The organism is Arthrobacter sp. FX8 (genome assembly GCF_026723805.1).
In the GTDB taxonomy this organism is placed as follows: domain Bacteria; phylum Actinomycetota; class Actinomycetes; order Actinomycetales; family Micrococcaceae; genus Arthrobacter.
This window is the reverse complement of record NZ_CP113505.1, coordinates 1,378,125-1,435,548: the sequence shown is the minus strand read 5'-3', so window position 1 is coordinate 1,435,548 and position 57,424 is coordinate 1,378,125. Positions and strand designations below refer to the sequence as shown.

At 67.1% G+C, this 57,424-nt stretch carries 47 protein-coding genes and 4 pseudogenes (2 of these 51 only partly in view); 18 read left to right on the top strand and 33 right to left on the bottom strand.

What is annotated here, in order from left to right; genetic code table 11:
- From uvrA to OUO20_RS06440, 5 genes and pseudogenes are all read right to left on the bottom strand, one after another.
- Window positions 1–1,827 carry the 5' portion of an excinuclease ABC subunit UvrA gene (gene uvrA / locus OUO20_RS06460; protein ID WP_018771986.1) on the bottom strand. Its footprint begins 1,098 nt before the window's first position, so 1,827 of the gene's 2,925 nt are visible here — the first part of the coding sequence; the start codon lies at window positions 1,825–1,827; its stop codon lies off the left edge, out of view.
- Between the two features lie 47 nt (window positions 1,828–1,874).
- Window positions 1,875–2,255, bottom strand: coding sequence for a GntR family transcriptional regulator (locus OUO20_RS06455; protein WP_018771987.1), 381 nt, complete (start codon window positions 2,253–2,255; stop codon window positions 1,875–1,877).
- Window positions 2,252–4,063 carry an ABC transporter ATP-binding protein gene (locus OUO20_RS06450; protein ID WP_056390226.1) on the bottom strand — a complete coding sequence of 604 codons (1,812 nt, stop codon included), beginning with the start codon at window positions 4,061–4,063 and terminating at the stop codon, window positions 2,252–2,254. The genes OUO20_RS06455 and OUO20_RS06450 overlap by 4 nt, the downstream gene beginning before the upstream one ends.
- Window positions 4,060–5,879 (bottom strand): annotated as a pseudogene (locus tag OUO20_RS06445) (ABC transporter ATP-binding protein). The gene OUO20_RS06450 and the pseudogene OUO20_RS06445 overlap by 4 nt, the downstream one beginning before the upstream one ends.
- Before the next feature lie 140 nt (window positions 5,880–6,019).
- Window positions 6,020–6,799: a trans-aconitate 2-methyltransferase gene (locus tag OUO20_RS06440; RefSeq protein ID WP_134165367.1), complete on the bottom strand. Its 780-nt coding sequence runs from the start codon at window positions 6,797–6,799 to the stop codon at window positions 6,020–6,022.
- A gap of 97 nt (window positions 6,800–6,896) precedes the next feature.
- Here OUO20_RS06440 and OUO20_RS06435 point away from each other — a divergent pair.
- The 3 genes and pseudogenes from OUO20_RS06435 (at window position 6,897) to OUO20_RS06425 (ending at window position 11,365) form a co-directional block, all read left to right on the top strand.
- A pseudogene (locus OUO20_RS06435) lies at window positions 6,897–9,439 on the top strand (DEAD/DEAH box helicase).
- A gap of 50 nt (window positions 9,440–9,489) precedes the next feature.
- Complete coding sequence (locus OUO20_RS06430) at window positions 9,490–10,005, top strand: GNAT family N-acetyltransferase (RefSeq protein WP_018771992.1); 516 nt, start codon at window positions 9,490–9,492, stop codon at window positions 10,003–10,005.
- Window positions 10,006–10,069: 64 nt separating this feature from the next.
- Complete coding sequence (locus OUO20_RS06425; RefSeq protein WP_268003398.1) at window positions 10,070–11,365, top strand: alpha/beta fold hydrolase; 1,296 nt, start codon at window positions 10,070–10,072, stop codon at window positions 11,363–11,365.
- On the opposite strand, the gene OUO20_RS06420 is transcribed toward OUO20_RS06425, so the two are convergent.
- Together OUO20_RS06420 and OUO20_RS06415 are read right to left on the bottom strand one after the other, a co-directional pair.
- On the bottom strand, window positions 11,351–12,757 hold the full coding sequence (locus tag OUO20_RS06420; protein ID WP_268003112.1) for an MFS transporter: 1,407 nt from the start codon (window positions 12,755–12,757) through the stop codon (window positions 11,351–11,353). The genes OUO20_RS06425 and OUO20_RS06420 overlap by 15 nt on opposite strands.
- Window positions 12,758–12,882: 125 nt before the next feature.
- The gene (locus OUO20_RS06415; RefSeq protein WP_018771995.1) at window positions 12,883–13,911 is read right to left on the bottom strand and encodes a TerC family protein; all 1,029 of its coding nucleotides are present in this window, start codon (window positions 13,909–13,911) and stop codon (window positions 12,883–12,885) included.
- A 329-nt stretch (window positions 13,912–14,240) separates the two neighbouring features.
- Here OUO20_RS06415 and OUO20_RS06410 point away from each other — a divergent pair, with 329 nt between their 5' ends.
- Window positions 14,241–15,572 (top strand): ABC transporter substrate-binding protein, encoded by a 1,332-nt coding sequence (locus tag OUO20_RS06410; RefSeq protein ID WP_268003111.1) that lies wholly within the window; start codon window positions 14,241–14,243, stop codon window positions 15,570–15,572.
- Window positions 15,573–15,668: 96 nt separating this feature from the next.
- Here the strand turns inward: OUO20_RS06410 and uvrB are convergent, their stop codons facing one another.
- Window positions 15,669–17,768 carry an excinuclease ABC subunit UvrB gene (gene uvrB / locus OUO20_RS06405; RefSeq protein ID WP_018771997.1) on the bottom strand — a complete coding sequence of 700 codons (2,100 nt, stop codon included), beginning with the start codon at window positions 17,766–17,768 and terminating at the stop codon, window positions 15,669–15,671.
- Between the two features lie 80 nt (window positions 17,769–17,848).
- Window positions 17,849–19,062 (bottom strand): annotated as a pseudogene (gene coaE / locus OUO20_RS06400) (dephospho-CoA kinase).
- Window positions 19,063–19,150: 88 nt separating this feature from the next.
- On the opposite strand from coaE, the gene OUO20_RS06395 reads away from it, so the two are divergent.
- Together OUO20_RS06395 and OUO20_RS06390 are read left to right on the top strand one after the other, a co-directional pair.
- Window positions 19,151–19,840, top strand: coding sequence for an IMPACT family protein (locus OUO20_RS06395; RefSeq protein ID WP_134165373.1), 690 nt, complete (start codon window positions 19,151–19,153; stop codon window positions 19,838–19,840).
- The gene (locus tag OUO20_RS06390; RefSeq protein ID WP_134165374.1) at window positions 19,824–20,324 is read left to right on the top strand and encodes a GNAT family N-acetyltransferase; all 501 of its coding nucleotides are present in this window, start codon (window positions 19,824–19,826) and stop codon (window positions 20,322–20,324) included. Before OUO20_RS06395 ends, OUO20_RS06390 begins: the two co-directional genes overlap by 17 nt.
- Before the next feature lie 124 nt (window positions 20,325–20,448).
- On the opposite strand, the gene rpsA is transcribed toward OUO20_RS06390, so the two are convergent.
- The 3 genes and pseudogenes from rpsA to polA form a co-directional block, all read right to left on the bottom strand.
- Entirely contained in the window at window positions 20,449–21,924 is a 1,476-nt protein-coding gene (gene rpsA / locus OUO20_RS06385) for a 30S ribosomal protein S1 (protein ID WP_018770974.1), read from the bottom strand.
- Between the two features lie 277 nt (window positions 21,925–22,201).
- On the bottom strand, window positions 22,202–23,500 hold the full coding sequence (locus tag OUO20_RS06380; RefSeq protein ID WP_208324280.1) for a GNAT family N-acetyltransferase: 1,299 nt from the start codon (window positions 23,498–23,500) through the stop codon (window positions 22,202–22,204).
- Window positions 23,501–23,550: 50 nt separating this feature from the next.
- A pseudogene (polA, locus tag OUO20_RS06375) lies at window positions 23,551–26,192 on the bottom strand (DNA polymerase I).
- 217 nt (window positions 26,193–26,409) lie between these two features.
- On the opposite strand from polA, the gene OUO20_RS06370 reads away from it, so the two are divergent.
- Complete coding sequence (locus OUO20_RS06370) at window positions 26,410–26,874, top strand: hotdog fold thioesterase (protein WP_026266023.1); 465 nt, start codon at window positions 26,410–26,412, stop codon at window positions 26,872–26,874.
- A gap of 10 nt (window positions 26,875–26,884) precedes the next feature.
- Here OUO20_RS06370 and OUO20_RS06365 read toward each other — a convergent pair whose 3' ends face one another.
- The 6 genes from OUO20_RS06365 to OUO20_RS06340 all read right to left on the bottom strand — a co-directional run bounded on the left by OUO20_RS06365 (window position 26,885) and on the right by OUO20_RS06340 (window position 30,913).
- Window positions 26,885–27,445, bottom strand: a complete 561-nt coding sequence (locus OUO20_RS06365; RefSeq protein WP_268003110.1) for a dihydrofolate reductase family protein — start codon at window positions 27,443–27,445, stop codon at window positions 26,885–26,887.
- An 89-nt stretch (window positions 27,446–27,534) separates the two neighbouring features.
- A complete protein-coding gene (locus OUO20_RS06360; RefSeq protein ID WP_018770979.1) occupies window positions 27,535–27,756 on the bottom strand; it encodes a hypothetical protein in 222 nt (73 codons plus the stop codon).
- Entirely contained in the window at window positions 27,753–29,000 is a 1,248-nt protein-coding gene (locus tag OUO20_RS06355) for an inorganic phosphate transporter (RefSeq protein ID WP_018770980.1), read from the bottom strand. Before OUO20_RS06355 ends, OUO20_RS06360 begins: the two co-directional genes overlap by 4 nt.
- A 153-nt stretch (window positions 29,001–29,153) precedes the next feature.
- Window positions 29,154–29,660: an HAD domain-containing protein gene (locus OUO20_RS06350; protein ID WP_056390203.1), complete on the bottom strand. Its 507-nt coding sequence runs from the start codon at window positions 29,658–29,660 to the stop codon at window positions 29,154–29,156.
- A gap of 18 nt (window positions 29,661–29,678) precedes the next feature.
- On the bottom strand, window positions 29,679–30,383 hold the full coding sequence (locus OUO20_RS06345; RefSeq protein ID WP_268003109.1) for a hypothetical protein: 705 nt from the start codon (window positions 30,381–30,383) through the stop codon (window positions 29,679–29,681).
- Window positions 30,384–30,481: 98 nt separating this feature from the next.
- A complete protein-coding gene (locus OUO20_RS06340; RefSeq protein ID WP_268003108.1) occupies window positions 30,482–30,913 on the bottom strand; it encodes a VOC family protein in 432 nt (143 codons plus the stop codon).
- 212 nt (window positions 30,914–31,125) lie between these two features.
- Between OUO20_RS06340 and OUO20_RS06335 the strand changes: the two genes are divergently transcribed.
- Window positions 31,126–31,746: an L-threonylcarbamoyladenylate synthase gene (locus OUO20_RS06335; protein ID WP_134165378.1), complete on the top strand. Its 621-nt coding sequence runs from the start codon at window positions 31,126–31,128 to the stop codon at window positions 31,744–31,746.
- 123 nt (window positions 31,747–31,869) lie between these two features.
- Here OUO20_RS06335 and ligD read toward each other — a convergent pair whose 3' ends face one another.
- Window positions 31,870–32,907, bottom strand: a complete 1,038-nt coding sequence (gene ligD, locus OUO20_RS06330) for a non-homologous end-joining DNA ligase (protein ID WP_134165379.1) — start codon at window positions 32,905–32,907, stop codon at window positions 31,870–31,872.
- Between the two features lie 67 nt (window positions 32,908–32,974).
- Between ligD and OUO20_RS06325 the strand changes: the two genes are divergently transcribed.
- Complete coding sequence (locus tag OUO20_RS06325) at window positions 32,975–33,652, top strand: alpha/beta hydrolase family protein (protein WP_056390198.1); 678 nt, start codon at window positions 32,975–32,977, stop codon at window positions 33,650–33,652.
- Between the two features lie 5 nt (window positions 33,653–33,657).
- Here OUO20_RS06325 and OUO20_RS06320 read toward each other — a convergent pair whose 3' ends face one another.
- The 9 genes from OUO20_RS06320 to OUO20_RS06280 all read right to left on the bottom strand — a co-directional run bounded on the left by OUO20_RS06320 (window position 33,658) and on the right by OUO20_RS06280 (window position 43,478).
- Complete coding sequence (locus OUO20_RS06320; protein WP_186447710.1) at window positions 33,658–33,804, bottom strand: hypothetical protein; 147 nt, start codon at window positions 33,802–33,804, stop codon at window positions 33,658–33,660.
- Between the two features lie 150 nt (window positions 33,805–33,954).
- On the bottom strand, window positions 33,955–36,576 hold the full coding sequence (hrpB, locus tag OUO20_RS06315; protein WP_268003107.1) for an ATP-dependent helicase HrpB: 2,622 nt from the start codon (window positions 36,574–36,576) through the stop codon (window positions 33,955–33,957).
- Window positions 36,573–37,226, bottom strand: coding sequence for a hypothetical protein (locus OUO20_RS06310; protein WP_268003106.1), 654 nt, complete (start codon window positions 37,224–37,226; stop codon window positions 36,573–36,575). The genes hrpB and OUO20_RS06310 overlap by 4 nt, the downstream gene beginning before the upstream one ends.
- Window positions 37,216–37,518, bottom strand: a complete 303-nt coding sequence (locus OUO20_RS06305; protein ID WP_134165383.1) for a hypothetical protein — start codon at window positions 37,516–37,518, stop codon at window positions 37,216–37,218. Before OUO20_RS06305 ends, OUO20_RS06310 begins: the two co-directional genes overlap by 11 nt.
- A 138-nt stretch (window positions 37,519–37,656) precedes the next feature.
- Window positions 37,657–38,172: a flavin reductase family protein gene (locus tag OUO20_RS06300; RefSeq protein ID WP_134165384.1), complete on the bottom strand. Its 516-nt coding sequence runs from the start codon at window positions 38,170–38,172 to the stop codon at window positions 37,657–37,659.
- A gap of 210 nt (window positions 38,173–38,382) precedes the next feature.
- A complete protein-coding gene (locus tag OUO20_RS06295; RefSeq protein ID WP_134165385.1) occupies window positions 38,383–39,321 on the bottom strand; it encodes a 5'-3' exonuclease in 939 nt (312 codons plus the stop codon).
- A 61-nt stretch (window positions 39,322–39,382) separates the two neighbouring features.
- Window positions 39,383–40,000, bottom strand: coding sequence for a dihydrofolate reductase family protein (locus tag OUO20_RS06290; RefSeq protein ID WP_377204693.1), 618 nt, complete (start codon window positions 39,998–40,000; stop codon window positions 39,383–39,385).
- Window positions 40,001–40,074: 74 nt separating this feature from the next.
- Complete coding sequence (locus OUO20_RS06285) at window positions 40,075–42,075, bottom strand: vWA domain-containing protein (RefSeq protein WP_134165386.1); 2,001 nt, start codon at window positions 42,073–42,075, stop codon at window positions 40,075–40,077.
- 14 nt (window positions 42,076–42,089) lie between these two features.
- Entirely contained in the window at window positions 42,090–43,478 is a 1,389-nt protein-coding gene (locus tag OUO20_RS06280) for a sigma 54-interacting transcriptional regulator (protein WP_018770995.1), read from the bottom strand.
- 159 nt (window positions 43,479–43,637) lie between these two features.
- On the opposite strand from OUO20_RS06280, the gene OUO20_RS06275 reads away from it, so the two are divergent.
- On the top strand, window positions 43,638–44,270 hold the full coding sequence (locus tag OUO20_RS06275) for an MSMEG_4193 family putative phosphomutase (RefSeq protein ID WP_142073092.1): 633 nt from the start codon (window positions 43,638–43,640) through the stop codon (window positions 44,268–44,270).
- A gap of 25 nt (window positions 44,271–44,295) precedes the next feature.
- Entirely contained in the window at window positions 44,296–45,030 is a 735-nt protein-coding gene (locus tag OUO20_RS06270) for an SCO1664 family protein (protein ID WP_268003105.1), read from the top strand.
- Window positions 45,031–45,066: 36 nt separating this feature from the next.
- Here OUO20_RS06270 and OUO20_RS06265 read toward each other — a convergent pair whose 3' ends face one another.
- A complete protein-coding gene (locus tag OUO20_RS06265) occupies window positions 45,067–45,807 on the bottom strand; it encodes an SGNH/GDSL hydrolase family protein (RefSeq protein WP_018770998.1) in 741 nt (246 codons plus the stop codon).
- Window positions 45,808–46,033: 226 nt separating this feature from the next.
- Here OUO20_RS06265 and OUO20_RS06260 point away from each other — a divergent pair, with 226 nt between their 5' ends.
- A complete protein-coding gene (locus tag OUO20_RS06260; RefSeq protein ID WP_268003104.1) occupies window positions 46,034–46,834 on the top strand; it encodes an MBL fold metallo-hydrolase in 801 nt (266 codons plus the stop codon).
- Between the two features lie 47 nt (window positions 46,835–46,881).
- Here OUO20_RS06260 and OUO20_RS06255 read toward each other — a convergent pair whose 3' ends face one another.
- On the bottom strand, window positions 46,882–47,706 hold the full coding sequence (locus OUO20_RS06255) for a DUF1206 domain-containing protein (protein ID WP_018771000.1): 825 nt from the start codon (window positions 47,704–47,706) through the stop codon (window positions 46,882–46,884).
- A 157-nt stretch (window positions 47,707–47,863) separates the two neighbouring features.
- Between OUO20_RS06255 and OUO20_RS21655 the strand changes: the two genes are divergently transcribed.
- The 6 genes from OUO20_RS21655 (at window position 47,864) to OUO20_RS06230 (ending at window position 53,739) form a co-directional block, all read left to right on the top strand.
- Window positions 47,864–48,421, top strand: a complete 558-nt coding sequence (locus OUO20_RS21655; protein ID WP_442781117.1) for a hypothetical protein — start codon at window positions 47,864–47,866, stop codon at window positions 48,419–48,421.
- A complete protein-coding gene (locus tag OUO20_RS06250; RefSeq protein WP_442781132.1) occupies window positions 48,396–50,489 on the top strand; it encodes an ABC transporter in 2,094 nt (697 codons plus the stop codon). The genes OUO20_RS21655 and OUO20_RS06250 overlap by 26 nt, the downstream gene beginning before the upstream one ends.
- 27 nt (window positions 50,490–50,516) lie before the next feature.
- Complete coding sequence (locus OUO20_RS06245) at window positions 50,517–51,362, top strand: SDR family oxidoreductase (protein ID WP_268003103.1); 846 nt, start codon at window positions 50,517–50,519, stop codon at window positions 51,360–51,362.
- Window positions 51,363–51,488: 126 nt separating this feature from the next.
- Window positions 51,489–51,788, top strand: a complete 300-nt coding sequence (locus OUO20_RS06240) for a hypothetical protein (RefSeq protein WP_043425306.1) — start codon at window positions 51,489–51,491, stop codon at window positions 51,786–51,788.
- A 266-nt stretch (window positions 51,789–52,054) separates the two neighbouring features.
- Window positions 52,055–53,488 carry a flotillin family protein gene (locus tag OUO20_RS06235; protein WP_268003102.1) on the top strand — a complete coding sequence of 478 codons (1,434 nt, stop codon included), beginning with the start codon at window positions 52,055–52,057 and terminating at the stop codon, window positions 53,486–53,488.
- Window positions 53,489–53,496: 8 nt separating this feature from the next.
- Window positions 53,497–53,739, top strand: a complete 243-nt coding sequence (locus OUO20_RS06230; RefSeq protein WP_056390165.1) for a hypothetical protein — start codon at window positions 53,497–53,499, stop codon at window positions 53,737–53,739.
- Between the two features lie 32 nt (window positions 53,740–53,771).
- Here the strand turns inward: OUO20_RS06230 and OUO20_RS06225 are convergent, their stop codons facing one another.
- The 3 genes from OUO20_RS06225 to OUO20_RS06215 form a co-directional block, all read right to left on the bottom strand.
- Entirely contained in the window at window positions 53,772–54,803 is a 1,032-nt protein-coding gene (locus OUO20_RS06225; protein WP_268003101.1) for an aldo/keto reductase, read from the bottom strand.
- 15 nt (window positions 54,804–54,818) lie between these two features.
- Window positions 54,819–55,712, bottom strand: a complete 894-nt coding sequence (locus OUO20_RS06220) for an SMP-30/gluconolactonase/LRE family protein (RefSeq protein WP_268003100.1) — start codon at window positions 55,710–55,712, stop codon at window positions 54,819–54,821.
- Between the two features lie 98 nt (window positions 55,713–55,810).
- A protein-coding gene (locus OUO20_RS06215; protein ID WP_268003099.1) for a bifunctional polysaccharide deacetylase/glycosyltransferase family 2 protein crosses the window boundary here: on the bottom strand, window positions 55,811–57,424 show its 3' portion. The gene runs 522 nt beyond the window's last position; the window shows 1,614 of its 2,136 coding nt (coding positions 523–2,136); its start codon lies off the right edge, out of view — the gene reads right to left on this strand; its stop codon occupies window positions 55,811–55,813.

The window sequence follows — 57,424 nt, the reverse complement described above, 5'->3', positions numbered from 1 at the left end:
CCCCGAGTGGACCACCTGGCCGCCATGCTCGCCCGCGCCGGGTCCGATGTCCACGATCCAGTCGGCCACGTGGATGGTGTCCTCGTCGTGCTCCACGACGATCAGGGTGTTTCCCATGTCGCGGAGCCGGGTGAGGGTTTCGATGAGCCTGCGGTTGTCCCGCTGGTGCAGCCCAATGGAGGGTTCATCCAGGACGTAGAGGACGCCCACCAGGCCGGAGCCGATCTGGGTGGCGAGCCGGATGCGCTGCGCTTCGCCGCCGGACAGGGTGGCCGAGGGGCGCTCCAGGTTGAGGTATTCCAGCCCCACGTCCAGCAGGAAGGTCAGGCGGGCCTGGATCTCCTTGAGGACCTGGTGGGCGATCTGCGCCTCGCGCCCGGTCAGCACCAGGTTGTTGAGGAAATCCGCGCAGTCCCGCATGGGCAGGGCGGCAACCTCGGCGATGGACTTGCCGTTGATCAGCACCGACAGGGATGCCGGGTTGAGCCGCGCGCCGTTACAGGCGGGGCAGGGAACCTGCCGCATGTACTCCTCGTAGCGGTCGCGGGCCCAGTCGGAATCGGTCTCGCCGTGCTTGCGGTGGACGTACTGGATGGCGCCTTCAAACCCGGTGCTGTACTTGCGTTCGCGGCCAAAGCGGTTGCGGTACTGCACCACCACCTTGTGGTCCTTGCCGTGCAGGATGGTCTGGCGCACGTCCTTGCCCAGCTTCTCCCACGGCGTGGTCATGGAGAAGCCAACCTCCTTGGCCAGGCCCTCGAGGAGCCGGTTCCAGTACTCCGTGGTGGCAGTACCCAGTGACCAGGGCGCGATGGCTCCCTCCGACAGGGAGAGTTCCGGGTTGGGAACAATGAGTTCCTCGTCAACCTCGAGGCGCGTGCCGATGCCGCTGCAGGCGGCGCAGGCGCCGAAGGGGTTGTTGAACGAGAAGGAGCGCGGCTCGATTTCGTCGATGGCCAGGGGGTGCTCGTTGGGGCAGGCGAGGTTCTCGGAGAACGCCCGGATCCTTTCGGGGGCGTCCGCGTCCACGTCGACGAACTCCGCCAGGACCCGGCCCTCGGCCAGTCCCAGCGCGGTCTCGATGGAGTCGGTGAGCCGCTGGCTGATGCCTTCCTTGACCACCAGGCGGTCAACCACCACTTCGATGGTGTGCTTGAACTGCTTGCCCAGCTTGGGCGGATCGTTGAGCTGGACGAGGTTGCCGTCCACCCGCGCCCGGGAGTAGCCCTTTGCGGTGAGTTCCTTGAAGAGGTCCACGAACTCGCCCTTGCGGCCACGCACCACCGGCGCCAGGACCTGGAAGCGGGTTCCCTCGTCGAGTTCGAGGAGCTGGTCCACAATCTGCTGCGGCGTCTGCTTTGACACGGGTTCACCACAGACGGGGCAGTGCGGCCTGCCGACGCGCGCCCACAGCAGGCGCATGTAGTCGTAGATCTCGGTGATGGTTCCTACAGTGGACCGCGGGTTCTTGCTGGTGGATTTCTGGTCGATGGAGACAGCCGGGGAGAGCCCTTCGATGAAATCGACGTCGGGCTTGTCCACCTGGCCCAGGAACTGGCGTGCGTAGGCGGACAGCGATTCGACGTAGCGGCGCTGGCCTTCGGCAAAGATTGTGTCGAACGCCAGCGAGGACTTGCCGGATCCGGAGAGGCCGGTGAAGACGATCATGGCGTCGCGCGGCAGGTCGAGGTCCACGTTGCGCAGGTTGTGCTCCCGCGCGCCCTTCACCACAAGGCGGGAGAGGTCCGGGCGCTGCGGGGCGGCGGCGGCAGGGACCGCGAAGGACGTGGAGGGGGCAGGGGTTTCTTCAGCTACGGCTTTAGGCACCCCATTATGCTAATCGAAAACTTTTTCGAACACTCGCGGTTCCGCCGTCAGGGAACATCGTAGGCGGCCGCCAGGATTTTCACGGCCTCGGCAAAGCTGGCCCCTTGGGATTTGGCGACGGCGGCGTATGCGGCGGCTGCGGCGGACAGGCCGCCCAGGCGCTCGTCACGCGCGGCAACCACCGTACCGTTCCGGCCACGGGTGGTGACGATCCCGGCGGCCTCCAGTTCCTTGTACGCCCGGGCCACGGTGTGCGGGGCGACGTCGAGCTTCTCCGCCAGGGCCCGCACGGCAGGCAGCCTGGTGCCCGGCGCCAACGCGCCGCTGTCCGCCAGATGGATGACCTGAAGCCGGAGTTGCTCGAACAGCGCCACGCTGCTGGCCGGGTTGGGGCGCCAGGATCCCGGGAAGTCGCCTGCGGCGCTCACAGGCCGCCCTCCAGGATGCCCGCACGGCCGTCGCGTTCGGCGAACTGTGCGTTGTACAGCCGGGCGTAGTAGCTGTTGGCGGCAAGGAGGCTGTCATGCGTGCCCTGCTCGACGATCCGTCCATGGTCCATGACGAGAATTAGATCAGCGTTCCGGATGGTGGACAAACGGTGGGCAATCACGAAACTGGTCCGCCCCTGGCGCAGCCGCTGCATCGCCTGGCGGATGAGCACCTCCGTCCTGGAATCGACCGAACTTGTGGCCTCATCCAGGACCAGCACACTGCGCCCGGCGAGCTGCGCCCTGGCGATGGTGATGAGCTGCCGCTGCCCCTGGCTAAGCTGCTCGCCGCCGTTCTCCAGGACTGTGTCGTAGCCGCGCGGCAGGGACCTGATGAAACGGTCCGCGTGCGTTGCCTCCGCGGCGGCAACTATGGCCGCATCCGCAGCGCCTGGCAGCCCGTAGGCGATGTTTTCCCGGATGGTCCCGGCAAAAAGCCAGGAATCCTGGAGCACCACGCCGAACCTGCCCCGCAGCTGGTCGCGGGGAATTTCCGCGATGTCCCTTCCGCCCATGGTGATCCTGCCGGACGAAGGTTCCAGGAACCGCATCAGCAGGTTCACCACGGTGCTCTTGCCCGCGCCCGTGTGCCCCACGATGGCCACCGCCTGGCCCGGTTCCACCGTGAAGGTGAGGTTGCTGACCGCCGGAACGGAACCGGGATAGCTGAAGGTGACGTCATGGAAGACGATGCGGCCGGCGGCGGGAGCGCCGGCCGCTGCGCCGGCCGGTTCCTGGAGGTCTTCCCCGGCATCGAGGAGCACGAAAACCCTTGCCGCCGAGGCTGCGCAGGACTGAATAACGTTGAGCAGGCCGCCGATTTGCCCCACCGGCTGGGTGAACAGCCGGCTGAATTGGATGAAGGCCTGGACGCCGCCGATGGTCATGGCGCCTGCGATGACCTGCAGCGCACCCACCACTGCGACAGCAATGTAATTGAGGTTGGACATCAGCACCATCAGCGGCTGGACCACACCGGCTGAGTACTGGGCTTTGGCTGCCGCCCGGGCCAGGCGGCCGTTGCTGCGGCTGAAGACCTCCGTGGCCTGCGCCTGCCGGCCAAAGGCCTTGATGACTTCATGCCCGCTAATGAATTCCTCCACGTGCGCGTTGAGTTCGCCGGTCTCCTTCCATTGCCTGGCGAAATGCTCCTGGGACCGCCGGGCCACCAGGACGGTGATCCAGGTGGAAACGGGGACGCTGGCAATGGCAATGGCCGCGAGCAGCGGCGAGATCCACAGCATCATGGCCAGCGACCCGCACAGCATCAGGACGGACACGATGAGCTGGGTCAGAACCTGGTTCAGGGCCTGGGCAATGTTGTCGATGTCGTTGGTGGCCCGGCTCAGGACATCCCCGCGGGAGCGTTCCCGGAAATACGTGGAGGGGAGCCGGTGCAGCTTGTCCTCAAGCGCTGCTCGCAGGCCATACATAAGTCCCTGCACCGCACGTGCCGTCAGAGCGCCCTGGATCCAGTTGAAGAGGGAAGCGAAAACATACATCAAGGCCACGGCTGCCAGCAGGACTCCGAGGCGCTGGTCCAGGCTTCCCTGGAAGATGCCCTGCACCACCATGTCCGTGGCGTCGCCCAGATACTTGGGGGCGGCAACGTTGACCCCTGCGAAGGCGCACGTTGCCGCCACGGCCCCCAGCATCTGCAGCCGGAACGGGCGCAGCAGGCCAAGGAGCCTGCGGGCGGTCGGCCAGAACCTGTGCGCCGATTCCGCGGATTCCTCCACCGCCGTCACAGTGTGCCGTCCAGCGCGAGCTGGGAGTCTGCGATTTCCCGGTAGGTGGCGGACGTTTCCAGCAGCTCCCTGTGCGTTCCCTGCGCAACCAGCCGGCCGTCGTCGAGCACCAGGATGAGATCCGCGTCTTCGACCGCGGAAATGCGCTCGGCCACGATGATGACCGTTGCGGCGGCGAGCGCCTGGTCAAGTGCGCGCCGCAGCCTGGTGTCGGTGTCATAGTCCAGCGCGGAGAAGCTGTCGTCAAAGAGGTAGAGGGGCGCTTTGCGCAGGAGGGCCCTGGCGATGCAGAGCCTTTGCCGCTGGCCGCCCGACAGGCTGGCGCCGCCCTGGCCGACGGGGGTGGCAAGTCCAAGCGGGAGGTCGCGCATGAAACGCATGGTCTGGGCAGCCTCCAGGACAGCCCACAGTTCCTGGTCCGTGGCGTCGGGGTCCGCCATCCGCAGGTTGTCTGCGATGGTTCCCGTAAAAGGTGGGAGTGCTGGGGCACGATAGCCATGGCAGCGCGGAGTTGGTCCAGGGGCAGGTGGCGGATGTCGTGGCCTGCAAGGGTGATGCGGCCGTGGGTGGGGTCCAGGAAACGCGGGATCAGGTTCAGCAGCGTGGTCTTGCCGCTTCCGGTGGAGCCCACGATTGCTGTGGTGGTACCGGGAGCTGCCGTGAAACTGATGTCCGCGAGCACGGGCGCTTCTGCTCCCGGATAAGAGAAGGCAACATCGTGGAACGCCAGCGTTGCCTGCCGCCCCGGCAGCACGGCGCCGGGCGGCGGAGGCGCGGCTGCCTTGTCACTGGCTGCCTTGTCGCTGGCTGCCCTGTCGTTGGCCGCTCGGTCACTGGCCGCAGTGTGATTGCCCGGATCGCCGACGGACGGCTCGGTGTCAAGGACCGCCTGGATGCGTTCCGCGCAGACTGCCGCCCGCGGCGCCGTCATGAGCACGTACATGGACATCATGATCGCCAGCAGTATCTGCATGATGTAGGCGATGAACGCCGTGAGCGCCCCAAGGTTCATCTGGCCTGCCTGGATCCGGTGCCCGCCGAACCACACCACCGCAACCGAGCTGGTATTGACCACCAGCATGATGGTGGGCAGCATCCCCGCCACCAGGAGCGCGGACTGCAGGTTGTTGGCGGTGAGGCCGGCGTTGGTTTCCGCAAACCGCCGGACCTCATGGCCCTGGCGGACAAAGGCGCGGATGACATCCACCCCGATGATCTGCTCGCGAAGAATCCCGCCGGACCGGTCCAGCAGGTCCTGGCCCTCACGGTAGAGCGGAATCAGCCGCCTGACAATCAGGTACATGATCAGCAGGAGCAGGGGCACGATGACGATCACCACCAGGGACAGCGCAACATCCTGCTGCACGGCCAGGACGATGCCGCCTACGCCCATGGCGGGCCCGGCAAAGAGCATGGTGAAGACAAGCACCGCGAAGGCCTGGATCTGCTGGACATCGTTGGTGGCGCGGATGGTCAGGCTCTGTGTTCCGAACAGGGCCACGTCCTGGGAGGACAGGGACTGGATCCGGGTGAAAACCTCGGCCCGCAGGCGGTGCCCGATCCTCATGGCCACCACCGCCCCAAGGTAGCCGGCAGCAATGGCGGACGCTGCCTGCACCACGGCAATGACGGCCATGAGCACGCCAAGGCGCGAGACCACCCCCGGCTCCCCTGCGACAATCCCGTCATCGATAATGGCGGCGTTCACGGTGGGCAGCAGCAGGTTTGCCGCCGCCTGGATCAGCTGAAGGAAAACGATCGCCCATACATACGCGTATTGACCGGCAAGCTGCCGCTTCACGAGTCCGACCAGCAAAATACCCCCTGTAAATGCATGGGCCGAAGAGGGGGCCAGCGGCTTGACCCCTAAACCACAGTCGTCATTGTAAGCCAGATCACTTTTCACTGCTGTCACAGCCTGTGACGGGCGTGGAAAACCCGTGGGCCGGGTACCGGTTAGCCGGCTTTGCGGCCCACTGCGAAGATGCGGCGGAAAGGCAAAACGGTGCCGTGGACCCCGCGGGGGTAGGCGTCCCGCAAAGAGGCCGCGTACTCGGTCTCGAAACTCCTGGCGTCCTCCTCGCCCAGGGCGGCCATCACAGGCCGCAGTGCCGTGCCCCGGACCCATTCCAGCACGGGGTCCGGCCCCGGCAGGACCTGCAGGTAGGTGGTTTCCCACGCATCCGCCGCGCAGCCGGCGTCGAGCAGGATCCGCAGGTATTCCTCCGGCTCCCCCACGGCCTCCCCGCCCCGCAGCACACCGTCCAGCTTTGCAGCCCAGCGGTCCGACCCCGCGATGTCCCGCATCAGGGAGTGCGAGGGGGCGTTGAAATTTCCGGGTACCTGCAGGGCGAACCAGGCCCCCGGCCGGAGCACTTCCAGCCACTTGCGCATCATGTCCTGGTGGCCCGGAACCCACTGCAGGGCGGCGTTGCTGACCACAACGTCCGTCTCCGGACTGGGCATCCAGCCCTCGATGCCGGCCTGCTCAAAGCGAAGGGAGGGCTTCTCCTCCGCCAGTGCCGACGCCTTTGCCAGCATGTCCGCGGAGGAATCCAGGCCCAGGACCCGGGCGCCCGGCCAGCGGTCAGCCAGGGTTGCCGTCAGGTTCCCTGGCCCGCAGCCCAGGTCGACCACGCGCTTGGGCCGGTCGGCATGGATCCGGGCCGTGAGATCGAAGAACGGCCGGTTCCGGTAGTCGCCGAACTGGACATACTTGGCGGGGTCCCACTTCATGAATCTCTCCAGCTTCTGACGCGCACACGGGCAAGGCGTAGCCTAACCCGCCAGGGACTCCGGATCCGGCCGCAACGTGGCACTAAGGTTGAAGTCAATGAAACTCGTTGACCAGCTGATCGATCTGCCCGCCCCCGCCCCATCCGCCGCCGTCGACCCCGACGCCCTTTACACCCGGTTCGTGGAGTGGACGGAAAGCCGGGGCCTGTCGCTGTACCCGGCACAGGACGAGGCCATCATGGAGCTGGCAACCGGGGCGAACGTCATCCTGGCCACGCCCACCGGGTCAGGGAAGTCCCTGGTGGCCATTGCGGCGCACTTCCAGGCCATGGCCCAGGGCCGCCGAAGCTATTACACGGCACCGATCAAAGCCCTGGTGTCCGAGAAATTCTTCGCGCTCTGCGACATCTTCGGAGCAGAGAACGTGGGCATGATCACCGGCGACTCCGGGGTGAACCAGGATGCTCCCATCATCTGCTGCACCGCCGAGATCCTGGCCAACATCGCGCTCCGGGAAGGCGGCGCAGCCGAACTCGGTGCGGTGATCATGGACGAGTTCCACTTCTACTCCGACCCGCAGCGCGGCTGGGCCTGGCAGGTCCCCCTCATGGAGCTTCCGCAGGCCCAGTTCCTGCTGATGTCCGCCACCCTGGGCGATGTCACCCGGTTCGAGGAGGGGCTCACGGCGCTGACCGGACGTGCGACCACCACCGTCAGTTCCGCCGAACGGCCCATTCCGCTGCACTACTACTACCACCAGACACCCGTCCACGAGACGCTGGAGGAGTTGTTGTCCACCCGGCAGGTGCCCGTCTATGTGGTGCACTTCAGCCAGCTCGAAGCGATCGACCGTGCCCAGAACCTGATGAGCATCAACGTGTGCACCCGGGAGGAAAAGGACAAAATCGCGGAGCTGATCGCCAACTTCCGGTTTGCCGCGGGCTTTGGGAAGACGCTGAACCGCCTGGTCCGCCATGGGATCGGTGTGCACCACGCCGGGATGCTGCCCAAGTACCGGCGGCTGGTGGAGCAGCTGGCGCAGGCGGGGCTGCTGAAGGTCATTTGCGGCACGGACACCCTGGGCGTGGGCATCAACGTCCCCATCCGGACGGTGCTGCTCACGGCTTTGAGCAAGTACGACGGCGTCCGCACCCGGCTGCTCAACCCGCGTGAGTTCCACCAGATTGCGGGCAGGGCAGGCCGTGCGGGCTACGACACCGCCGGGACAGTGGTGGTGCAGGCACCCGAGCACGTGACTGAGAACGTCAAGGCGATGGCCAAGGCCACCGCCAAGTTCGGCGATGACCAGAAGAAGCTGCGCCAGGTGGTGAAGAAAAAGCCGCCCGAGGGTTTCGTCTCCTGGGGTGAGCCCACGTTCAAGCGGTTGGTGGAATCGGTACCGGACCCGCTGACGTCCAGCTTCACGGTAACGCACGCCATGTTGATGAACCTGATGGAGCGGCCCGGCGACCCGTTCGCGGCGGCCCGGCGGCTGCTCACCGAAAACCACGAGCCGCGCGCTTCCCAGCTGCGGCTGATGAAGAAGGCCCTGGGCATTTACCGGGAACTGCTGGCCGCCGAAGTGATCGAACGCATCCCGCCGGAGGAGCAAGGCCCCGATGGCCGTTCCGTCCGGCTGACCGTCCATCTGCAGCCGAACTTCGCGCTGAACCAGCCGCTCTCCCCTTTGCGCTTGCCGCACTGGAGCTCCTTGACCCGGAGTCGCCGTCGTACGCCCTGGACGTGGTGTCCGTGATCGAGGCGACCCTGGAGAAACCGCGGCAGATACTGTCGGCGCAGCAGAAGAAGGCGCGCGGCGAAGCGGTGGCCGCCATGAAGGCTGAGGGCATCGACTACGACCAGCGGATGGCCATGCTGGACGAGGTCACCTACCCCCAACCGCTCGCGGAGATCCTGGGCGAGGCGTTCGAGGTCTACCGGAAGGCCGCGCCGTGGGTGGGCGACTTTGAGCTTGCACCCAAGTCGGTAGTGCGCGACATGTACCAGCGGGCGATGAACTTTGGCGAATTCGTCCAGTTCTACGGCCTGGCCCGGTCCGAAGGAATCGTGCTGCGGTACCTTGCCGATGCCTTCAAGGCGTTGCGCCAGACTGTTCCGCAGGACATGCTTCGCGAGGACCTGGAAGACCTGATCGCCTGGCTGGGTGAGCTGGTGCGGCAGGTGGACTCCAGCCTCCTGGACGAATGGGAGGAGCTGGCCTCCGGGGCGGCGCCGACGCCGCATGACGCGCCGCCTCCCCCGCCGCCGTCGCTCACCTCCAACATCCGCGCCTTCCGGGTGATGGTGCGCAACGAGATGTTCCGGCGGGTGGAACTGTTCGCTGACGAGGACGCCACGGCGTTGGGCGAGCTCGACGGCGGTTCCGGGTGGGGTGCCGAACGCTGGGAAGACGCGCTGGACGACTACTTCGACGAACACGATGACATCGGGACCGGGCCCGACGCCCGCGGTCCGGGCCTGCTCATGATCACCGAGGAACCCGGAACGTGGAAGGTGCGCCAGATCTTCGATGACCCGGCGGGCAACCACGACTGGGGGATCTCCGCCGAGGTGGATCTTGCGGGCTCGGATGCCACCGGGACAGCGGTGGTCAAGGTGACGGAGGTTAACCGGCTCTGACACCGACCTGGCCGGGGCAGCCGTCCCGGCGCCGGCGGTAAGCTCGGAGAATGAGTGCAATCCGCCCCGCAACCCGCCACGACGTGCCCGCCATCCTCCGAATGATCCATGAACTGGCCCATTACGAGAAGGAACCCGACGCCGTCCGGAACACGCCCGAGCGCCTGGAACAGGTGCTCTTCGGCGACAACCCCCGCGTATTCGCGGCCATGGCCGAAAACGCGGCGGGCGAGGTGCAGGGCTTCGCGCTGTGGTTCCTGAACTACTCCACCTGGGAGGGCGTTCACGGGATCTACCTGGAGGACCTTTACGTCAGCCCGGAAGCCCGGGGCGAAGGCCACGGCAAGGCGCTGCTGCAGCACCTTGCGGCGATCGCGGTCGAGAATGGCTACGCACGGGTGGAATGGAGCGTGTTGGACTGGAACGAGCCCTCCATCAACTTTTACCGCCGCCTGGGTGCGCGCCCCATGGACGGCTGGTCCACCTTCAGGCTGACCGGCGAATCACTGGACCGGTTCGGCCGGGCCACGTCCCGCGACTCCCTTCCCGCTTCTGCCCGTGGCTGACGCGCGCCGGGTCCAGGCGACCGCCGTCGGGCATGACATCAGGGCCCGGCATGAATTCCGTGGCATGCGCACGGTGGAGCACTACTTCACAGTCCCGCTGGACCATTTTGCTTCGGAGGACCATGCCCTGGCCGGCGGCCAGCCTCGCGGCGAAACCATCACGGTTTTCGCCCGGGAGTACGTGTCTGCCGCGCACAGCGAAGAAGCCGCCGCGCGGCTGCCCTGGCTCCTCTTCCTGCAGGGCGGCCCGGGCGGCCGCGGCAACAGGTGGGGTTCCCTGGGTGGCTGGAGCAAAGCCGCGGCGCAGGACTTCCGCATCCTGATGCTTGACCAGCGCGGCACGGGCCTCTCCTCGCCCATTGACCGGAACACCCTGCCCGGCCGCGGAAGCGCGGCGGAGCAGGCGGCCTACCTGGAGCACTTCAGGGCGGACTCGATCGTGGCGGACGCGGAGTTGATCCGCCACGCCCTGGAATCACCGCCCTGGACGATTTACGGCCAGAGCTACGGGGGCTTCTGCGCGCTTACCTACCTGTCCTTCGCACCTGCGGGCCTGCGCGAGGTGCTGGTAACCGGCGGCCTTGCCCCGCTCACCGGTTCCGCGGACGACGTGTACCGGGCCACGTACCAGCGGGTTGCGGCCCGCAATGACGAGTACTTCCGCTGGTATCCCGAGGACAGGAACGTTGTGAAGCGGATTGCCCGCCACCTGCGCTCCACGCCGGAGTTCCTGCCCGACGGCGGCCCCCTCACCGTGGAGCGGTTCCAGATGGCGGGGGCGTTCCTGGGCGGCAACACGCGCGTGGACAGCCTCCACTACCTGCTCGAGGACGCCTTTGTGGACACGGCGGCCGGACCGCGCCTGTCCGACGCGTTCCTGGAGCAGCTCCAAGGCGTCATCTCCCGCCGGTCCAACCCGCTGTACGCGCTGATGCACGAATCCATCTATGGCCAGGGCCAGGCCACCGATTGGTCAGCGTGGCGGATGCTCGGCGAAAACCCCTGGTTCCGGCCGGATGCCGACCCGCTGCTGCTCACCGGGGAGATGGTGTATCCGTGGTACTTCGAGCAGGACCCTGCCCTCCGGCCACTGCGGGAAGTGGCGGAACTGCTGGCCGGCAAACAGGACTGGAAGCCGCTGTACGACGCGCGGGTACTGGCCCGCAATACTGTTCCCGTGGCTGCGGCAGTCTACTCGGACGACATCTACGTGGACCGGGAGCTTTCGCTGCGGACCGCCGCTGCGGTGCGCGGGCTGCAGGTCTGGGAGACGGCGGACTTCCATCACGACGGAATCGCCGACGACGGTGAGCGGATTTTTGCCCGCTTGCTGGGCATGGTGCGGTCAGGCGGCCGCTGACCGGCGGTGTGACAGGCGCGTGGCCACCGCTGCGGCCAGGACGGCCGCCCCGATGGTCCCGCCCAGAAGGTTCAGGCCCAGGTAGCCGGCAACACCCAGGACAAGTCCCGACACCGCGCCGCCCAGAGCCCCCGCGGCCCCCATCAGCATGTCGGAGACACCCTGGACCGCCACCCGGGCTTCCTGCCCCACGCTTTCCGCCAGGAGCGTGGAGCCGGAAATCGTGGCCGCAGACCAGCCCATGCCCAGCAGGACCAGCCCGGTGGCCACCGCGGCGGTTGAGGACTGGCCGAACCCGGCAACGGCCACCGCCGCGATCAGCAGCATGAAGCCGATCATGATGGTCTCCATCCTGCCCGCCCTGTCGGTCAGCCAGCCCATGACCGGGGAGAGCGCAAACATCCCGGCGATGTGAAGTGAGATGGTGAAGCCTATGATGACCAGCACGTCCCCCTCGGCAACGTGCCCGGCGTGCGGACCGGGTCCCTCCACGAGGTGCTGGAGGTGCAGCGGCGTCATCGACATCACGCCGACCATCACCGCGTGGGCTGCCACGACGCCCGTCACCGCCAGCAGTGCTGTCCGCGATCCACGGATGGCACGAAGCCCCCGGCTGAGCGAACCCGGGGAGGCAGCTGCGGCGGCCGCGGAGACAGTGGGTGGGGCGTCCATGGGAGGGGCTTGCGAGGGGGCGGCGGCAGCGACCCCGGTTCGCGCTGCCGCTGACGGCGGAACGGCTCCACCAGGGCCGGCGGCCGCACGTTGGCGTGCCAGCAGCAAGGGGTCGGGGCGAAGGCCTGCGAACAGGATTACAGTGGCAATGAGGAGCCCGGCCCCGGAAATCACAAAAGGACCAGCAACCGGAGGCAGGCCCAATGCTGCCCCCACGGCTGTGCCCGGCTGGATCAGGTTGGGTCCGGCAACGGCGCCGACAGTCACGGCCCAGACCACGGTGGACAGCGCACGCCCGCGGTGTTCGGCAGGAGCGAGATCGACGGCGGCAAACCTTGCCTGCAGGCTCGCGGCCGTGCCCACCCCTATGCCTGCCGATCCAAGCAGCAGCAGGACGAAGAGTCCGGAGACAACGGCCAGCACCATCAGCACGGCGCCTGCCAAAGCGGCCGAGAGACCGGCCACCTGCCCGGCCCGGCGTCCGCGCCGTTCCGCCAGCGATGCCAGCGGCAGTGCCGCGGCCGCGGCCCCGAGGGTCATCACCGTGGCAACGGCACCCGCCCAGGCGCTGGAACCGGAGAGTTCCACGGCCAGGATTGAGCCTATGGAGACGGTTGATCCCGTCCCAAGTCCACTGAATACCTGGGCCACGCTCAAGAGCACAACAGTGCGCCGCTGCACGTGGCGCACGTCCTGCTCCATCACAAGTGTGCGGGCCATGTTCAGAGCATAGTCCCGGCGCGGCGCACGCCACAGGGGTTTTTGCACGCTGCCTCAGGAAGGGAATGCCGGATCCCGGCCGCGCGTGCGGCCGGGATCCGGCGGATTGGAGCGGGCGGGGGCGCCTAGTCGACGTCGCTGTGGCTCCTGCGGACGTCTTCCTCAAGCCGGGGATCCATCTTGGCAGCCTGCGCCTTGGAGCTGACCAGGCTGGCGACCACGGCGATGATGATGGTGCCCACAATGACGGCAAGGGAGACGAACGTGGGAATCTCCGGCGCCCATTCGATGTGGTGTCCACCGTTGATGAACGGCAGCTCGTTCACGTGCATGGCGTGCAGGACCAGCTTGACGCCGATGAACGCGAGGATGAAGGACAGTGCGTGCTTCAGGTAGATGAGCCGGTTCATCAGGCCACCGAGCAGGAAGTACAGCTGCCGCAGTCCCATGAGGGCGAAAAGGTTGGCCGTGAAGACAATGAAAGGGCTCTGGGTCAGGCCGAAGATGGCGGGAATGGAGTCAACCGCGAACAGCAGGTCCGTGAGGCCGATGGTGATGAAGACGATCACCATGGGGGTGAACACCTTCTTGCCGTTCACCGTGGTCCGCAGCTTGCCGCCGTCGAACTTCTCGGACATGGGGATGACCTTGCGGATCCTGGCAATCAGCGGGTTTTCCCGGTCTTCTTCCTCTTCGCCCTCGTCCTGGGCCTGCTTCCAGGCCGTCCACAGCAGGAATGCGCCGAAGATGTAGAACACCCAGCTGAACTGTTCGATGACGATGGCGCCGAGCATGATGAAGATGCCTCGCAGGACCAGCGCGATGATGATGCCCACCATCAGCACTTCCTGCTGGTACTTCCGGGGCACGGAGAACCTGGCCATGATGATGATGAACACGAACAGGTTGTCGATGCTGAGGCTGTATTCGGTGACCCAGCCGGCCACGAACTGGCTGCCGAACTCGGCACCCGTGAAAGCGAACATGGCACCGGCAAAGGCCAGGGCGAGGCTGACATAGAAGGCTACCCACAGACCGGCTTCCTTCATGGACGGCTCGTGCGGCCGCCGGACCACCAGGAGGAGATCGATCAGGAGAATCAGGCCGAGGACGACAAATGAGCCGACCTCGAACCAAACAGGCAAATCAAGCACAGGGAAGCCTTTCGCAGGGTACACAAAAATGGTGTAAGTCTCTCCGGCCTGCCTGTGCACTTGGTGCTGATGCGGCGGCCCGCTACGCCCGGCAGGGCAACTGTGCCCTGCGTGTTGACGATCGTAGCGCTTGGGATACTCCCCTACGTGCCATTAACTGTACCCCAGGGGGCTGACCGGCGCGCCCCGGGACGCGGGCGCACGTCGCTGGATAACGTTTTCCCCCAAACCGTTGACGGCCGCCGGCACGCTTGCAATAATCACGTTCAGGCGAGAAAGCGGTTTCTCGCTTCGACCCGGCGTCCCGGCGTCATTCCCAGAAATCAAGGTTGGTCAATGAAGACTCCTCATCGCACTGGCGTGGTGGCCAAGGCCCTTGCCACCGCCGCTGCGCTGGCCATGCTGGCCAGCGGCTGCTCGTCCTCCCCTCTTCATCGTCGGGCGACGGCGGAAACGTCACCATCCGCTTCACCTGGTGGGGCAACGACCTGCGGAACAAGCAGACGCAGCAGGTGATCGATGCATTCCAGGCTTCGCATCCCAACATCACCGTCAAGGCTGAGCCCGGGGTGTGGAGCAGTTACTGGGACAAGCTGGCCACCACCACGGCCGCCAACGATTCACCGGACGTGATCCAGATGGACCAGGCATACATCGCCGAGTACGGCGGCCGGGGCGCGCTGCTGGACCTGTCCAAGCAGGGCAACGTCGACACGTCCAAGATTGACCAGGACGCCCTGAAGTCCGGCCAGGTGAGCGGCAAGCAGTACGGCCTGAGCACCGGGCAGAACGCCAAGGCCGTGATGATCAACACCAAGATGTTCCAGGACTACGGGGTTCCCATCCCGGATGACAAAACCTGGACCTGGGACGACTACGCCCGGACCGCCGCCCAGATCGCGGCGGCTGCGGGCAAGGCCGGCCAGACCAACTACGGCAGCTCCTACTCCCTGACCGACTCCGACCTGAACACCTGGGCCATGCAGCACGGCGAGTCGCTGTACTCGGCGGATGGCGGCCTCGGCTTTGACGAGGGCACGGCAGCGTCCTTCTTCCAGAACGTGTTGAACCTGCGTAACAAGGGCGCCGCCCCACCGGCCAACATTGCCACCGAGGACATCAGCGCCCCCGTGGAACAAACCCTGTTCGCCACCGGCAAGACGGCCATGTCGTGGTGGTGGACCAACCAGGTGAATGCGCTCCAGTCCGCACTGAAGACCGAGGTGAAGATCCTGCGGGCACCCAGCTCCACCGGCAGCGCCAAGGACAACGGCATGTCCTACAAGCCGTCCATGTTCTGGTCAGTTTCCTCGCGCAGCAAGCACCCCAAGGAAGCCGCAGAAGTGGTCAACTACATGCTCAACAACCTGGATGCGGCCAAGACCATCCTGACTGAACGCGGCTTCCCCACCAACTCCGAGGTCCAGACGGCGATCGACCCGCTGCTGACCCCTGCGGACAAGGCCGCTGCCGCGTTCCTGAAGGACATCAAGCCGGACCTGAAGAGCGGTCCGCCGGTACCTCCCACCGGTTCCTCCGGCGTGCAGGCGCTTATCCAGCGGTACAGCACTGATGTCCTGTTCGACCGGAAATCTCCTTCAGATGCAGCGAAGGGCCTGATGCAGGAAGCAAAGGGAATGATCGACTCCGCCAGGAAGTAAGGCAACAGCACCACAGCAGAGAAAGCGCGACGGCGGGCACCCGGGGTGGGTGCCCGCCGTTTCCGGTCATGGCTGCGGCTGCCTGGAAAGCAGCGCCTAGGCGTGGCCGGCCGCCTGCATCTGCCGCAGCTCCTTCTTCAGGTCGCTGACTTCGTCGCGGATGCGGGCCGCCACCTCGAACTGCAGTTCAGCCGCAGCGCCGTGCATCTGTTCCGTCAGCTGCTCGATCAGGCCCACCAGGTCCTCGGCCGGTGCAGCGGCCAGCCCGTCCGCACGCACCTGCGCTGCGCCCTTGGCGCCCGACTTGCTGCGCTTGGCACCCTTGGCCAGCCGGTTGTTGTTCAACAGTTCCTGGGTGTCGGCGTCCTCGCGGGCCAGCTGGTCCGTGATGTCCGCGATCTTCTTGCGCAGCGGTTGCGGGTCAACGCCGTGTTCCTTGTTGTAGGCCACCTGGATGGCGCGCCGCCGGTTGGTTTCGTCGATGGCGTTGGCCATGGAGTCAGTGATCCGGTCCGCGTACATGTGCACCTGGCCCGACACGTTGCGGGCGGCACGGCCTATGGTCTGGATGAGCGACGTTGAGGAGCGCAGGAAGCCTTCCTTGTCTGCGTCCAGGATACTTACCAGGGAGACCTCCGGCAGGTCCAGTCCTTCACGGAGCAGGTTAATGCCCACCAGGACGTCGAAGCTGCCGAGGCGCAGCTCCCGCAGGAGTTCAACGCGCCGCAGCGTGTCAACGTCGGAGTGGAGGTACTCCACCCTGATGCCGTGCCCCAGGAGGTAGTCCGTCAGGTCTTCGGCCATGCGCTTGGTAAGCGTAGTGACCAGGACCCGCTCATCCTTCTCCACCCGGGTGCGGATCTCGCCCAGCAGGTCATCGATCTGGCCCTTGGTTGGTTTGACGATCACTTCGGGGTCGATCAGCCCGGTGGGGCGGATGATCTGCTGGACGAAGCCGTCGGCCTTGCCAAGTTCGTACTTGCCGGGGGTGGCGGAAAGGTAGACGGTCTGGCCGATCCGTTCCAGGAACTCATCCCACTTGAGGGGCCGGTTGTCCATGGCGGAGGGCAGCCGGAAGCCGTGGTCCACCAGGGTCCGCTTCCGGGACATGTCGCCTTCGTACATGGCACCGATCTGCGGGATGGTCACGTGGGATTCATCCACCACCAGCAGGAAGTCGTCCGGGAAGTAGTCCAGCAGGCAGTGCGGCGCAGATCCGCCGGGGCGGCCGTCGATGTGCCGCGAGTAGTTCTCGATGCCGTTGCAGAAGCCCATCTGCTGCATCATTTCGAGGTCGTAGGTGGTCCGCATGCGGAGGCGCTGTGCCTCCACCAGCTTGTTCTGGCCCTCCAGGACCGCCAGCCGCTCCGCGAGCTCGGCCTCGATGGTCTTGATGGCGCGGCTCATCCGCTCCGGCCCGGCCACGTAGTGCGACGCGGGGAAGACGTACATCTCCGTCTCCTCCCGGATGACATCGCCCGTCACCGGATGGAGGGTGTAGATGTTTTCCACTTCATCCCCGAAGAACTCGATCCGCAGCGCCAGTTCCTCGTACATGGGGATGATCTCGACCGTGTCGCCCCGTACCCGGAACGTGCCGCGGTGGAAGTCCATGTCGTTCCGGGCATACTGCATGGACACGAACTTGCGCAGCAGGGCATCCCGGTTCATCTCCTGGCCCCTGCGCAGCGTGACCATCCCTGCGATGTATTCCTCCGGCGTTCCCAGGCCGTAGATGCAGGACACGGTGGCCACCACGATGACGTCACGGCGGGTCAGGAGGGCATTGGTGGCGGAGTGGCGCAGCCGTTCGACTTCCTCATTGATGGAGGAGTCCTTTTCGATGAACGTGTCCGTCTGCGGGACGTAGGCTTCGGGCTGGTAGTAGTCGTAATAGGAAACGAAGTATTCCACCGCGTTATTGGGCAGGAGTTCGCGGAACTCGTTGGCCAGCTGGGCGGCGAGGGTCTTGTTCTGCACCATTACCAGGGTGGGGCGCTGCACCTGTTCGATGAGCCAGGCAGTGGTGGCGCTCTTACCGGTACCCGTGGCACCGAGCAGCACCACGTCCTTCTCGCCGTTGTTGATCCGCTCCGTCAGCTCCGCGATGGCCGCCGGCTGGTCGCCCGCGGGCTTGAATTCGCTGATGACCTCAAAGGGCGCTACAACACGGTTGATCTCCTGCGCAAGGCTCATGGATCTAATCTACAACCGGGCACCGACACTGGGCGGTCCCGTCCGTTACAGGCGAACAGCCGCCCGTCCAAGGACCTGCCTCAGGACGCGTACGACGGCGGCACCCACCCTGTTGCCTCGGCCCAGGCGGACATGCGCGGCCAGGCAACGTCGGTGAACCAGGGCTCCTTGGCGTCCGCGTAGGCCCTGGTGGTGGCGGAGTCCGCGAAGCGTCCTGCCAGGTCCGCCTTGTGCGCTTCGTAAAGCCGGACCGCGGAGGGGTCAGTCCGCAGCCAGTCGCGGAACATCAGCGCGTAACGCCACCCGGCCGAGCCGGCGGCCCGGACATGGACGTTCACGGCCCGGCACGGGTCCGCATTGGCGTGGAACCGCTTCTGCCATCCGGCATGATCAGGGGCGTTGGGCTTCGGGGTGTCCGATTCGGCTCCCCGTACTGCCGGGAAGCCGGCAGCCGCCAGGAGCGGTGCGATCCTGTCCGCGGTTTCCAGGTCGGGCACCGCCACTTGCAGGTCGATGACGTCCTTGGCGGCCAGGCCGTGAATGGAGGTGGAGCCGATGTGGTCCACGGCCAGGATGAGGCCGGGCGCAGCCGCTTCCAGCCGGGCCGCGATCCGGGCCGCCTGCCGTGCCCATTCCTTCCGGTGCGGCTCCAGCACCGGTCCCCCTTCCGCGGTGCTCGGGTCCCGGCCGCCAGGTTGCGCGCAAACGGCACCAGCCGCCCGTCCCAGAGCCTGTCTACCTGCTCAAGCAGGTGCTGGATGGTGCCGGAGTTGTCCAGGACGACGTCGGCAACGGCCAGCCGTGCCTCCCGGGTGGCCTGGGCGGCCATCCGCGCACGCGCCGCTTCGGCGGTCATGCCGCGCTGCTCCTGCATGCGTTGCATCCGCACCTCGTCCGGGGCGTCCACCACCAGCACCAGGTGGAAGGCGGCCCCCTGCCCCGTCTCCACCAGAAGGGGGATGTCCTGGACCACAATGGCGTCTTCCGGCGCCGCTGCCGTGATGGCGGCGGCGCGGGCGCGTACCAGGGGGTGGACGATGGCGTTCAGCGCAGCCAGGCGCTCCTGGTTGCCGAACACCGCCCCGCCGAGCCGTGCGCGGTCCAGCCGCCCGGCGCCGTCGAGCATGTCCGCGCCGAACTCCCCCACAATCCGCTCGAGGCCCTCGGTGCCGGGCTCAACCACCTCCCGTGCCAGCGCATCTGCGTCCACCAGCACGGCGCCACGTTCCTTCAGCCGCGCGGCCACCACCGATTTCCCTGAAGCGATCCCGCCCGTCAGCCCGATTTTCAGCACCCCGCCAGCCTACTAGTCCCCGGCCGCAGGTCCGCCGCCTGGAAGCAGGGAGGTGAGGCCGCCGGCGGGTGGGCCTAGACTGGGGCGGATGCAAGAGCAAGACAGCCGGTCAGGCACCTACACCACGCTGGCGGCCGGCCGGGACTTCCGGCACGAACTCGAGATCAAGCGCTCCCGGTTCATCACGGTCCTGCGGAGGGCCGGCACGGAGGCTGCGGCCCGTGACCTGGTGGCGGACCTCCGCCGGGAATTCCACGACGCGCGCCACCATTGCTCGGCGTTTGTCCTTGGGCCGGACCGCACCATCCAGCGCTCCAGCGACGACGGCGAACCTGCCGGGACTGCAGGCATCCCCATGCTCGAAGCCCTGCTGAAGAGGGAGACCGCACCCGGGGTGACCGACCTCAGTGACACCAGTGCCGTCGTCGTGCGTTATTTCGGCGGCGTCCTGCTCGGCGCCGGTGGGCTGGTCCGGGCCTACTCCGAGTCGGTTTCGGCAGCCCTGGACCTGGCGCCCCTGGTCCGCCGCAGCAGGCTGCGGATCTGTTCCACGGCGGTACCGCACGCCGCCGCAGGGCGGCTGGAGAACGACCTGCGTGCCACCGGCGCCGTCATGGCGGAGACCAGCTACCAGGACCGGCACACGGTGCTGCGGATTGCCGTGCCGGACCACGCAGCCGCCATAGCTGCCGCAACTGACCGCGTCCTGCAGCTGACGGCAGGGTCTGCCACGCTCACGCCCGGTGGAACGGAATGGGTGGATGAGGCCATCACCTGAAGTGACCCTGGTGGACGTCGATGAAGCCGTAGCGGACCAGCTGCTCCAGCTGGCCAAGCGCGACGCCTCCCCGGATGAAGTGGCTCCCCCACTGGGCGGCCCCGGCTGGAACCTGGAGCGCACCGCCTGGTTCTACAGCTACCATCACGCTGCGGCCGCCGGGTTGGGAGGCCCCGCAGCGGAAAAGTCCTGGGCCGTCTTCAGCGGCAGCCGGATTGCCGGCTCCGTGCGCCTCAAACGGAACGCTGGTGCCGACGTGCCTTCCGCGGAAACCGGGATCTGGCTTGGCCGGAGCTTCCGTTCGCGCGGGATCGGCACCGCCGCCCTGGACCTGGTCCTGGCGGAGGCCCGCCGGGCCGGCCTGAGGCGCGTCACCGCGCGTACCCTGGCTGGGAACCACCGCGCCCAGCGGCTGCTCGCGGCAGCCGGGGCGGCACTGACCTCTGACGGCGAAGGGACGGTCCTCGCCGTCGTCGACCTGTAGGCCCGGCTGACCGCAACGCCCCATGCGTTGTCTGGCAGCTGCCAGCCAGCTGTCGCGTTAAAGCACAACGGCCCCCGCTTTCGCGGGGGCCCTTGCGTCAGCCCGGAATCCGGGCCGGCGGCAATTAGTTGCCGGTCAGCTTCTCGCGCAGGGCAGCAAGTGCCTCGTCCGAAGCCAGGGTGCCGGCACCGGTGTCGGTGGCAGCAGGCTCGGAGGAGTAGCTGGTGGCGCCGGAATCGCCGTCACCGGACGTTGCGGCAGCAGCGTCGTCAGCAGCGTGCTGGGCAACCTGCTTCTTGTGGGCTTCCCAACGGGCCTGGGCGTCAGCGTACTGCTGCTCCCAAGCGGCGCGCTGGGTCTCGTAGCCTTCGAGCCATTCGTTGGACTCGGGGTCGAAGCCCTCGGGGTACTTGTAGTTGCCCTCTTCGTCGTACTCTGCGGCCATGCCGTACAGAGCCGGATCGAATTCGGTGCTGTCGGCGTCGACGCCCTCGTTGGCCTGCTTGAGGGACAGCGAGATGCGGCGGCGTTCCAGGTCGATGTCGATGACCTTGACGAACAGTTCGTCGCCAACGGAGACAACCTGCTCGGCCAGCTCCACGTGGCGCACGGCCAGCTCGGAGATGTGGACCAGGCCTTCGATGCCGTCTTCGACGCGGACGAACGCACCGAACGGAACCAGCTTGGTGACCTTACCCGGGACAACCTGGCCCAGGGCGTGGGTGCGGGCGAAGGTCTGCCACGGGTCTTCCTGCGTAGCCTTGAGCGACAGGGAGACGCGCTCGCGGTCCAGGTCGACCTCGAGGACCTCGACGGTGACTTCCTGGCCAACCTCGACAACCTCGGACGGGTGGTCGATGTGCTTCCAGGACAGCTCGGAAACGTGGACCAGGCCGTCTACGCCGCCCAGGTCCACGAAGGCACCGAAGTTGACGATGGAGGAAACAACGCCGGGACGGACCTGGCCCTTTTCCAGCTTGTTGAGGAAGGTGGAGCGGACCTCGGACTGGGTCTGCTCCAGCCATGCACGGCGGGACAGGACCACGTTGTTGCGGTTCTTGTCCAGCTCGATGATCTTGGCTTCGATCTGCTGGCCGATGTACGGAGCCAGGTCGCGCACGCGGCGCATCTCGACGAGGGATGCGGGCAGGAAGCCGCGCAGGCCGATGTCGAGGATAAGACCACCCTTGACAACCTCGATGACGGTACCGGTGACGACACCGTCTTCTTCCTTGACCTTCTCGATGTCGCCCCAGGCACGCTCGTACTGAGCGCGCTTCTTGGAGAGGATCAGGCGGCCTTCTTTGTCTTCCTTGGTGAGCACCAGGGCTTCGACCTGATCGCCAACGGAGACGACGTCTCCGGGGTCAACGTCGTGCTTGATGGAAAGCTCGCGGGAGGGGATGACACCTTCGGTCTTGTAACCGATGTCGAGCAGAACTTCGTCGCGGTCGACCTTGACGACGGTACCTTCGACGAGGTCTCCGTCGTTGAAGTACTTGATGGTCGCGTCGACTGCTGCGAGGAAGTCCTCAGCGGTACCGATGTCGTTAATGGCGACTACGGGGGTACCGGGCTTCTCGGTGGAGGTGATGGTCATGTAGTAGGGGCTCCGTTGTGGATAGTTAGTCGGTCAGGCAAACCGGCGCGCCCGCGTTATGGAACGCAGGCGCGATTCGCGGTGAATCCGACGGATCCTCCGGGTCATCCTGATTTTGTGGATTGCTTTCAATGCGCCCCGCGAGGGGACGCAAGTGCGTGCACGTGGTACACGCCCGTTTATTCTAGTCGCTGCCCGCAATTCGGGTCAAAGCGGGCAGGCGCAGTACGCCGGTGGCGCGTTCACCCAGGACCGGACCCCATGCAGTCAACCGACCTCAGAAGTGGGTGAGGCAGTGCGTCGCCCGTTCGACGGCGAACATCTGCATGGCCGTCAACGCCGAACCTGCCGTGTGCTCCCGGATTTTGCCGGCTGCCGCCAGCGTAACCGGACTGACCCCGCCGACGTAGATGGACGACAGGGCGGACACATCGAGGGTCAGGTCCGCCTCCGCGGTTTCCGGCAGGCGCTCGACGGTGGCCTGGCTGCCGTCAGACGAAAGGGCGTATGTTCCAGCCGTGAGGCCGAGCGGGTCCAGGACTTTCAGCGCCAGGCGGCCTGCAGTTGGGTAATGCCGCCCGGAGAGTGCCTTGGGGACATCGAGGATGCGCAGCCAGAGCATGTCCCGGCTGTCCGAGGAGTCGATGCAGCGGGGATCGTCCAGGGCCCAGGCCAGGGGGTCGTCCAACGGGGCTTCCGTCCAGGACACGCGGTCCACCAGATCGATGGCACCAAGGAACTGCCAGAGTTCCAGGTAGGCATCGTTGCTGCCGGCCAGCAGGTCCACTACTTCCACGGTGTAGGGCTCGGTGTCCCAGCCGAGGAACTTGTAGGAAACGTAGCCGTCAATGTCGCCGCCCGGGCCGTAGTGGAGCGCCACCTTGATGGCGGGATCCTCCTTGCCGTCGCGGCCGAGCGCGCCCGACGCAAGCAGCCGATACCAGTCCTGCCGGCCTACGGACCCCGGAGTCAGCCGGTGCACCTGGTCGAAGACTTCAGGAGCCAGCTGCAGCAGGGCCTTGGGGTCGGCGACCTCCACGGTGCCGGTGGCCTGGTGCCGCAGGCTGAACCGCGCAGTGGTGTCCACCTTGGCAGTGCGTTCAAAGCTAGCCACGCCGTAGCCGAACCGGCCATAGATGGTTCCCTCTGATGCGGTCAGCGCCGCCACCGCCACCCCGTCGTCCTTCGCGAGCTGCAGGTCCTCGCTCATCATCCGCCGCAGCAGCCCCCGCCGCCGGTGCGAGGTGCGGACGGTAACGGCGGTGACCAGGTGGGCTTCCACCAGGCGCCCGAAGCCTACGTTGAGGGTATTGCGCATGGTGCCGAAGGTGGCCACCGGCACGTCCGCGGGCAGCGACGAGGGCGCTACCGGGCCCGTTTGGTAGGCGCCGGTGAGGACGCGCCGGTCTGCCTCATACGTTTCGAGCGTCTTCGCGACGTGTTCCGGGGTGCGGGTGGATTCGTGGAAGCCGAAGGATACGGCGCGGCTCCAGGTTTCCGCCTGGGCGTAACCGTCTTTGCCCCTGGATACAGCACCAAAGCGCCGGATTTCGTAGTTTCCACTCAGATCAGCCACGCACCTGAGCCTAGCCAAGACCTCCGGCGCCTGGCCAGCATCAACACACGTTAGTGCCCGGCGTCGTACCAGCTGGGTCCGACACCGATCTGGACTTCCAGGGGCACGCTCAGGTCCGCGGCTGCCGCCATCTGCTCGGTCACCAGTTTCTCCACGGCGGCCCGCTCCCCGGCAGCGACTTCCAGGACCAGTTCGTCATGGACCTGGAGCAGCATCCGCGATTTCAGGCCCTGCGCCTGCAGTTCGGCATGGACACCCAGCATGGCGCGCTTGATGATGTCCGCCGCCGAACCCTGGATGGGGCTGTTGAGCGCGATGCGCTCGGCGTTCTCGCGCAGCTGGCGATCGGTGCTGGTCAGGTCCGGCAGGTAGCGGCGGCGCCCCTCAATGGTGGCGGTGTAGCCGTCAACCCGGGCCTGGTCCACCACTCCCCGGAGGTAGTCGCGGACGGCGCCGAAGCGGTCGAAGTAATCCTTCATCAGGGTCCGTGCCTCATCAACGGAAATCTCCAGCTGCTTGGACAGGCCGAAGGACGTCAAACCATAGGCAAGCCCGTAGGACATGGCCTTCACCTTGGAGCGCATGGCGCTGGTGACCTGGTCCGTGGGGACGTGGAAGATGTTGGAGCCGACGAAGCGGTGCAGGTCCTCGCCGTCCCTGTAAGCCTGGATCAGGCCCGCATCTCCCGAAAGATGCGCCATGATGCGCATCTCGATCTGGGAGTAGTCGGCGGACAACAGGCATTCGTAGCCATCGCTGACCACGAAGATGCCACGGACGCGCCGGCCTTCCTCGCTGCGGATGGGGATGTTCTGCAGGTTGGGGTTGTTGGACGAGATCCGGCCGGTGGCGGCCACGTTCTGGGCGTAGGTGGTGTGGATCCGGCCGTCCTCCGCCACGGACTTCTTCAACGATTCGAGCATCTGGCGCAGCTTGGCCGCCTCGCGGTGCGCCATGAGCTGCACCAGGAACTCGTGCCCTGTCTTTTCCAGGAGGTTCTTCAGGGAAGCGGCGTCCGTGGTGTAGCCGGACTTGATCTTCTTGGTCTTGGGGAGCTGCAGTTCGTCGAACAGGACGGTCTGCAGCTGCTTGGGCGAGCCCAGGTTGACCTCGTGGCCGATGGCAGCGAAGGCCTGTTCCTGCGCCTGGTCGATCACCCGCGCGAGGTCGGCAAGCTGTTCATCCATCTTGTCCATGTCGATGGCGATGCCGGCGAGTTCCATGTCGGCGAGGACCCGGCTGACCGGCAGTTCCAGGGTGGACAGCAGTTCCTCCGCCTTGCGCTCCTTGAGCTCGTCCTCGAAGTAGCGGCTCAGGGCCAGCACGACGGCGCCGGCCTGGACCAGAGCGTCGGCGGCTGCGGTGTCGTCGCCGTCGAACGACAGTTCCAGCTGCCCGGCCTTGGCCGTGGCGGCGGGGATTCCCACGTTGAGGTGGTGCTGGGCGAGTTCGGCGAGTTCATAGGTGCGGCGGTCCGGCTGGATGAGGTAGCCCGAGATGGAGGTGTCGTCCACCACGCCCTCCAGCTCCAGGCCGCGGGCAGTGAGTGCCTTGAGCGCGGCCTTGAAGCCGTGCATCACCTTGGGTGCTTCGGGGTCGCGCAGCCATCCGGCCAGTACATTTTCGGTTTCGGCGTCCTGGCCGGCGAGGTCGACGTAGACGGCGGCGTCGCCGCGCACGATGGCCAGCGCGGCGGCGTCCTCGCCAATGCGGCCGGGCACGAGGTCCACAGCGAGGGCGGTCCGCTGGCCGGCGCCTGCGGCCAGGAAGGCGGCCAGTTCGGCGGCACCGGCAGGCGTGGTGTAGTGCGGTGTTTCGATGCTGTCGCGTTCGGCGGCGGGAGTGTCAGCGTCGCCGTAGAGGGCAAACAGCCGGCCGCGGATGGCCTTGAACTCCAGCTGGTCGAAGAGGTCCTCAATCGCGGCCTGGTCGGGGCGCGGCTGGTAGAGGTCGTCCAGGGTGACGGGGAGCTCAAGATCGGTGTGGAGCTGGTTCAGCCGGCGGTTGCGCTTCACGGCGTCGACGTTCTCCCGCAGGGCGTCGCCCACCTTGCCCCCGATGGAGTCAAGGTGCTCCAGGACGCCTTCCAGGCCGCCGTACAGGTTGATCCATTTCGCCGCGGTCTTGGGCCCGACGCCGGGCACGCCCGGCAGGTTGTCGGCCGTCTCCCCCACCAGGGCGGCAAGGTCCGAGTAGCGGGACGGGCTGACGAAGTATTTCGCTTCAATGGCCGCAGCGTCCATCCGCGGGATGTCGCTGACGCCCTTCCGCGGGTAGAGCACGAAGACGTTGTCCGTGATGAGCTGGAAGGCATCCCGGTCACCGGAGACCAGCAGGACTTCGAATCCGGCCTTTTCACCCATGGTGGCGAGCGTGGCCAGGATGTCGTCGGCCTCGTAGCCGGGCATTTTGATGGTCTTGATGCCCCACGCTTCCATGACCTGCGCGATCAGGTCGATCTGGCCGCTCATCTCGCGGGGGTTTCGTTCCGCCCGCCCTTGTAGTCGCTGTACTCGGTCTTCCGGTGGGTGGATTCGTCCGAGACATCGAATGCCACCGCGATGTGGGTGGGCTGCTGCTCCTTGATGAGGTTGATCAGCATGGAGGTGAAGCCGTGGATGGCGTTGGTGTGCTGGCCGTTGGACGTGGAGAACTTGTCCGCGGGCAGGGCGAAGAAGGCGCGGAACGCCATGGAGTGGCCGTCAAGGACCAGCAGCCGGGGCTGGTCGGTGATGGGAATCACGGGCGCTTCCGTGGCTGAAACAGACCCACCGGCAGCGGGGGTGGCGGCCTTTGCAGAAGGCCTGGGCGTGGAGGACGAAAGCTGCGCGGCAGCCTCCTCAGCGATGGCCGAAGACGGGAAAGGGGCCGGTTTGGTTGTTTCACTCACAGGTGCCAGCCTAGTTGCCATGACAGACAATTTCACGCCGGGCGCTTTCGCCGAGGAGCTGGCGGCCGCCGGCATTCCCGACCACATGCACGGCTGGCTGGGCCGGTTTGGCGTTGGCGCCCTGGTGGTCAAAATGGGAATCCATTTCCTGGAGATGAGTCCGGAACGGACCGTTGCCACCATGCCGGTGGAGGGCAACACCCAGGTGGCAGGCATACTCCATGGCGGCGCGCACGTGGTGCTGGCCGAGACCCTGGGTTCGTTCTCCGCGGGGATGCACGCCGGTCCCGGCCGGCATGCCGTCGGCATCGAGGTCAGTGCCACGCATCACCGGTCCATTGCGAAGGGCATGGTGACGGGCACCTGCACGGCGATCCATTTGGGGCGCACGCTTGCCACCCATGAAATCGTCATGACCGATGCCCAGGGACGGCGCCTGTCAACGGCACGGATCACCAACATGCTCCGGGACGACGCCGGCTGAGGTACGTGCGTCAGGACCGCGGGCCCGTTCGGCCGGGCAGCAGATAGCGCAGTTCCACGATCCCCCTGCCCATGGTGCGGGACGCAGCCAGCTCAAGCGGCGGCGTCGGTCCTTTTACCGGAAGCAGCCGCTTCCCGCTGCCCAGGACCACCGGGATGACGGAAAGGATGATGTCGTCCAGCAGTCCGGCATCCGCGAACTGGGCCGCCAGGTTGCCGCCGCCCACTACCCAGATGTTCCTGTCCCCGGCCGCGCGCTCGAAGTCGGCCATGAACTCCAGGACATCCCCGCGGACGAACGTGATGTCTGCGCCCTCCGGGGCACGGTATTCGTGGTGCGTGAAGACGTAGCTGGGTGTGTCCGTGTACGGCCACCTGCCGGGCTCGTGCTCCATCAGCCAGGCGCAGGTTTCCCCGCCCATGACGATGCAGCCCACTCCGGACATGAACTCGCCGTAACTGTCGGCCCCGCCTTCGAAACCGTCGAACTGCAGGAGCCAGTCCAGATCGTCGGTTGACGTGGCGATGAAGCCATCAAGGGACGCGGCCACAAAATATTGGATGCGCGGCATGGCCCCAGCCTAGCCAAGCGGCCCAGTCCAGCCAATGGCCCGGGCCATGCCCGGGCTGCGGCTCTCCGGGCTGCAGCTTCCGGGAATGGCTACTTGGAGAAGTACGGAATGATCAGGTACAGCCCCACCAGGACAGCCAGGCCGCACAGGCCGAAGCAAGCATAAGCGAACGAGCGCTTCATGGCCGGGGACGTCTGTTCGGCGTCAGCGGCGATGGCCGTCAGCCGGACGCCGAGCGAGTAAAGGGTCACCACTGTTGCGGCAGCAACCAGCGTGGCGCCGGCAACGGTCAGGAGTTCCAACCACTTCATCGCCGATTCTCCTTGGGGTTGTTGGCTTTGGCGTCGGCCTTGGCTTTAGCCTTGGCTTCGGCCCGGGCGCGGGCCATGGCCTTCTTCTTGGCGAACCGGACAGCCTGGCCGGCTTCCTCCACCTCGACGGCGTTCTGGTGGCTCACGGAGGACTTGCGTGAGTAGAAGAACATGAAGAGCACCGCGGCGCTGCCGGCAATCGCGGCAATGAGCACGCCCACGACGCCGGTCTTCACCAGCAGGGCGGTCAGGGCACCGACGATGCCGGCGGCAGGCAGGGTGAAGAGCCATCCCAGCGCGATCTTGCCCACCATGTTCCAGCGGACGGTGGTCCCGCGGCGTCCCATTCCGGAGCCGATGACGGAACCCGAGGCTACCTGCGTGGTGGAAAGGGCGAAGCCAAGGTGGGACGAGGCGAGGATGGCGGACGCAGTGCTGGTCTCGGCCGCGAAGCCCTGGGCGGGCTTGACTTCGGTCAGGCCGGAACCCATGGTGCGGATGATCCGCCAGCCGCCGGCATAAGTACCGATGGCGATGGCGAGGGCGCAGGCGGCGATCACCCAAAGCTGGGGACCGGACCCGGGCGCCTGGCTTCCGGCGGCGATCAGGACCAGCGTGATGATGCCCATGGTCTTCTGGGCGTCATTGGTTCCGTGTGCCAGGGCCACCAGGCTGGACGTGAAGACCTGCCCCGTGCGGAAGCCGCCGCGCTTCTGGGTGAGCTTGGTGCCCGTCTCGGGATCGTGGCGTGACGTGAGGGCGTAGGCAAGGCGCGTGCAGACGTAGGCGGCAAGGCCTGCGATCAGCGGTGCGAAGACCGCCGGAAGAATGACCTTCTGAAGGAGCGTCTCAAGGTTGACGGAGTTGAACCCTGCGCCGACGATGGCCGCGCCGATCAGTCCGCCGAACAGTGCGTGGGATGAGCTGGAGGGCAAACCCTTCAGCCATGTGACCATGTTCCACAGGACGGCCCCCATCAATCCGGCGAAGATGATCTCCGGCGTGATCTGGACGCCGCCGGACCCTTCGCGGATGATGCCGCCGGACACTGTCTTGGCCACCTCGGTGGAAAGGAAGGCGCCCACCAGGTTCAGGACGGCTGCCAGGGCCACGGCTGTCCTGGGCTTGATGGCACCGGTTGCGATGGGCGTTGCCATGGCGTTCGCGGTGTCGTGGAAGCCGTTCGTGAAGTCGAAAAATAGTGCCAGTGCGATGACCAGCGCCACCATGAAGGTGATATCCACCTGTTGCCCAATCTGCAGAGTCGACGTTCAGCAGTTTCTCTTACCCGGCTGCCTTGGACAGCATAGTTCACCAGTTGTTTGCTTTGGAATGACTTGCGGCGATGGCACAACCGGCGGGAAACCTTATCGATCGTACGCGTACCGGGCAGGAGGTCAAAACACGGGCCCGGCCAGGAAAGAGCGGAGCACGTCCAGCTCCGCGGGCGTGATTCCCTGCCGCGGATGGGGCGACACCGTGAGGATGCGCCTGCCCAGGAAGCGTGCCCATGATTGTGCTTCAGCCTCGAACGCCAGCTGGTCATCCACCCACGCCACCGAGTCGGGTCCGGTCTTCTCGACGTCGCCCTGGATGGCCCGGAGCTTCCACCAGACGGCCCCGCCTGCTGCCCCGTCCGCGGCAAGGTATGGCCAGCCGCTGCCCGCAAGTCCGACGGCGGGACACAGGTATTGGGGCGCCAGCTCCTCCCAGCTGGTAAGCCAGACACAACGCAGCCCGGGCGTCATGGCCAGGGAGTTGAGCCCCGATACGAGTTCTGCGGCGAAGGTGACGGGCAACAGCCCAGCGTCGGCGCGCTGCCAGGCGGACCCCCAGCCGGTGGTTCCCTCCGGGCCGAACGGGCAGACCACGCCGTCGACATCCAAATAAAGCGTCCGCCGCACGCTGCACCTGCAGGGGCTTCAGCCCTGGTGGAACTGCGGCGGCCTGGGACCTGCATCCAGCGGCGGCGCGATTCTGCCCTCAAGGGCCGCCACTGTGACGTCCGGCAGGACGATGAGCCCGTCCAGCTCACGCCGGGCCCGCTTGTAGGCAGACTGCCGTTCGGCCGGGGTAGCCGCATGGTTCTCGGCAATCATGAGCAGTTTCCGTGCCACGGCAAGCCGTTCGCGTTCGGGGCCGCTGAACTTGCTGTCCCTGATCCGTATGGCTTCGCGCTCGGCCACATCCAGGGCCACCACGAAGTTGTTCACGGCCTGCCGGTAGGCGTCAAGGCCGGCCACTGATGTCAGGTCTTCGGCAGAGGGTGGCCGCAGGCCGTCGGCTTCGCGTTTGGCGCGCAGGAAGGCGACCGTGAGGGGTTCCCGGACGTCCGTCATGAGGGGAAAGTCAATGAGCTTGCCCACGTCGAGCTCATAGTCAAGCCATCGCCGGTTGGTGGCATCGTGGGTGGCCATGAGCGACTTCACGTCGGCCACCGACGCCCTGTCAGCTTCGCGTGCCTGGTTCTGGAGTTTGTCCTGGTTCTGGAGTTTGTACAGTTCGACCCGGCGCCGGTACCGGCGCTCGCCGGCACGCCGCCAGCCGCCTGCCCAGCGGCCGGCCACCGCCATCAGTGGAAACACCATCCACCACTTGTCGTACAGGAACTCCATGAGGGGCCTCACGCATCAATCCTCCCAGCCCGGGGGCCCGGCCTCAAGGCGCAGGGGCAGATCCATGCAGGCTGGCCGGCCGGCACTCCCCCTCCACGTCCTCAGGGTCCTCAGGGTGCCGGCGTGGCCTGCGATGCGTTGACGTTGACCAGCCAGGCGACTCCGTACCGGTCGGTGCACATGCCGAAGATGTCACCCCACGGCGACTTTTCCATGGGGACAGTCACCGCGCCGCCATCGCCGCTGAGCTGCTCGTAGTAGCCGCGAAGCTCCACTTCATCATCGCCGCTGAGCGAGATGGAGATGGCGGAACCCAGGTGGTACTCCATGCTGTTGGGGGTATCAGCGCCCATGAGGACCAGGCCCTGGGTGGTGGTCAGCATGCCGTGCATGATCTTTTCCGCTTCCGCAGGATCCTCGCTGGCCTGGAAGTCACCAAAAGTGCTGAGTGTCAGCTCGCCGCCGAACACCTGCTGGTAGAAGTTCAGTGCCTCACGGGCATTGTCCCGGAAACTTATGTAGGGATTGAGGATTGTTGGCATGGCAGGTTCTCCTTCACAGGGGCCGGAACTGCTTCGGCCGGAACGCGGGCAGACAACATCCTGCCCTATCCGGCCGCCACCCGGTAGGGGAAGTCTCCCCTGTTCATCCCGTGTTCCGGGGTTTGAATGTCAGGGGACGAAACTGTTTCCGTGTCGAGGCATATCCCGCAGGAAAGGGTGCGGCGCGGGCCGCGGGAACGTAGGCTCGGGGCATGGCCCGATTCTTTGATGTGCATCCCCAGGACCCCCAGCCGCGCGCCATCGCGCAGGCAGTGAACATAATCCGCGACGGCGGCCTGATCGCCTACCCCACGGATTCCTGCTACGCGCTGGGGGCGCAGATGGGCAACCGGGAGGCGCTGGACCGGATCAGGAGCATCCGGCACCTGGACGACAAGCACCACTTCACGCTGGTCTGCCGCGATTTCGCGCAGCTGGGCCAGTTTGTGAACATCGGCAACGACGTGTTCCGCAGCATCAAGTCCGTTACCCCGGGCAGCTACACCTTCATCCTGCCCGCCACCAAGGAGGTTCCCAAGCGCCTGCTCCACCCCAAGAAGAAGACGGTGGGCGTGCGGATTCCGGACAACCGCGTGGTCCAGGCGCTGCTCGCCGAACTGGGCGAGCCGCTGCTGTCCAGCACGCTGCTGCTGCCGGACGAGGAAGAGCCGCTGACCGTGGGCTGGGAAATCAAGGAGCGGCTGGACCACCAGGTGGATGCCGTGATCGACGCCGGGGACTGCGGGGCAGAGCCCACCACCGTTATTGATTTCTCCAGCGGGGTGGCCGAGGTGGTCCGGCGTGGCATGGGCGACCCGTCCCGCTTCGAATAAACCTGCTTCGAAGTAACCCGGGCCGCACCTGCGGTCCCGGGGCACTTTGGCGGCGCCGCCGTCGTAATTTCCGACGGCGGCCGGCGTGTCCGTGCCAAAGTGCCCCGTTTTGGAGGGCGCAGGTCAGTCGTTGTTGGCGTCAGTCTGCTTTTTCGCCCGGCTGGGCTGGACCCGGGGCGGTTCGCCCGGCATCTTGGGGTAGTCCGGCGGGAAGGGCATCTCCCCCAGGCCGGCTTTGCAGTCGCGGTCCCACCATTCCAGCAGCGTGTCGATGGTCCCGGGCTTGGCGTTGAAGCCAGCCCAGGGGTCTCCCACCGTCTTCAACCGTTCCGGAACCGTGAGGATGGTGAAGTTCTTTGGATCCGCGTGTTCCAGTTCCTCCCAAGTGATGGGGCAGGACACGGGGGCGTGGGGCAGGGCCCGCGGGCTGTAGGCGCCGGCGATGGTGCGGTCGCGGTTGGCCTGGTTGAAGTCCAGGAACACCCGTTGGCCGCGTTCTTCCTTCCACCACGCCGTGGTTACTTTGTCCGGGATCCGGCGCTCCACTTCCCGGGCAGCGGCGATGACCGCGTGCCGGACGTCCAGGAATTCGCGTGTTGGTTCGACGGGTGCGTAAACGTGCAGGCCGCGGTTGCCGGACGTTTTGATGAAGCAGGTGAGGCCTGCCTCGGCGAGGACGTCCTTCAGCACCAAGGCGGCGGGAACGGCGTCGTCGAAGTCCGTGCCCGGCTGCGGGTCAAGGTCGATCCGCAGCTGGTCCGGGTTGTCCGTGTTCTCCGCCCGGGAGGGCCAGGGGTGGAAGACCACGGTGTTCATCTGTACGGCCCAGACGGCAGCTGCCGGTTCGTCAAGGACCAGCTGGGGGTGGGACCTGGCGCTCGGATACACCACCTTGACGGACCTGATGAAGTCCGGCGTGCCTTTTGGCGGGTTCTTTGAGAAGAACATCTCGCCTTCGATGTTGTCCGAGTACCGCTGGAGGGACACGGGCCGGTCCCCGTTGGCGGCGATGAATGCCTCCCCCACGTCGCAGATGTACCTGGCGAGGTCCAGCTTGGTCAGGCCCAGGTCCGGCCAGAGGACGCGGCTGGGGCTGGAGATGCGCATTTCGCGCCCGCCGTTGGGACCCGGGACAGTGATGGTGGTCTGTTCGCTCGCCATGGGGACAACGTACACCCGGCCGCCGGCAGACACCGGCATATCCGCCGGCCTCCGGCATGATGGAGCCATGCCCTCATCCGATCAGCAGCTCATGGTCGCCGTCGGTGACGCCTCGTTTTCCGCCGTCTACGCCCGTCCCGGGAAGCCCACCGCCACTGTGGTGGTGGCGCATGGTGCCGGTGCCGGCAAGGACCATCCGTTCCTCCGCGGCTTCAGCGACGCCCTGAACGGGCTGGGCCTGGCCACCCTGCGCTTCAATTTCCCGTACCTGGAGGCAGGGCGGAAGTTCCCAGACCGCCCTCCGGCTGCCATCGCCGCCTGGCGGGCCGCCATGGACACAGCCCGCGCCCAGGCGGAGGCCAACGGCGGCAGCGGCCCCGTCTGGGCGGCGGGCAAGTCGTTCGGCGGCAGGATGGCGTCCATGGCCGTTGCCGACGGCATGGAGGCCACAGGCCTGGTGTACCTCGGCTACCCGCTGCATGCCCCCGGCAAGCCGGAGAAACTCCGGGATGAGCACCTGTACGGGATCACGGCGCCGATGCTGTTCCTGCAGGGAACGCGCGACACGTTTGCCACGCCCGACATCCTGGCGGGCGTCGTGGCCCGGATCGGATCCAACGCGGTCCTGCAGTGGGTGGAGGGCGGTGACCACTCCTTTGCCGTGGCGGGAAACAAGCGCCCCGCCGATGAGGTGGGTGCGTCGCTGGCGCTTCCGGTGGCGGAGTTCATCGCCGGGCACGGCTGACGCTGCTAGGCAGCGTCCTCGTGCCACCAGCCTTCCCAGGCGGCGGAGGTGAGCCGGCCTTCCGGGAACGTGCCGGTGTCGGTGTTGCGGGACCCGCTGGCCTCACTGCGTCGGCCGTCCAGCAGGAGGTTGAGGCTGTTCAAGAGAAACATGGTGTGTCCTTCCGTAGGGGAATGCGGACCACGTTGTCCGCGTACTTAAGAGCGTAGGGAAGGCATGTTTCAGCACGTCGACGCGACGTTTCGGCTGTGTATCGGAGTTCTCACGCAGCCTTCTCCGGCCGGAAAGAATCGGACGTGGTTTCAGTTCCGCTTGTTGGTCCGTGCCGTGGCGGGAGCCGACCAGGGGTCCTCCGGCCAGGGATGCCTGGGGTAGCGGCCCCGCATTTCGGCGCGCACCTGGGTGTACGGGCCGGACCAGAACGATGTGAGGTCGCCGGTGACCGCCAGCGGCCTGCGGGCCGGGGACAGCAGGTGGAACAGGACCGGGACACGGCCGCCCGCCAGGCGCGGGGATTCAACCAGCCCGAAACACTCCTGCAGTTTCACCGCCACCACGGGCGCGGCGGAGTCCCCACCTGGTTCCGGGTAGTCGATCCTGACGCGGGAGCCGCTGGGGACCTCCAGGTTTTCCGGCGCAAGCTCGTCCAGCCGGGCCGCTTCGGGCCAGGGCAGCAGCCGGCGCAGGGGGTGGGCCAGGTCGATTGAGGTGACCGGTTTCCCGGCCGCCAGGTCTTCCAGCTCGGGCCCCAGCCACCCTTCCAGCCGCCCAAGCAACGCCCCGTCCGACACATCAGGCCACGGCGCCCCCACCTCGCGGTGCAGGAAGGCGAGGCGGCGCCGCAAGGAGGCCGCCGCCGTCGACCACGACAGGGCGCCAAGGCCGCTTGACCGCAGCGCGGCTTGCACGGCCCTCCTGCCCTGTTCGGCGGTGGGGCGCACGGGGGTTACGGAGAGTACGACCGCTCCCAGCCGCCTGGTCCTGCGCGCGCTCAGCCGGCCGCCGCTGAATTCCGCGTCCACACTGTCGGACAGCAGGTGGGACGCCGCCGCTTCGGCAATGCCAAGGGTGATGGGGGCTGCGGCGCGGATCACGGCGCCCGTACCGGCCGCGTCCCTTCCCTCGGCGCGGGACACGTCGGCCACGGCCAGCCACTCGTGGCCTGACAACGTGCTGCCTGCCGGCAGCCCTGCCCTGGTCCCGGACGTCAGCAGGTACTGTCCGGCGCCGTCGCTGCCGGGCACGCGGCGGGCCACGCGGTCGGGAAAGGCGAGCGCGACGACGGCGCCCGCAGCTTCGTTTCCAGCGGCAAGGATGGCGGGAGGGGCCGTGGCGCCGTCCTGTTGCCGACCCGCCAGGGCGCCCAGCCGCCTGGACTCGTCCGCCCAGCGCCTTCCGGCCGGGCCTGTGTCGGCTTTGAGCTGGGCCAGCAGGCGGGTCAGGTCCGCTCCGGGTGCGCGGTGGTCCCCGGAGAGCGCGGCTACCACCCCGGCGGCGAACCGGTGTCCGGTGGAGGTGCCGCCGTCGAGCACTGCCCGGGCAAGCCGTGGATCGGCGGGGATGCCGGCAAGGGCGCGGCCCGTTGCAGTCACGTGGCCGTCACCGGACACTGCGCCCAACTCCCGGAGCACCTCAACGGCGTCATCCATTGCCTGGCCGGGCGGTGCGTCCGGCAAGGCAATCCCCTTCCCCCGGGGCGCGCCCCAGCAGGCAAGGGTCAGGGCGGCGCCCGTCAGGTCCGCCACCTTGATTTCCGGCGTCACGTGGGCGGGAGCGGCACCATATGCATGCTGCGAGTAGCAGCGGACCACTGTCCCCGGGCCTTGCCGTGCGGCACGCCCGGCCCGCTGGTCGGCTGACGCCCTGGAACAGGACACGGTAACCAGCCCGCTCATGCCGCGGCCTGCGTCCCGCCGCGGTTCCCGGGCCAGTCCGGAGTCTATGACCAGCCGGACGCCGGGCACTGTCAGGGAGGACTCGGCAAGATCGGTCGAGACGATGATCCGCGGAAGGTCCCCGGGACCACGCCCCGCCACTGCCCTGTCCTGCTCGGCTGTCCCCACCTGGCCGTGAAGTTCCAGCACGTCAACACTGCTGCCCAGCCGGCTGCGCAGGACCGCTGCAACGTGCGAGACCTCCCTGGCCCCTGGCAGGAACACGAGCGCGTCCACGGACCCGTCGGCCGCAACGGCACGTTCATGGGCGTCCGCGGCTGCCGTGGCCACATAATCCAGGAAGGTGCGCGCCACTCCCCTCGCGTCCAGCCGGGCGGCGGGCGCCGGGAGCCACTGCACGTCCAGTGGATGGTTGACGGAGGGGCAGTCGACGACGGGTGCGGGCCCGGCGCCCTCGGCATCCCCCAGCAGGGCTGCGAACCGGGGCGCGTCCAGGGTTGCGGACATGGCGACGACGGCGAGGTCGCCGCGCAGCGCACGGACCTCAGCGAGCATGCCGACCAGGAGGTCTGTTTCCAGTCCCCGCTCGTGCACTTCATCCAGGACGACGGCGGCAGTGCCCTCCAGCCCGGGATCTGCCAGCAGGCGTCGCAACAGGATGCCCGGGGTGACGAACTCAATCAGGGTGTCCGGGCCCGCCTGGCGTTCCCCGCGGACGGTGTAGCCCACGCGGCCGGCCATCCGGCTGCGGTCGAGCGCAGAAAGGCGCCGGGCGGCGGCACGGGCGGCAACCCGCCGCGGCTGGGTGACGACAACGCGGCCCCGCCGGCCGTGGAGGTTCGCCAGCAGGGGCGGTACGAGGGTGGTTTTTCCCGTTCCCGGCGGTGCCTGCACAACGGCGGCACCCGGGATACCATCACTTCCCAGTGCCTCCCGCAAAGCGGAAAGGGATCCTTCGAAGGCGAGTCCGGCACCGATCGCGCGGAGGTCGAAGGCGTCGGCGGCGGGGCGGCCCTCAGGAGGATTCATCCATCCATTCTCCCTTGGCCGGGGAGCTGTTTGCCGCTGCGGTCAGGGCTTGCCCTGGCCTTTGCCCTTGCCTTTGGCTTCCTTCGCGGTGTTCTGATGCTCCGGCCCGGGGCCTGCGGAGCGGAGTCTGCCGGGACCGGCGCCGGAGCGGCGGCCGGAACGGCGGGTTCCACGGGAGCGGCTTGGTTCTGCCCGGTGCCGGCAAGGGCGGGGTCTGGCGAAACGGCGCCCGGCGCTGTGTCAGGGGATGCTGCCGCGGACGCTGCTGCCACCTGCGTGGCGAGATCTGTCCGGACCACCGACAGTGCATTCTCGATGCTCCGGTACCGCGATGCCGAAAGCCGGCCATTTGCTGCCGCATCGCCCAGGTCCTTCTCGAGGGCCTGCAGGGCAGCCAGCGCCCCATCCATCCTGTTCTCGGCGGCGGCCTGGCTGATACTCAGCACCCGGATCTGGAAACCGCGCAGGACGTTTTCGTCTGCATCCCCGGAACGGATGCCGGAGGCGCCGGCAACCAGCGCCGCCGCAACGACGGCGCAGCACAGGAGCATCAGGGCACGGACTCCGCGGCGACGCCGGGGTGCGGGATGCGGGGCCCGTTGCTCAGGAGTCAGCACCGGGTCCGCCGGTGCCTGCGCCTCAAGCGGCATGCCTGCCCCGCAGCGGGACTGCGGAGGCGGTCCGGACGGGGAGTACAGTCACGGAGGCGAGCTCCGCTGCCGGGGTTGCCACGGGAGCGCTCCGCCGCTGGGATCCTGGCCGGGCCAGGAGATGCCGGATGCCGATGCGCAGTCCGGTGGCGAACAACAGGCCGATCCCCACTCCGAGGAGCACGTGCCCGGCCAGATAGTGCTGTGCGGCTCCCGGGCCGCGTTCTGCCGCCACCGCCGCACCGCCAACGGTCAGCACCAGTGACAGGGCCGTACCGAAAATTGCGCCCATAGCTCCTGCTCCCATCCCATTTAATCAGCAAGCTTACTAGTAATGCTCAGCAAGCTTACTACTGGATGGAGCTAAAGCAAGGGCAGGGAGGCGGGGTCCCGGGGGCATCGGCAATGCCCGGTGGATTGGGCGCGCCAGTCAGCCGGCCGCTTCGAGCAGGCGCTCCGCGGGGGCGAGTCCTGCATACCGGCCCTTGAAGAACAGCAGGGGTTCGGCGTCGTTCCGGGCACTGAGGTGCCGCACGGCAGCCACCGCAATGGTGTGGTCGCCGCCGTCGTATTCTGCATGGAGTTCGCAGTCCAGCCAGGCGAGCGCGTCATCCAGCACCGGGTTCCCCAGGGGCGAGGATGCGTGGCTGACGCCGGCGAACTTGTCCGTCCCCGAGCGCGCGAACTGGCCCGCGAGGTGCTGGTGTTCGGCCGGAAGGATGTTGATGGTGAAGGACCCGGCCCTTCTCAGTGCAGGCCAGGTGGTCGATGTCCGCGCCGGGCTGAAGGTGACCAGCGCCGGCTCCAACGAAAGGGATGCGAAGGACTGGCAGGTGAACCCGGTGGGCCCATCGGGGCTGGAACCCGTAATGATGGTCAGGCCGCTGGCAAACGTGCCGAAAATGTCCCGGAGCCGGCGCGGAGCAAGATCTGAAGTGACTGTCATGGAAATGGCCTCTCATCTGGATCGTTACCTCACCAAACCATCAGCAAATCGGCTCATTCAAGCCGCCTGAAACGCACCGACCCGCGGCGAAACGAATTGTCATGCCCGTACTTCCGGCGTCATCGGCGCGTGGCTTCAGGGACGCTGACGTGTCCTTGTTTGACGCAACAGAAGGACGTAACCAGCACTGGCCGGTCGGGACAGCCCCGGTTAAGGCCGCAGGTCCAGCGCGGCCAGCAGCCGGCGGACCGAGCCGCCCAGGTTCCACTCGACGCCCAGCTGCTCCAGTTCCGCGCGCCGGTCGCCCGTGACGGGCTGCAGGCGGGCGCCCGCCTGGTCCAGGGTGGGAAGCTCCAGGTTCCGCACCAGGCGTACGACGGCCGGGGCTGCTTCCAGGTACGCGGAGGCAGCGGAGAGCTTGGCCCGGACAGGTGCCGACACGCCCGTGCCCGGCTCGTCAGCAGCCGCCAGCAACCCTTCCAGGGTTCCGTACTTCAGCAGCAGCGACGCTGCCGTCTTCTCGCCGATGCCCGCCACTCCGGGCAGGCCGTCGGAGGCGTCTCCGCGGAGTGTGGCGTAGTCGGCATACTGCTGGGGCAGCACCTTGTATTTGGCCACCACGGTTTCTTCCGTGATGACTTCGAGGTTCTTCATGCCGCGGGCGGTGTAAATCACCCGGACACCCCGTTCGTCGTCGCACACCTGGAACAGGTCGCGGTCACCCGTGACCACGTCCACCGGGAAGCCGGCATGGCTCGCATAGGTGCCAACGACGTCGTCGGCCTCGTGGTGTGCCGCGCCCACAATGGCGATGCCGGCCAGCTCCAGCACGCGGCGGATCATCGGCAGCTGCGCCTGGAGGCCCTCCGGAACCACCTCGATGTCGGCGCCGCCGGAAACTGCCTCGGCCACCCGGTGGGCTTTGTAGGTGGGGATCAGGTCCACCCGCCACTGCGGCCGCCAGTCGTCGTCCCAGCAGGCCACCAGGTGGGTGGCGTGATAGTCGGTGCTGAGCCTGGCGATCATGTCCAGCAACCCGCGGACCGCGTTGACCGGCGTTCCGTCCGGGCGGCGGATGCTGTCCGGCAGGCCGTAAAAGGCGCGGAAGTACAGGGAGGCAGTATCGAGCAGCATGAGTCGCCGGGGCATACCTTGATCCTGACACGGAATCGGCCGCCTGGGCAGCAGCCGCTGGCTGTTACCGAGGGTGTTACGGTTCGCCGGTGAGCGGCGGGCGGTCGATGACGCGGGGGATGTACTCGAGCAGCTGCAGGCGTCCGTCGAAAATCCTGCTGTCCACCATCTCCAGGGCGACGTCCGGATAGCCGTCATAGATGCGTTCACGTCCGGTACGCCCGGTGATCAGGGGGAAGACGACCAGCCGGAACCGGTCCACTAGACCCGCTGCCACCAGGGAACGGCAGAGGCTGAGGCTGCCGAGGGTGCTTAAGAGTTCGTCGTGGGTCCGCTTCATCTGCCGGACGGCCTCGACCGCGTCCCCGGCCACCAGTTCGGAGTTCGGCCAGCGGAGGGGTGCGGCCAGGCTGGAGGAGAACACGACCTTGGGAACGGCGGCAAGACCCGTCAGGGAGGTGCTTTCGTCCTGCGAATATCCCGTGCCCCCGGCGGCAGCATCTTCCGACATCCCCGACATGAGGCGGTAGGTGTTGGCCCCCATCAGGTAGGTGCGGTCCCCTCCGGCCTCCTGCTGCAGCCAGGCCAGATATTCAGGACCTTCCAGGCCCCACCAGCCAGGCCATCCCTCGCCCGAGGCGAAGCCGTCCAAAGTGATGATCATGTCCACCATCAACTGGCTCATGGCGGCCATGGTATTCCCGCCCGCGAAGCCCGGCAAGGGACCAGTGACCCGGACTCACGGACCAGCCCGGACCGCAGAACCGGTCAGAACCAGTCGCCGTCGGCGTAGGCGCTGCGGACGTGCGCCCGGAGGTACTCCCCCACCACCGCGGCACCCAGGTCCCCCACCTCCGGCGCCACGACCCTGCCGTCAACGCGCTGCGCCATCCGCCGGATGAAGCGCTCCAGGCCGGGGTCGTTGCCCAGGCGGAAGAACGTGGTCTGGACGCCCGAACGGCCAAGCCGGTCCAGTTCGGCAACGGTGGCGCGGATGGTCCCGGCGTCCGGCGGCCAGTTGAACCAGGAGTCCCCGTCCGGCAGCAGGTGCGCCGTCGGTTCGCCGTCGGTGACCACCAGCAGCACGGGCTGCATGGAGGGGTGCCGGCGGAAAAAGCGCCCCGCCAGCAGCAGGCCGTGGTGCAGGTTGGTGCCCTGTTCGCGGAGGGCCGGCAGGGCCGTGAGTTCCCCGATGTCCATGGACTGCGCGTAGCGGCCGAACGTGATCAGCTGCAGCCTGTCGCCGCGGAACCGGGTGGAGACCAGGTGGTGCAGTGCCAGCGCGGTCCGCTTCATGGGAACCCACCGCCCCTCGGCAGCCATGGAGAAAGAAACGTCCACCAGCAGGACAACGGCGGCCTGGGTACGGGCCTCGGTCTCGCTCACTTCGATGTCGCCGACGGCGAGCCGCAGTCCGCGGGCCGGAACGCCGCCGTCGGCCATGGTGCGCCGGATGGCGTTGGTCATGGTGCGGGTAACGTCCCAGGGCTCGGCGTCCCCGAACTCCCATTGGCGGCTGGAACCCGTTTGTTCCCCGGCGGCCCCGGCCACCCTGGTGTCACGGTTCCCCTGGCGCCCGGAGAGCTGCCTGGCGGTGTCCCGCAGCAGTGATTTCCCCAGCCTGCGCATTGCCTGCGGTGACAGCCGCAGGTCGCCGTCGGCACCGCGCCGCAGGTAGCCGCCGTCCTGCATGGCGCGCTCAATCTCGGCAAGCGTGCGCGCACTCACGGCTGCGTTCTCGCCCAGCTGGCGGGCAAGGGCATCAAGGTCAAGGTCATCAAGCCGGGAGCCGTTGTAGGACTGGGACAGTTGCTCAGACAGTTCGTCAAGCTCGGCGATGTCCTGCAGGACACCTGTCCCGTCACCCAGCCCCAGGCCTTCCTGTCCTTCGAAGCGTTCCGATCCCGTCCAGTCCTCCCCGGGACGCAGCGCCTGCAGGGTGGCGTCGAGCTCGCTGAGCTGGGCCATCAGCTCAGGAGAGCCGAAGGCCTGCGCCGACAACCGCATCAGCTCCTCACGCTGTTCCGGGGACATGGACTGCAGGAGCCGCTGGGCTGCGGCGGCCCGCTGCGCCAGGGCATCCACCAGTTCCTCGACCGATTGCGGATTGTCCGGAAAGAACTGGCCGTGCCTGGCCATGAACTCCTGGAAATCGGCTTCCGTGTCCTCGCCCCGCCGGTGTTTGCCCAGCAGCTCATTGAGGTCCCGGAGCATTTCGTTGACTGCCTCGCGGTCCTCATCGGTGGCGCTTTCCAGCGCCTGCTTCATGCCGGCGAACCGCTGTTCCAGGACCTCCCGGCCCAGCAGGTCCTTGATCCGGTCGTACGCTTCCCTGGCCGCGCTTGACTGCCAGTCGTAGGACGCAAGCTCGTTGACGGCCGCCGCTGTGGAGGGCGGCAGGTTCTGCAGCTGCATCTCGCGGAAGGCGCGTTCGGTGTTGTCCATCATGGCGTCCCGTGCCAGCTGCTTGCGCTCCTCCAGGGTGGCGGTGTCCAGGAGTTTCTTCACTTCATCCAGGGTGCCGTCCAGCCGGTGGCGGCTGAGCAGATCACGGCGCCGCTGCTGGACGCGCCGGGCGAGATCGTCCAGTCCGTCGCGGTTCCGGCCGCCGCGCCGCAGGAACTCCTGCAGGGCATGGCGGGGCGAGTAGCCTTCCATCACGTCCTGGGCGACGGCTTCGAGCGCCTCCGCCAGGTCAACCGGCGGGGCCAGCGGGTCCGGACCGCCGGTGTACCGGCCGTACCTTGCGGACCGCTTGTGGATGGCCATGGTGCCTCCCGTGCCTAGCCGTAAATGGTTTCCTCGTCGTCGGATTCCTTGGAGATCCGCCGTCCGAGGTACAGGCCTTCGAGCGCCAGTTCGACGGCGGCTGCCCGCTGCCCGTCATTCGTCGCACCCAGGCGCCGGCCGATTTCGTCATACAGGCCTGATCCGTTCAGGGCCGGGAGGTTGCCGAGGAACTCCTTCGCCGTGACCTGCTCCCCGGTGGTGACGGTCCGGTGGCCGTCCAGGGCAGCCACGAGCGGACCCATGTCCAGGCCCTGGAAGTGCGCCCTGACAGCTTCGGCGGTGGCGGTGCGCAGGAGGTGGTCCAGGACGCCCTGTTCGCGTCCTTCCTCGCCCGATTCGAACTCAAGCTTCCCGGTCAGGACTTCCACGGCGGGCTCCAGGTCAATGATCCGGGCCACGGCCTGGTCCTCGCCCCGCAGGCTTGACCTCCGCAGCGCGGCCGCGGCCACCGTCTCTGCCCCCGCGATGGCGAACCGGGCGGAGACGCCGGATGTTTGGTTGATGGCCGGAGACTGCCGCAGCGCCCGGGTATAGCGGGCCAGGATCTCCAGGATGAAGGGAGGAACGTCCGCCACCAGCCGGCCCTCCTGCCGGATGACCGAGACCTCGTCCTCCAGTTCAATTGGGTAATGGGTCCGGATCTCGGCGCCGAAGCGGTCCTTCAAAGGGGTGATGATCCGGCCCCGGTTGGTGTAATCCTCCGGGTTGGCGGACGCGACCACCAGCACGTCCAGCGGCAGCCGCAGGACGTAGCCGCGGATCTGGATGTCGCGTTCCTCCATGACGTTGAGCATCGCCACCTGGATGCGCTCGGCCAGGTCCGGCAGTTCGTTGATGGCGATGATGCCGCGGTTCGAGCGGGGAATGAGCCCGTAGTGGATGGTCTCGGGGTCTCCCAGGCGGCGGCCTTCGGCGACGCGCATCGGGTCCACGTCGCCAACCAGGTCGGCCACCGAGGTATCCGGCGTCGCGAGCTTTTCCACGTAGCGCTCGGACCGGTGACGCCAGGCGATCCGGAGCCGGTCCCCTTCGGTCAGGGCCCGGGCGCGGGACTGTTCGGTAATCGGTTCAAAGGGGTGTTCGTTCAGCTCCGAATCCTCGATCACCGGCGACCACTCGTCCAGCAACCCGGCCAGGGTACGGAGCAGGCGGGTTTTGCCTTGCCCCCGTTCACCCAGCAGGACAATGTCATGCCCCGCAATCAGGGCCCGCTCCAGCTGCGGAATCACGGTCCGGCCGAAGCCGTACAAACCCGGCCAGGGGTCGCGCCCCGCAGCCAGGGATGCGAGGAGATTGTCGCGGATCTCGTGGCGCAGGTCCTTGTGGACATGGCCTGCCGCACGCAGTTCACCAACGGTAAAGATATCGGGGCGATCAGTCACCCCTCTACGGTAGTCCCCGCCCTGCGGCTAATCGAGAGTTTCCTCCAGATTCCTCGAAGCAGCGTGACGATGCGGCGTGGCCGGCCAAGGGAGCCAGCCGGCGTCCCGGCCCGTGCCGGCGGGGCGCAGGCAGGCAGCGGGGCGTTAGGCTGGTTGCTGATGACTGCTGAGAGTACGTTGATCCTCCTGGTGCGGCACGGCGAAACACCCACCACGGGTACTGTCCTGCCCGGCAGGGCCCCGGGACTGCACCTTTCCGAGCGCGGCCGTGCCCAGGCGGACGCTGTTGCCGAACGCCTTTCCGGCCTGCCCGTCCAGGCCATCTACTCCTCTCCCCTGGAGCGTGCAAAGGAAACCGCGGAACCTGCGGCGGCACGGACAAGCATGGCGGTGACGGAAGAACCCGGACTTCTGGAGTGCGACTTCGGTGACTGGACCGGCGCCGCGCTCGCCGGCCTTGCGGGCCTGCCGGAGTGGCAGACCGTCCAGCACAATCCGTCGGCCTTCCGGTTCCCCAACGGAGAGGGCTTTTCCGGGATGCAGGCCCGGATGGTCGGCACCCTGGAGAACCTTCGCGCAGCCCACCGGGGCGGCGTGGTGGTGTGCTTCTCCCACGCGGACCCCATCAAGGCGGCCGTGGCCCACGCCCTGGGCACCCATCTGGACCTTTTCCAGCGGATCATGATCAGCCCGGCGTCGGTCTCCGCGATTTCCTACGTGGACGGCCGGGCGCCGGCCGTGCTCACGGTGAATTCGACGTCGGAACCCCTGAGCGGGCTGAGGTCGCCGTGATGCCGCGCGGAGTGTCATCGGATGGATGGCCGCGGGACGCGGCCGCACGGGGCATGTGGTGTCCGGCCGGGAACTGACCCTCCTTAACGAGGGCCGCGTGGAACTGCTGGGCCGCATCATGAGCGGCAGCAACGCCACCTTCCTGGTGGAGGTTTCCTGCGCGGATGAGTCCGCCTGGGCGGTCTACAAGCCCGAAGCCGGGGAACGGCCGCTCGCGGATTTCGACGCCGGCCTGTACCGCCGGGAACGCGCAGCCTATCTGCTCAGCGAAGCACTGGGGTGGGGCATCGTTCCGCCAACAGTTGTCCGATCGGACGCGCCGCTTGGGGTGGGCTCCCTGCAGTGGTTCGTCGAAGGGGACCTCGAGGAGCACTACTTCACCCTCTACGCCGACTCGCCCGGGACCCACGCCGCGTTGGCCCGGATCGCCCTGTTCGACTACGTGGCAAACAATACGGACCGGAAGAGTGGGCACGTACTGCGCAGCACTGACGGCCACATCTGGGGAATCGACCACGGCCTGTGTTTCTCTGCCGCGTTCAAGCTGCGCACCGTGATCTGGGACTTCGCCGGCGACCCCATTCCGGACGACTTGCTTGAGGACATCAGTCCCCTGGCCACCACGGTGCCTGCCGATGTGGCCGGGCTCCTCGACCACGCCGAAGTGGCAGCCCTCCGGCGGCGCGTCCAGCGCCTGCTTCAGGACAAGGTACTTCCCGTTGACCACACGGGCATGCGCTACCCGTGGCCCTTGATCTGAGTCAGCTGCGCCGGGAAATCCCGGTCCGGCCGGCGCTCACTGGGCCTCCGGACGGCCTTGCGCTGCGGCCGCGGCCGGGGCCGCCTGCTCCAGGTAGGCGCCGATGTGCTCCAGCAGGTAATGCTGTCCCAGCACCGTGGGGTGGTCGCCGTCCGGGCCGATGAGGTCGTCAAAATCGTCGCTGATCCAGCCCTCGGCGATGGGGTCCACGAACTCCCCGCCTGCCTGCCGGGCAGCGGCCCTTAGCTGGTCGCTGATGTCCACGAGGGCGGGGTCCGGGGTTGCAGAGTACGACGGCGGCCCCACCACGATGATCTTCGCTTCCGGGGCAAGGGCTTCCGCACGGTCCATCGCGGCCAGGGCGGCGCCGCCAACGTCTGCGGGCGCAAAGCCAAGGTCATTCTCTGAACCGAAAAAGACCACGATGCCGGTGTCCGGTGTCACGAAGTCTTCGACCTCGGTGCCGAAAGTTCCGTCAAGATCACCTGTGCTGAGGTAGCCGCTGCCATTCTCGGCGGCGTTGACAACCTCCAGGCCGGCGCCCAGCGGGTCCTTGCGCATCAATGCCGGCCACGCCTGCTGCGGCGAAGTGCCGTGACCGGTGCTCAGCGAGTCCCCCACTACCACTACGCGGACCGGCGCGGCGGCGGCCGGGGGCTGGGTGGGGGCCGTACTCCCTGAGGTTATGGCCAGGACCAGGCCAACTGCTCCCGCCGCTATCACGCGGCCGGGATGCCGGTACACAGGATGTCCCTGAAGCAGCACGCCGTGGTGCATCGGTCCACCTCCTGCCAGCAAATCGTCGCGGGCCGGAGGCGGCTGCGCGCCGCCAATCCGTCCCCTGTCCGTATCCCATCGTAGGCAATGGTGGGAATACTGTAGGGCCAAGGTGACCAGGATCAAAGGATGCACAGCGACTGCACAGGAACTTTAGGGGCATTAGGTATCCCTGGGCTTGGGCCGCATCCGCCATATGCGGCTGCCTGCGGCTACTCTTTTACCCGTGCAGCAGCAAACCGCGGGGTGGGACCCCGCAACCAGCCTTTCCGAGCAGGCACCCGGCGTGTATTTCGCTGAAGGGCCGGCGTCCAACTGGATAGTGGTGCGGGACGGCACGGGATTCATCCTCATTGACAGCGGATATCCCGATGACCGCCGCCATGTCATCGCGTCGCTGCGCCATCTGGGCCTGGAACCTGCGGACGCCCTTGCCCTGCTGGTCACGCACGGCCACGTGGACCATACCGGCTCCGCGGCATTCTTTTCCGAGTCCTTCGGGACCCCTGTCCTGTGCGCTCCCGCGGAGTTGGCGCATGTGCAGGGGAAGGAGAAGCACCAAGTCACCCTGGGCCAGGTCCTCAGGCGAGCGTGGCGGCCGCGTGTGTTCCGCTGGATGGTGCACGCCATCAGGGCCGGCGCGCTGGCGGCCAGGCCCGCGACGCAGGCGGAGGCCTGGGACGACGCCACACTCAAAGCCCTGCCGGGCAGCCCTGTTGCCATCTCCGTGCCCGGGCATACGCCCGGCAATGCAGCAATCCTTCTTCCGGCTGCGGGTGCCATCGCCGTTGGAGATTCGTTTGTCAGCGGCCACCCGCTCAGCCGGACGTCCGGTCCGCAGATGCTGCACGCGATGTATCACTCAGACCGGGCCGCGGCGCTGGCCTCCGTGCGGACCCTGGCCGGCGTTGATGCCCCGGTTGTCCTGCCCGGCCACGGGCCGGCCCTGCGCATCCAGCTGGACGAAGCGGTAGCCGGCCTGGTCAGCCAGGCCGGCTCGGCAAGTCCGGGCGGGCGCCGTAAGTAAGGCCGCATCCGGGCATCCCGGTCCCGGAAGGGGCCCAGGGGCACAAGCTAGAACTTTCCGTACCGTGCCCGGGCCATGGAGTACACCCCGTAACAGATGAGCCCTGCGGCGATGGCGCCCAGCAGGAACACCCCATAAGGCTGCGAGCCCAGGGTCTTCAGCCCGCCGTCCAGGCCGGAGGACTTGGAAGGGTCGGCAGTTGCGGCCGCCACGATGATCAGCACGCCAACGACGGCGAGCACCACGCCTTTGGCTGCGTAACCGACTGTTCCGAGCCACTTGACGGCGGTCCGGGCGTTGCCCGGGTCCTGCAGGTCCTTCATGAACTTCCGGGTGATGCCGCGGTAGGCGTAATAGACGCCGGCGCCGATGATTGCCAGCCCCACCGCTATCACAAGAACCACGCCTGCGGGCGCTCCCATGAGCTTTGCCGTGAAGTCACTGGCGGACTGGCTGGAGTTCTTGCTGCCCCCGGAGGCGAAGACGGCGAAGGTGAAGGCAAGGAAACCGAAGACCACGGCCTTTCCCCCGGCGCTGGCGGCAGCCTTCAGCTTCTTCTTGGAGTCTGTCTCGGAGCGCGCCCCAATAAACGCCTCACTGAGCATCCACAGGGCAAGCGCAGCGCAGGCCACCGCCCCGACCCACAGCAGGATGCCGCCGCCGGGCTTGGAAGCCAGGGATCCGATCGCCCCGGACTGGTCGGCTTCACCACCCTGGCCCCGGTCCACCTGCAAGGCGATGGCTCCGATCAGGATGTGGACCAAACCGATGAAGACAAATCCGGCACGGGCCAGAATACGGACCGCGGGGCTGCGGCTCGCCGACGCGGCCTCGGATACTGCCTTGTTCGCTCCCTGCGACGCGTTGCCCATGGCCGGCCCTTCCTCAATATGTAGTTGGTCTTCTGTCCCCGCTCGGCGTCCCCCGCCTGCCTGCGTCACGGAATGCTTTAGTGTAAATCCGTCCGCGCTGTCCTGACAGGTCCCCTCAAGTTCCGGCCAGGCACGGTTGGCCACTACAGTCGAAGCGGTGCATGCCAAACAGAACGCTGAGCAACTGACCTCGCTGGACCTCCCGGGTTTTACGGCCGACCAGGCCGAAGACGGCTTCGTCCGGGTGCGGGGCGCCCGGGAGAACAACCTGCGCAACGTCAGCGTGGATGTGCCGCGGGATGCCATTGTGGCGTTCACTGGAGTATCGGGCTCCGGCAAGTCGTCCCTGGCCTTTGGCACGATCTACGCCGAGGCACAGCGCCGGTTCTTCGAGTCCGTCGCGCCATATGCCCGCCGGCTCATCCAGCAGGGCCACAACCCCAAGGTGGAGCAGATCACCGGGCTGCCGCCCGCCGTCGCCCTCCAGCAGCGCCGGGGCACAGCCACTTCCCGGTCCACGGCAGGGACCGTCACCACGCTCTCCAATTCGCTGCGCATGCTGTTCTCCCGCGCCGGCAGCTATCCCGCCGGAGCTCCCCGTTGGACTCGGACGCTTTCTCCCCCAACACCGCGGCAGGCGCCTGCCCGGAATGCCATGGCCTTGGCACCGCCCACACCGTCACTGAAGCATCACTGGTTCCGGATCCGTCACTGAGCATCCGCGACGGCGCGATCGCCGCCTGGCCCGGCGCCTGGCAGGGCAAGAACCTGCGGGACATCCTGGCCCACCTGGGCTACGACGTCGACACCCCTGGCGGGAACTGCCGAAAAAGGACCGCGACTGGATCCTGTTCACCGAGGAACAGCCCGTGGTGGAAGTGACGCCGCAGCGGGACCGCGTGGCCAAGCCGTACAAGGGCCGGTTCTGGAGCGCCCGGAGCTACGTGATGCACACACTGCTCGATTCCAAGAGCCCCGCCATGCGGGAGAAGGTGCTGCGCTTCATGGAAACCGGACCGTGCCCGCGGTGCGGCGGAACGGGGCTTCGGCCCGAGGCCCTTGCGGTGACCTTCGCCGGGCACACCATCGCCGGGCTCAATGCCGTGCCCATGACCGAACTGGCGGAGATCATCCGCCCCACCACCCTGCTGGCCACGGCGGGGACGGCATCGCGGAAGCAGTCATCCGAATCCAACGAAGTGGCCGTGGCCATCACCCGGGACCTGCTGCAGCGCATCGGCGTGCTGTTGGATCTTGGCCTGGGCTACCTGGCGCTGGGCCGGGCCACGCCAACGCTCTCGCCGGGCGAGATGCAGCGGCTCCGGATTGCCACCCAGCTCCGGTCCGGGCTGTTCGGGGTGATCTATGTGCTGGACGAACCGTCGGCCGGCCTGCACCCCGCCGACGCCGAACCCCTCCTGGCTGTCCTGGACCGGTTGAAATCGTCCGGAAACTCCGTGTTCGTGGTGGAACACAACATGGATGTGGTCCGGCGCGCCGACTGGCTGGTGGATGTTGGTCCCCGGGCGGGCGAAGACGGCGGGCAGGTGCTCTACAGCGGGCCCGTTGATGGCCTCGACGCCGTGGCAGGGTCGGTGACCCGGCCGTTCCTGTTCCCAAACGGTTCAGCAGGGTCAATGGACGACGGCGGCGCCGCCAGGGGTGCGCCGCGGAAACCCTCCGGGTGGCTGGACCTGCGCGGCATCAACCGGCACAACCTGCGGAACCTGGACGTGGCCTTTCCGCTTGGTGTCCTGACAGCCGTCACCGGCGTATCCGGCTCGGGAAAGTCCACCCTGGTCAGCAAGGTCCTGGCGGACGTCGCCGGCACGTCCGGGCAAGCCGGCGACGACAACCTTGAACCAGGTGACGAGCCCGGCGCGGACCGTGACGAAGAGGGTGTGGGCAGTGTGGGGCGGGTGTCCGGGCTGGATCGGATCGACCGCACGGTAAAGGTGGACCAGAAGCCGATCGGCCGCACGCCCCGCTCCAACCTGGCAACATATACAGGCCTCTTCGATGCCGTCCGCAAGGAGTTCGCTGCCACCGGCGCTGCCAGGAGCCTGGGTTTCGGGCCCGGACGTTTTTCCTTCAACGTGGCCGGCGGACGGTGTGAAACATGCCAGGGCGAGGGCTTCGTCGCGGTGGAGCTGCTCTTCCTCCCCGGCAGCTACGGTCCGTGCCCCGAATGCAACGGCTCGCGCTACAACCCCGAAACCCTGGAGGTCACCTACCAGGGCAGGACCATTGCGGACGTGCTGGGAATGACGGTCAATGCCGCCGCCGGTTTCCTGGTGGGGGTTCCCGCCGCCGCGCGGTCCCTGCAGACACTCCAGGAAGTGGGCCTGGGCTACCTTCGCCTGGGCCAGCCCGCCACCGAGCTGTCCGGTGGTGAGGCGCAGCGCATCAAGCTGGCCACCGAGCTGCAGCGCGCCCGCCGCGGCCACACGCTGTACCTGCTGGACGAGCCCACCACGGGACTGCATCCGGCCGATGTCGAACTCCTGATGGCGCAGCTCAACCGCCTGGTGGACGCCGGCAACACCGTGATCGTGGTGGAACACGCCATGGATGTGGTTGCGGCCGCGGACTGGGTAATGGACCTGGGACCGTCCGGAGGCGACGCCGGCGGGAAGCTCGTCGCCGCCGGCCACCCCGCCGCCGTCGCACGTTCAGCCAACAGCCGCACAGCGCCCTACCTGGCAGCCGCGCTCCGGGACCGGAAGGCCGGGGACGGAACGGTAGCGGGCAACGCCCTTGCCCCGGACCGCGCAGAGGCGTAGGACGGAGGAATGCGTTCCCGGCCGGCCATGCCCCCTCACACTGTGCTCCAAGGCAGGGTGGCGGTGGTGACCGGCTCCAGCCGCGGGCTGGGGCTTGCCATGGCCCGGGTGCTGGGCCTGCATGGCGCGGTGGTGGTGCTGGCATCCAGATCGGACGACGGCGTTGCTGCCGCCGTCGGGCGTCTGCGCCTGGAAGGCATCGCGGCGGACGGAAGGCGCTGCGACACCGGCGACCCGGCGGACGTTGACGCACTCCGGGACATGGCCCTCAGCCGTGGGACGCTGGACATCTGGGTCAACAACGCCGGCACGTCGGGGGTCTACGGACCGACGGCATCGACGCCCGTGGATGACTTCACACGGGTGGTGCGGACCAACATCCTGGGCACGTTCCACGGCGCCAGGGCGGCCCTGCCGGTGTTCCTGGAGCAAGGCCATGGTGACCTGGTGAACCTCTACGGCCAGGGTGACCGCGGACCCGTGGCGATGCAGAACGCCTACGCGTCGAGCAAACGGTGGGTCCGCCAGTTCACGGAGACGCTGAGGCTGGAAACCAAAGGTACGGGGGTCCGGGTGCACGGCATGAATCCCGGCCTTGTGGAGACGGCCCTCCTGGGAAAGGTCACGTCGCAGGCCGGGTACGAACATCGTCTCGGGGCACTGCAGGTGGTGGTTGGCCTGTGGGGGCAGAGCGCCGACCAGGCCGCACAGCCAATCCTGGACCTTGTGACGTCCGACAAAGCGGAATACCGGTTCCTGACCAGGAGGCGGCTGGTGACCCACGGGCTGCACAACATCCTGGCCGGCCGCCTGCGGCGGACAAACAGGATGCCCCTGGAGGTCACCGTGGTGGACACAGACCGGGAGCCGTGACAGGGCCGCTCCCCTCCCCGTTCCGCGCCCGCGCGCCGTTAGGGAACCGAGACCTTGCCAATACAGGCTTGTGACGCGGAACACACTATGCTCGACAGCACCATCGGGATCGCGGGAAGAGGCACCATGAGCATCGACACTGAGGTTGGGTCCATCCACAGCACCGGGGATGCAGCGCTGGTCACCGCGGCAGCGAATGCCATCACCACAGCCGTTGCCACCGCCATGCAAAGCGTCCTGGAACGTCACGCAGCCTACAACTGGGTCTGGACCGACGAAATCCGCTGCCGGGGGTGCGGAGCCAGCCTGCCAATACCGTACCTTTCCAGCACACGGGCCAATGCCGACCTCGTCTTCGAGGCCCACCGGTCCGCGGAAGTCGGAACCCTCCTGGCCACGGGTTCGGAGTCCCCGAACCGCCGCTGACCGGTCGCAGCGGCACCCACGGACCGGCACTCTCCTGCCGGACGCCTGGCCGCACCCTTCCGGCATCTGCCAGGCGCCGCCGTCGTACGCCCTTCATCGTTGCTGCAGGCAAATATCGGCCCGGCTCTGGACTCTTGACCGGGGCCCAACGAGACTGGCTACAACAGCTGGCCAGGCGCAGATTCCGAAGGGTCGGACAAATGGCCGGCTGCATTCATTGGGGTTTTACCGTGAAGCGATTTTCGCGGCATTGAAAGGACCTGGCCATGCCGGACTTTGCACCGTTCTTCCCGTTAATTTCCACTGTTTTGGGCGTACTTGTTGCCATTGCCTTCATTTGGGTGGCGACGAAGCTCATGTGGAAGGTGGCTGAACCCAACGAGGCCCTGATCATCTCCGGACTGACCCGGGGAACCCTTGAGACCCGGGCCGGAATGGACTTCAAGATTGTGACCGGCAAAGGCGCCCTGGTCCTTCCCGGCCTCCAGACGGTGCGGACCCTGTCGCTGACACTGAACGAAACCGAGCTCAAGGTTTCCTGCGTGACGTCACAGGGTATCCAGGTCATTGTGGAGGGCGTCGTCATTTACAAAATAGGTGACGCACCGCCATTCATTGCAAATGCGGCCCGCCGCTTCCTGGGCCAGCAACCCAAAATGGAAAGCCAGGTCTACAACGTCTTTGAGGGCCACCTCCGCTCCATTATCGGCAGCATGACCGTGGAGGAGATTATCCGCGAACGGGACAAGCTTGGGTCCCAGGTCCGCAGCGCCAGCGGAGTGGAGATGGAGAAGCTGGGCCTGGTGGTGGATTCCCTGCAGATCAAGGACCTGCAGGACCCTACCGGCTACATCCAGAACATCGCCAAGCCGCATATTGCCCAGGTGAAGATGGAGGCCCGGATTGCCGAGGCCACCCGCAACCGGGAGGCGGCAGAGAAGGAAGCGGAAGCTGCGGCCCTGATCGCGGACGCGCAGAGCGTTTCGGCGATCCGGCAGTCCGTGGCGCAGGCCAACGCGGAACGCGCCAGGGCCAACGCAGCCCAGGCCGGCCCGCTCGCCGAGGCCACGGCCCGGCAGCAGGTGGTGGTCCAGGAAACCGAAGTCGCCAAGCTTGAGGCGGACCGTGAGGAGCAGAAGCTGCAGACGAGTATCCGCAAACCCGCTGATGCGAAGGCCTACGCCAAACGCACCGATGCTGAAGGCCAGAAGGCGGCGGATATCAGCGCTGCGGAGGCGCTGGCACGCCGCACCGAGCTCGAGGCGCAGGCGAACGCGCGGCGTACGGAACTCCAGGCCCAGGCGAATGCCACCGCAGCCGCCGCCGCAGCAGGAGCAACCAAGGTCACCGGCGAGGCTGAAGCCGCCGCCACCAGGGCCAAAGGCGACGCCGCGGCGTCCGCCATCAAGGCCAAGGCACTGGCCGAAGCGGACGGCATCAAGGCCCGGGCCGAAGCGCTGGGCACCAACCAGGACGCGGTCATCTCCCAGCAGCTTGCCGAAAACATGCCCGCCATCATCGCCGCTGCAGCCGAGCCTTTCTCCCACGTGGGCAACATGACCGTCCTCAACGGCGGCGAAGGCGTCAACAAGATGCTGGGCGGCATCCTGGCACAGGCGGGCGACTACCTGCCTGCCCTCGCATCAGCGCTCCGGAAGGGCGAAGACACCAAGCGTCCGCTGAAGGCTCCCGGTGCATAGGCCCGCCCATGCGCAAGGACGTTGACCGGAGCCTGACGGGGAAGATCGGCCGGGTGACCGGGCGCATCGGCCCGGGCACCATCGGGGAAGTCATGCTGCCCTACCTCGGCGGCATCATGGCGTTCCACGCCCACCCGTTCGACAAAACCAGCGACTTCCCGGTGGGCAGCGAGGTGCTGGTGATCTACTACGAGCCGCCGCAAACGGTGTATGTGGACGAGCTGCCGGACGTGCTGAAGCACGCGGAGTAGGTCCTTTCACCGTGCCCTCGTTCGCGGTGTAGCTACCGCCCGCCCTCCATTTTCCGGCTGCGCTGTTCCTCAGCCATGGGTCCGTAGGGATAAACGCCGGCCTCTGGCTGGCTGGCCTGGGTAAGCCGGTCCACTTCATCGGCACTGAGCTGCAGTTCGGCGGCGGCGAGGTTGTCAGCGAGCTGTTCCGTGGTCCGCGCCCCCAGAATCACCGAGGTAACAGCCGGGCGGTCCGCCAGCCAGGCCAGGGCCACCTGGGACGGGCTCACGCCGTGGGCGTCGGCGATGTCCTGGACGGTGTCGATGACAGCCCACGTGCGCGGGTTGTCGTTGCGCGCCTGCCACGCCTCCATGCCGCGTTTGGGGTTTTCCCCCAGGCGGGTTGCACCGGTAGGCTGCTGGTCGCGCTTGTACTTGCCCGAGAGCCAGCCTCCGCCCAGGGGCGACCACGGCAGCAGGCCGATTCCTGCGTCGAGGGCTGCCGGAACGATCTCGAATTCGATGTCGCGGACCAGCAGGCTGTACTGGGGTTGCAGACTGACGGGCGGGTTCCATCCCAGGTTGCGTGCAACGTGGACAGCCTTGGTCAGTTGCCAGCCAAGGAAGTTCGAGAAACCGTAGTAGGCGATTTTGCCGCGGCTCACAGCGTCGTCCAGGAAGCGGAGGGTTTCCTCCAGCGGGGTGATCGGGTCCCAAGCATGCATCTGGTACAGGTCGATCTGCTCCACGCCCAACCGGCGGAGGGAATCATCAAGGGCGCGGGTCAGGCGCCGCCGTGAGGTTCCGACGTCGTTTGGTGCCGTCCCCATGGGAAAGCGCCCCTTCGTGGCGATCACCGCCCTGTCCCTCACGTCGGGGCGCTTGGCCAGCCAGCGGCCGATGACTTCTTCGGACACTCCCGCACTGTAGACGTCCGCGGTGTCGATGAAGTTGCCGCCCGCGTCGAAATAGCTGTCAAGGATGGCATGGGATGTCTCCTCCGTCGCCTCCGCGCCGAAGGTCATGGTTCCCAGTGCGTAACTGGTGACCACGGCGCCGCTGTGGCCAAGGGTTCGATGCTGCATGGCTTCTCCTCGTATTCAGTGGTTATGGGGCGGAAAGTGGCGGGCAGCCGCGTCCCTGGTGGTGGTGCGGATCCGGTACAGGCTTGTGGTTGCCGTGATGTAGAGGTCCTGGCCGTCGGAACCGCCAAAGCACAGGTTCGAGACCGTCTCGGGCACTGGGAGGGTGTCCAGGAGTTCGAAGGACGGTGAGTAGACCCTTATGGATGGGCCGGCGGAGGTCCAGATCCTGCCTTCGACGTCCACCCTGAGGCCGTCGGCCGGGTGGCCGTCCTCAAGCTCGAGCGTCCCTGTCCTGGCGCTGCAGCGTCCCTCATGGACGATGTACGTTGCGATCCGCAGGGGAACGCCATAGCGGGAACCGGCCGTATCCGCGACGTAAAGAACGGACTCGTCGGGCGAGAAGGCAAGCCCGTTGGGGTGCACCAGGTCGGTGATTTCGGCCGTCATCGATCCGGAATCCGGCTCGAAGCGGAAGACATTGCAGCCACCATATTCCTGCTCACCCTCGTGGCCTTCCCTTGTCCCCGGCAGAATTCCATAGGGCGGGTCCGTGAACCAGATGCTTCCATCGCGGGCGATGACCACGTCATTGGGTGAGTTCAGCCGGTGACCCTCGAAGGAATCCACCAGGCCCGTCACTATGCCTTCGCGGTCGCGCTCCACCCGGCGCTGCCCGTGGCTGCACTGGACCACGCTGCCGTCGGCGTCGAGGGTGCGGCCGTTGGTGAACTCGACGCCCACCGCGTAGTCCCGGGTGGCCCCGGTGGCGGGATTGAACTCGAGGATGCGGTTGTTCGGGATGTCGCTCCACCGCACGGTTTTCGAGGACGGCACCCACACGGGGCCCTCTGCCCAGACCGAACCCGTGAAAAGGCACTCGAGCCGGGCCGTGGTTAGTTCGTCAGCCAATGGAGCTCCTTTGCGTTCCAGGTACCTGCCGCCGGCTTGCCGGCAAGGGGACGGCGTCCCGGCCCGGGGGCCACGGATCCCACAGGCCCGAACTTACCCTAGCCCTGTCGTTGGGTCTGCGGGACGCGCAGGCTGCCGTACCTTTCCATCCGGTGCCACCGAAGGTGCACTCCGGCCACTGCTGTGACGACGGCCTGGATGACCACCAGGTACATGAGCTGCCGGTAGACGAACTGCTGCAGGGGAAGCGTCCAAAGCGGGCCGAGCCGTTCCCTGTCGAGCCGGAACGCGTAAGCAGCCATAAGGAATTGAACCGCCAGGAACACGAGCCACAGCACCCCGATCCGCAGGGGGTCAAGGAAGATCAGGCCGTACAGGGCAAAGACATCGACGACGGGCGCGAAGAGGGGAAGCAGTACCTGGAGGACAAACAGGTAGCCGAGCCCGCGCCGGCCGAGCTTCCCGGCCGCGCCTTTTTGCAGCACAGCCCCCCGGTGCTTCCACATAGCCTGGAGGGTGCCGTAGCACCAGCGGTACCGCTGGCGCCACAGGGCGCCGAGGGTTGCGGGCGCCTCCGTCCAGGCCCTGGCATCCTCCTGGTACACCACGCGCCAGCCGTCCCGGCACAGTGCCATGGTCAGGTCGGTGTCCTCAGCGAGCGTGTCATCGCTGACACCGCCGACGTTGCGGAGGGCCTCGATCCGGAAGGCCCCAATTGCCCCGGGAACGGTGGGCATGCATTCGGCGACGTCGAACAGCCTGCGGTCGAGGTTGAACCCGACAACATACTCGATGTGCTGCCACGCACCCAGGATGCCTCCCCGGTTGGCCACCTTGGTGTTGCCGGAGATCGCCCCCACGCGGGGGTCCGCGAAGGGCTGGATGAGGGCGCGGACTGTATCCGGTTCGAAAACGGTGTCACCGTCCACCATGACAACAAGGTCGTGGCCCGCGGCCTGGATTCCGGCGTTCAGGGCGGACGGTTTGCCGCCGTTCTCCTTGCGGATGACGGTCACGCCGGGCAGGCCGAGAGCCTCCACGATGTCGGCGGTCCCGTCGGTGGAGCCGTCGTCCACCACGATGACTTCCACCGGATGCGTGGAGGCAAGGATGGACCGGACCGCGGCTTCAATTCCGGCGGACTCGTTGTAGGCGGGGACAATCACCGTCACCGGTTCGATGACCGCCGGCCCCACCATCACGTCGACGCGGCGCCTGCCCCGACCAGGCGTGGGGAGGCGCCGCGCTGCGCGGCTGTGGCGGGCAGCGAAGAACATCACCAGGACGGCGCGCACGAAAGTCACGGCGCCGGCGGCAACGAGTCCCCACGAGATGGCCGTGACGACGAAGTCGCTGAGGCGGATGCCCCACACGAACGCAGAGCCGCGAACCTGTTCCACGCTGGATGCGGGGCGCATGCTGTCAATGCCCACCGCATCCCCGACCGTGGTGACGCGGTACCCCTGCTCCGAGAATCGGGAGAGGGCGGAGTCCAGCGCGGCGACGGACTGTTCCCTGTCGCCGCCGCCGTCATGCATGAGAACCACCTGCCCCTGCGGCCCGGACGGCGTGAGATTGTCCTCGATCGCTCCGGCGCCCGGCGTTTGCCAGTCCTTGCTGTCCATGCTGCTCAGCACGGTGAGGTATCCCTCATCCGCCAGCCCCCGCAGCGCGGACCACATGCTGTCCGTAATGGCCCCATTGCCGGCGGT

What these genes read in the sequence shown, in the direction of transcription:
- OUO20_RS06440 (WP_134165367.1), bottom strand. Translation starts at nt 6,799, where the DNA reads ATGAAGTGGGACCCCGCCAAGTATGTCCAGTTCGGCGACTACCGGAAC.
- OUO20_RS06430 (WP_018771992.1), top strand. Translation starts at nt 9,490, where the DNA reads ATGAGTGCAATCCGCCCCGCAACCCGCCACGACGTGCCCGCCATCCTC.
- OUO20_RS06425 (WP_268003398.1), top strand. Translation starts at nt 10,070, where the DNA reads ATGCGCACGGTGGAGCACTACTTCACAGTCCCGCTGGACCATTTTGCT.
- OUO20_RS06420 (WP_268003112.1), bottom strand. Translation starts at nt 12,757, where the DNA reads ATGGCCCGCACACTTGTGATGGAGCAGGACGTGCGCCACGTGCAGCGG.
- uvrB (WP_018771997.1), bottom strand. Translation starts at nt 17,768, where the DNA reads ATGAGCCTTGCGCAGGAGATCAACCGTGTTGTAGCGCCCTTTGAGGTC.
- OUO20_RS06395 (WP_134165373.1), top strand. Translation starts at nt 19,151, where the DNA reads ATGCAAGAGCAAGACAGCCGGTCAGGCACCTACACCACGCTGGCGGCC.
- OUO20_RS06390 (WP_134165374.1), top strand. Translation starts at nt 19,824, where the DNA reads ATGAGGCCATCACCTGAAGTGACCCTGGTGGACGTCGATGAAGCCGTA.
- rpsA (WP_018770974.1), bottom strand. Translation starts at nt 21,924, where the DNA reads ATGACCATCACCTCCACCGAGAAGCCCGGTACCCCCGTAGTCGCCATT.
- OUO20_RS06370 (WP_026266023.1), top strand. Translation starts at nt 26,410, where the DNA reads ATGACAGACAATTTCACGCCGGGCGCTTTCGCCGAGGAGCTGGCGGCC.
- OUO20_RS06365 (WP_268003110.1), bottom strand. Translation starts at nt 27,445, where the DNA reads ATGCCGCGCATCCAATATTTTGTGGCCGCGTCCCTTGATGGCTTCATC.
- OUO20_RS06360 (WP_018770979.1), bottom strand. Translation starts at nt 27,756, where the DNA reads ATGAAGTGGTTGGAACTCCTGACCGTTGCCGGCGCCACGCTGGTTGCT.
- OUO20_RS06340 (WP_268003108.1), bottom strand. Translation starts at nt 30,913, where the DNA reads ATGCCAACAATCCTCAATCCCTACATAAGTTTCCGGGACAATGCCCGT.
- OUO20_RS06335 (WP_134165378.1), top strand. Translation starts at nt 31,126, where the DNA reads ATGGCCCGATTCTTTGATGTGCATCCCCAGGACCCCCAGCCGCGCGCC.
- ligD (WP_134165379.1), bottom strand. Translation starts at nt 32,907, where the DNA reads ATGGCGAGCGAACAGACCACCATCACTGTCCCGGGTCCCAACGGCGGG.
- OUO20_RS06325 (WP_056390198.1), top strand. Translation starts at nt 32,975, where the DNA reads ATGCCCTCATCCGATCAGCAGCTCATGGTCGCCGTCGGTGACGCCTCG.
- OUO20_RS06320 (WP_186447710.1), bottom strand. Translation starts at nt 33,804, where the DNA reads ATGTTTCTCTTGAACAGCCTCAACCTCCTGCTGGACGGCCGACGCAGT.
- hrpB (WP_268003107.1), bottom strand. Translation starts at nt 36,576, where the DNA reads ATGAATCCTCCTGAGGGCCGCCCCGCCGCCGACGCCTTCGACCTCCGC.
- OUO20_RS06310 (WP_268003106.1), bottom strand. Translation starts at nt 37,226, where the DNA reads ATGCCGCTTGAGGCGCAGGCACCGGCGGACCCGGTGCTGACTCCTGAG.
- OUO20_RS06305 (WP_134165383.1), bottom strand. Translation starts at nt 37,518, where the DNA reads ATGGGCGCAATTTTCGGTACGGCCCTGTCACTGGTGCTGACCGTTGGC.
- OUO20_RS06300 (WP_134165384.1), bottom strand. Translation starts at nt 38,172, where the DNA reads ATGACAGTCACTTCAGATCTTGCTCCGCGCCGGCTCCGGGACATTTTC.
- OUO20_RS06295 (WP_134165385.1), bottom strand. Translation starts at nt 39,321, where the DNA reads ATGCCCCGGCGACTCATGCTGCTCGATACTGCCTCCCTGTACTTCCGC.
- OUO20_RS06290 (WP_377204693.1), bottom strand. Translation starts at nt 40,000, where the DNA reads ATGGCCGCCATGAGCCAGTTGATGGTGGACATGATCATCACTTTGGAC.
- OUO20_RS06285 (WP_134165386.1), bottom strand. Translation starts at nt 42,075, where the DNA reads ATGGCCATCCACAAGCGGTCCGCAAGGTACGGCCGGTACACCGGCGGT.
- OUO20_RS06275 (WP_142073092.1), top strand. Translation starts at nt 43,638, where the DNA reads ATGACTGCTGAGAGTACGTTGATCCTCCTGGTGCGGCACGGCGAAACA.
- OUO20_RS06270 (WP_268003105.1), top strand. Translation starts at nt 44,296, where the DNA reads ATGGCCGCGGGACGCGGCCGCACGGGGCATGTGGTGTCCGGCCGGGAA.
- OUO20_RS06265 (WP_018770998.1), bottom strand. Translation starts at nt 45,807, where the DNA reads ATGCACCACGGCGTGCTGCTTCAGGGACATCCTGTGTACCGGCATCCC.
- OUO20_RS06255 (WP_018771000.1), bottom strand. Translation starts at nt 47,706, where the DNA reads ATGGGCAACGCGTCGCAGGGAGCGAACAAGGCAGTATCCGAGGCCGCG.
- OUO20_RS06245 (WP_268003103.1), top strand. Translation starts at nt 50,517, where the DNA reads ATGCCCCCTCACACTGTGCTCCAAGGCAGGGTGGCGGTGGTGACCGGC.
- OUO20_RS06240 (WP_043425306.1), top strand. Translation starts at nt 51,489, where the DNA reads ATGAGCATCGACACTGAGGTTGGGTCCATCCACAGCACCGGGGATGCA.
- OUO20_RS06235 (WP_268003102.1), top strand. Translation starts at nt 52,055, where the DNA reads ATGCCGGACTTTGCACCGTTCTTCCCGTTAATTTCCACTGTTTTGGGC.
- OUO20_RS06230 (WP_056390165.1), top strand. Translation starts at nt 53,497, where the DNA reads ATGCGCAAGGACGTTGACCGGAGCCTGACGGGGAAGATCGGCCGGGTG.
- OUO20_RS06225 (WP_268003101.1), bottom strand. Translation starts at nt 54,803, where the DNA reads ATGCAGCATCGAACCCTTGGCCACAGCGGCGCCGTGGTCACCAGTTAC.